This window comes from Kribbella koreensis (assembly GCF_039525325.1).
Classification (GTDB): Bacteria; Actinomycetota; Actinomycetes; order Propionibacteriales; family Kribbellaceae; genus Kribbella; species Kribbella koreensis.
The window spans coordinates 57,672-114,332 of record NZ_BAAAHK010000002.1 but is presented as its reverse complement, the minus strand read 5'-3'; the positions used below and the strand labels follow the sequence as shown (position 1 = coordinate 114,332).

Sequence of the window (56,661 nt, the reverse complement as noted above, 5' to 3'; positions counted from 1 at the left end):
GAGGAACTTCTTCACGCCTTCGGGGTCCTTGGCCTTCTTGGAGGCGAAGTAGCCGTCGGTCGGGGCCTCTTCGGCGACCGGTACGGACGGGTCGATGATCGGGAACTGGAAGAAGTCGATGTCGTCGAGGGCGTCCTTCGGGGCCGAGTCGGCGAAGAAGGTGCCGATCAGGAACATCCCGGTCTTGCCACCGAGCAGCGCCGAGGTCGCCTCCTGGAAGGGGAACGACTTGCCCTTCGGGTCGAAGTACGGAAGCACTTCCTGCCACTTGGTGAAGACGGCCTTGACCTTCGGGTCGTCGAACCGGCCGCGGCCGGCCAGCAGGTCGCGGTGGAACGGCGCGCCGTTGATCCGGATGTCGAGGTAGTCGAACCACGCCGACGCGACCCACGGGGTGTCGCCGAGGCCGATGCCGATCGGCGGGATGCCCTTGGACTGGATCGTCTTGCAGACCGCGATGAACTCGTCCCAGGTCTTCGGCGGCGTCACGCCCCACTTGGCGAAGTTCGACTTGCGGTAGAACATGCCCCACCAGTAGTAGCTGGTCGGCACGAAGATCTTCTGCCCGTTGCTGCTGGTGGACAGCGTCTTCATCGAGTCCGGGTAGTTGCCCATCGTGTCCCAGACGCTGGTGATGTCGAGCAGCAGGTCCTTCTTGGCGTAGGAGTCCGCGACCGATCCGGCGTACCAGGTGTAGACGTCCGGCGGGTTCGCCGAGGTCAGGTACGTCGGGAGCTGGGTGCGGTAGATCTCCGACGCGACGGTGTTGAGCTTGACCGTGGCGCCGCCGGTCTTGTTGTACGCCTCGACCAGCTTCTCCATCGCGGCCTTCGCCTGCTCCGCGGAGAGGTTGGACTGCAGCGAGAGATTGCCGGTCGCCCCGGTACTGGAACCCGAGCCCGGTGACGAGGTCGAGGTGGCGCAACCCGGGATCAGGGTGGCCGCCCCGAGTACTCCGAGCCCCTTGAGGAACGTCCGCCGATCAGCTGCCAGACCCGCCATGACTACTCCAGTCGATTGAGTGGTTCGTTCTGCCGAGGATCTTGCAGCCGGTCCGTCGAGCATGTCAATATTAATTCGTAAATTACGATGAAATCGCTTGACGTGGTTACCTGCTCACGGTCAACTAGTGACTCGTTCATCGTTGGAGACGTGGAGGCTTCTGGTGCGGCTGGCTGAGCGGGTGATCGTGGTGACCGGTGCCGCGACGGGTATCGGCGCTGCTTGCGTGCAGCGGCTGCTCGACGAGGGCGCTTGCGTCGTCCAGGTCGATCTCCAACCGTGCAAGGAGATCCCGGGCCGTGCGCTGGCGGTCGTCGGCGACGTCTCCTCCCCCGACACCTGGCACGAGGTCCGGTCCCGAAGCCACGACGCGCTCGGCCCGATCGACGGACTCGTCAGCAACGCGTACACGGTCGATGTCCGGCCGGCGCACGAACTGCCGCCGGCGTCGTGGCAACGCCAGCTCGACGTCAACCTGACCGCGGCCTTCCTCGCCTTCCAGATCCTGTACGCCGACCTCGCGTCGCGCGGCGGATCGGTGGTGCTCGTCTCGTCGGTGCACGCGGTCGCGGGCATCCCCGGCCATCCGGCGTACGCGGCATCCAAAGGCGCTCTGCTCGCACTGGGCCGGCAACTCGCCGTCGAGTACGGCGGATCGATCCGGGTCAACACGGTGCTGCCGGGCCCGATCGACACCGCCGCGTGGGACCGTGTCACAGCGGAAGGCAAGGCGCAGAGCGCGAAGGCCACGGCCGTCGGGCGGCTGGGTCGTCCGGACGAGGTGGCCCAGGCGGTGGCGTTCCTGCTGTCCGGGCAGGCATCGTTCATCACCGGCGCCGAGCTGCTGGTCGACGGCGGCTGGGCCGCGGCCAAGGACTCGGCATGACGAAGACGGCGGTACCGGAGTACGGCGCGGCGATGCCGGGAACTCCGATGACAGTGTGGTCCGGCGCGAAGCGCGCGAGCAGCGGAGTGGGGAGAGCGGCGTGACGGGGATTCAGCGCGGGATATCGCGGGGACTGCACGGGCAGATCGTGGAGGTGATGGCGCAGCGCATCCTGTCGGGGCAGATCCCCGAGGGGTCGACGATCAACGTGCCCGATCTGCAGGCCGACCTCGGCGTCAGCCTGACCGCGGTCCGCGAGGCGCTCAAGGTGCTGACCGCGAAGGGCCTGGTCGACGCGCGGCAGAAGCGCGGCACGTTCGTCCGCCCGCGGTCGGACTGGAACCTGCTCGACGCGGACATGATCCGCTGGCATTTCGATGACGATGACGTCCGGCCGGAGCTGCTCGAGGAGCTGCACGAAGTACGGGGCATCGTCGAGCCGGCGGCCGCGCGGCTGGCCGCAGTACGGGCCTCTGACGCGCAGATCGATCTGCTCGACACCGCCTTGGCCGCGATGTCGTCGGCGACCAACGACCTCGACGCGGCCGAGGCGGATGTCGCGTTCCACAAGGCTTTGCTCGCCGCCACCGGCAACGAGTTGCTCACCAAGATGGAGGTCGTCATCGAGACCGGGCTGGCTGGTCGCGATCGGCTGGTGCACAAGGTGAAGTCGTCGGACGATCCCGTACCGAGCCATGCTCGCGTGGTGGACGCGGTACGGGCGCACGACCCCGAGGGCGCCGAGCTGGCGATGCGTGAGTTGCTGGCGAAGGCTGCTGAGGACCTGTCCGCAGTACGGAAGACGACCGGCCGGAGTGGCAAGTGAAGATCGAGCGGATCGAGACCTTCCTCGTCGCGCCGCGCTGGCTGTTCTGCCGGATCGAGACCAGCGATGGCGTCGTCGGGTGGGGCGAGCCGGTGGTCGAGGGGCGCGCCGAGGTGGTGCGGACCGCGATCGAGGTGCTGTCGGAGTACCTGATCGGCCAGGATCCGTTGCAGATCGAGCGGCACTGGCAGATCTTGGCCAAGGGTGGGTTCTATCGCGGCGGGCCGGTGCTGAGCAGCGCGCTGGCTGGTCTCGATCATGCGTTGTGGGACATTGCCGGGAAGGTATATGGGGCGCCGGTTGCCTCGCTGCTTGGTGGGCGGGTGCGGGACCGGGCTCGGGTTTATGCCTGGGTCGGCGGGGATGAGCCGGCTGAGATCGCGGATCAGGTCGCGGCGCAGGTCGAGGCCGGGATGACCGCGGTGAAGATGAACGCCAGTGGGCGAATTCAGCCGTCGCCTTCGTTGGCTGAAGTGCGGTCTGTTGTCGCGCGGCTTGAGGCTGCTCGGTCGGTGCTGGGTGATTCGCGGGATGTGGCGATCGATCTGCATGGGCGGGTCGGGGTTGCTGCGGCGCGACGGATCTTGCATGCGGTTGAGCCGTTGCATCCGCTGTTTGTCGAGGAGCCGGTGCTCCCGGAGCATCTGCATCACCTGGCGTCGGTGGTCTCGGCGTCGACCGTGCCGGTGGCTTTGGGTGAGCGGTTGTACGGACGGTCGGAGTTCATGCCTGCGCTGGAGGCGGGGGTGGCGGTGGTCCAGCCCGACGTTTCGCATGCTGGTGGGATTTCTGAGTTGCGGCGGATCGCAGTACTGGCTGAGGCGCATGGCGCTTTGCTGGCGCCGCACTGCCCGCTGGGTCCGATCTCGTTGGCGGCCTCGTTGCAGGTCTCCTTCGCCACGCCCAACTTCCTGATCCAGGAGCAGAGCCGCGGGATCCACTACAACGCAGACAGCGACCTGACCTCCTACGTCACCGACCCAACCCCGTTCACCTGGGTGGACGGCCACGCCGAATGGAATCCCCTGCCCGGCCTGGGAATCACCGTCGACGAGGACGCAGTCCGCGCCGCCGACAAGAAGGGCCACGCCTGGCGCAACCCGATCTGGACCCAAGAGGACGGATCCTTCGCGGAATGGTGACCAACCCCGACCCCGGTTCCGACCTGCCAACCTCGATGGCCGACCTGCCAACCTCGATGGCCGACCTGCCGACCTCGGTGGCCGGCCTGCCGGCGAACGAGGTCGCGGTCGACCTGGACGACGGTGGCCGCTGGACGTCGCTGATCCTCGGCGGCCGCGAGTGGCTCTGGTCCGGCCCCGGCCTGCTCTCCGGCCCCCGCGACGGCCTGACGACGTACGTCGATGTCGGCGGGCTGGACGAATGCTTCCCCACCGTCCGCGGCCTCCCCGACCACGGCGCCCTCTGGAACCAACCCTGGTCCTCCCTCGACGAAGACGAAGACTGGGACGCCGTCCAACACGCCGAAGCAGTCCTCCTCCGCCGCTTCAACGGCGGCGAACCCCCTGCAGAAATGGACGAAACCGGCGCCATCTGGGTCGACTACCGCCTGATCGCCCCACCCGGCTACCACTTCCTCTGGGCCGCCCACGCCCTCCTCGACTGCTCGGTCGGCACCGTTGTCGACCTACCCGCCGACGCAGTCGGCCGCTTCTACCCGCAGGACGGCACCAACTGGAACGAAAGCAAAACCTGGTCCGAACTCGACCTGGCCACCTACGGCCCATCCGACGGAACAGCAGTTGGCGCCGTCCTCATCGACTGCCCAACGGCATCCGTCCTGGACGGTCCACTGGCATTGGACTTCAACCTCAGTTGCCCCGGGCAACCGGTTTCGACTGCGGTGTGGCGGAACCTGGGTGGGTATCCGGCGGAGGCGCCGTACCGGAGTTTGGGTGTGGAGCCGATGCTGGGCAGGGTTTTCGGGCTGGACGAGGCCGGGCCGGGTGACGCGGCCGTCGTACCGGAGGCGGGTGAGCTGACCTGGCGGCTCGTGGTGTCCGCCAGGTCAGTCTGATGTCTCGCCTACCCGAGCGGCAGGTCGAGTACTACGTTCGGAACCGTCGTGACGTTACTGGTCCGGATGCTGCCCAACTCGGCCGCCGTCAGCGCCCGCTTGTACAACCGGACCTCATCCAGCGACCCGTCGAAGTGATGAGCACCATCGATCCGCTGGCCGACGTACATCTTGAACGGCCGCCCCGGACTGACCGACCCAGCCGGCGACGCCACACTGGCGACCTGGACGCCATCGACCCAGATCGACAGCGTCAACCCCTTCCGCTGCAGCGCAACGTGATGCCAGGCGTTGTCGTTGTACGCCTTGGCCGTCGCGACCACCGCCGTATTGCCGCCGGTAGTGATCAAACCCCGGATCCGGGCATCCGCAGGCTCCGCCCGCAGCCAGAACTGCGAGAACTCATTGATGTTGTACCCCCAGAAGATCGCCTGAGGAGTAGTACGAGCCCCGTACTTTATCCAACTCATAGCCGTAAAGTCTCCAGCTCCAACAGCCAGCGACTCGGCGAACGGCAACTGGATCGCGTCATCCGTCCCGTCGAGATCCCGCGCCTGCCCGAACTTCCCGGCGACAACGGTCGTACCGCCGCGCAGAATCCCGTTGTTCCCCAGCCCGGAAACATCCGGCGTCGTCGGCCCAGCCGGCCCGTCCGGCAGCCCGATGTCCGTCTCGGTGAACCGCGCGAACCGGATCTGATCCCGCGCATCCACCGAGCCGCCCTCGTAGAGCAACCCGATCTCACCGGTATCGAGCACGGTCATGTCGGAGTACCCCGACCAGTCACTGGTGATCCTGGTGCCATCGGCAACGGATTCCCAGGTCTTCCCCTCGTCGAAGCTCGACCGGATCGTCATGTACCGGCGACGATCCGGATCAGCCGGCGAAGCGAACAGGATCCGGTTGTACTTCGCCCCCTGATCCGTCGCCCGCAACCGCAGCAACGACCCCTGGACGGTCGGCGTCGTCAGCCCCGGGACACTCGCGTACGGCGCAACGTAGGTCTCACCACCATCGTTGCTCACGGCAAACGCCCGACTGTTGCCGGCGCTGCCGTTGTTGTTCCGGGCGCCCGCATAGATGCCGCCGTCGACCTTCTCCACGACGCTGATCTCCTGCGGAAGGAGACCGGCGGCGCTGCGCAGATCGGTCGCACCCTTGTGCCAGGTGTCGCCGCCGTCATCGCTGTAGACCAACTGGCCCGCGACCTTGTTGTCATCGGGGTCGTTCGGGTCGCCGGCGACGTCGTAGTTCGTACCGGCCACCAGGCGGCCCTTGTGCGCGCCTCGCGTCAACTGGATGCCGTGCACGGGGCCTGTCGCGTACCAGCCCCAGCTCGGATCGTCGATCTGGGAGCCGATGTTCTTGGCCTCGGAGAACGTCTTGCCGTCGTCGTCGGAGTACTGGACGTACGGCGTACGGGGCTTGCTCGAGGTTCCCGGGTCCATCGTCGTGAGCAGGACGATCCGGCCGGTGTCCATGTCGACGATCGGTGTCGGATTGCCGCGGGTGGCGACGGCATTGGGGTCGGAGTCGGTGCCGGACAGGACGATCTGCTGAGGGGACCAGGTACGGCCGTCGTCTTCGGACCGGCGTACGACCAGGTCGATCTCCTGCGAGTCGGCACACCAGGTACGGCGGGCTTCGGCGAACGCGAGCAGCGTGCCGAGCTTGGTGCGCACGATGGCGGGGATTCGGTAGCAGCCGTAGCCGGCGCCGCCCTTGTCGAACAGGACGGTCTGGGTCACGGCGGCTTCGGCGGGCTGAGCCTGCTGCGGCACGGCGACAAGGCCGGCGACCAGCAAGGCGAGGGATGCCATCAAGAGGCGGAATCTTGGCATGGGTACGTGGACCTGCCTTCCGGTGAACGGAAAGTAAACAACGGAGCGGGTTGTTCGATCGGTAATTTATCCACAAAACCGCCGCCTGGGAATGGTGAACATCCCACGTCCTATGTCTGAATCGATCCAATCCCCGTCAAAGAGGTGTTCTCAGTGGATTTGCTAGCCGAACTGACCCAGCGCAAGGTGCTCGCGATCATCCGGGCCGACGGCCCCGACCGGGCCCTGGAGTGCATCCACACCCTGGTCGCCGCCGGAATCACCATCCTCGAGGTCTCCCTCACCACCCCCGGCGGCACCGACGCAATCGCCAAGGCCCGCTCCGAATTCGACTCCTCGGTCCTGATCGGCGCCGGCACCGTCATCACCCCCGCCCAGGCAGACGAGGTAGCCGCGGCCGGCGCCGACTTCATAGTCACCCCCGCCATCACACAAGGCGCCCACCGCAGCGTGGCCCTGGACCTGCCGCTGCTGTGTGGCGCCCTCACCCCCACCGAGATCATCACCGCCCTGGACCTGGGCGCCCTGGCCGTAAAGGTCTTCCCCGCCAAACTCCACGGTCCCGGCTACTTCCGCGAACTCCGAGCCCCGCTCCCCACCGCTCCCCTGATCGCGGTCGGCGGAGTAGACGCCCCCACGACCCCCCAGTACCTGCAGGCGGGCGCCCTGGCTGTCGGCCTCGGCTCACCCCTCTTGGGCGATGCCGGCAAGGGCGGCACTCAGACCGACCTCGCCGACCGAGCTGCCACCTTCCTGGAGGCGGTCACCAATGCCTGAACCCGCCGTCAGCGAGATACCCACAACCCCCAGCCCATCAATGCCCGGCATACCGACCGCCGCCCCCGCTCACCGCCACCCCGATAGGCACCGATTGATGGGCTGGCGGTCCGCACCAACCTCAGCCACTGGCCAACTGATGCGCGAGCCCCGGCCAGCCCCACATCCAGGAGCCCTCCATGCCTGACGTCCTGACCATCGGCGAGGCAATGGTCTCCTTGCGTTCCTCCCGGGCCCTCCGCCTAGGCGGCGACGTACACCTCTCCATCGCCGGCTCCGAAAGCAACGTAGCCATCGGCTTGGCGAGACTAGGCCACGACGTCGCCTGGTTAGGTGCCGTAGGCAACGACGAACCCGGCCACCTCATCCAGCGGACCCTCCGCGCCGAAAACGTAGACACCACCCACCTACGCTTCACCGACGCGTCCTTCACCGCCTTCATCGCCTTCGACCAGCCGGCCCACGACATCACCCGAGTCAGCTACCACCGCCGAGGCTCAGCCGCCTCCACCCTCACCGCCGCAGAATGCGTAGCCGCCCTAGAGGCCGCCCCTCCCCGCATCCTCCACGTCACCGGCATCACCCCCGCCCTCTCCGCCACAGCCCGCGAAGCAACCCTCACCGCAGTACAAACCGCCTCCGCCGCCGGCATCCATGTCTCCCTGGACGTCAACTACAGAGCCCGCCTCTGGTCCCGCCCCGAAGCAGCCATCGCCCTACGCCCCCTGCTCCCCCACCTCACCACCATCTTCGCCTCGGACGACGAACTAGACATCCTCACCGACGCCCCCAACCCCACCGCCGCCCTACTCTCCACCGGCATCAAAGAGGTAGTAATCACCGCCGGCTCCAAAGGCGCCTGGACCCACACAGAATCCGGCACCATCCACCACCCAGCCCTATCAGTCACAGTCGTCGACTCGATCGGCGCCGGCGACGCCTTCGTCTCCGGCTACCTCTCCGCCACCCTCGACAACCTCACCCCCGAAGCCCGCCTATCCCGAGCCACCACCTCCGGCGCCTTCTGCGTAGGCACCCACGGCGACTGGGAATCCCTCCCCACCCGCGCAGACCTCCCCCTACTCGAAACCCCCAACGGCACAGCCCTCCGCTAACCCTCCCGACTTATCCACAACTTCCCCAAACCACCCCACAGCCCCACCAGTACTTCCTACCGTTGATGAATGGGGACAACGGGAGGCGATCAACCACCAGGCCTGCACTCGCTCCCCGACCCCGCCCAGCTACACCGCACCTTGAGCCGCCATCACGCACCGAACTGGGGCGAGCCTCTCCCGACCAAGCTCGACTCGTCGCGGAGTTCGGCCACGAGGCAGTGCGACTTGCTCTGGACGCACTGCGCGCGAGGGTCGCAGCCGAGCCTGCTGCAACGGCGGAGTTCGTGGGCGCACTGTCCGACCACAGCACCGGCTACAAACTGGGCTCGAGGGTAAAGTCACCGCAGTCCCTCCCCCGCAAGTACGCCGACCACTTGGAAGCTCTCGACGACGGCGAGCCGGACGACATCCTCCGCTACACGATGCTCACGGATTCGCCGGATCAACCCGTCGCCGAGACCCAGTCGACTGTCGACCAACTCCGCAAAGCCGGTTGGCAACCCGAGTCCGCCGTGCAGTCGTACACGGAAGGCAGCCGGTACAAGGGAATCCACGTCAGCTTCCGGCGTCCCTCGGGCGAGACCGTCGAGCTGCAGTTCCACTCGACCGTGTCCGCGCGGGTGAACGAGGCGACCACCCTGTTGAACGGCCTTTGCCTCGACCCCGCCGTGACGGCCGAGTGGGCTCCCCGGCGTACGCCGATCCTGCAACCTTCACCGGGCAGGAGGTCGCTCCACCAGCCGATCGGAGCCACTCGATCGGTCACAGTCGTCAGCCGGCCGGAGGCGCCAGGCCGGCGGAAGTCACCAGGGTTGATCGGGTGTCAGCCGCCGGATTGAGAGTCGCAGTTGGACTGGGCTTCGATGTCGGCGGGGGTGGCGCGCTTTCCGTTCAGGTCGTAGGTACCGGCGGGAAGGTCTTTGAGTAGCGGCTCTTCGATCACCCCGCCACCGTACGAGCGCTTCGTCGCGTCGATGTCCATCGTGACCTCTTGGTTGTCGTACTTGTAGGAACCGGTCTGCTGCTTCCAGTCGGCGCCGCCCAGGCGGACGACCTTCGACGTCGGGTGCGCCGGGCCCTTGGCGCTCCAGAGTTGCTTGCCGTCTCCACTTGGGTCATCCAGGGTGGCGCCGAGCACCTTCTCGCCCGGACACAACGGGACGTACACGGTCAGCACCCCGTCATCGACGCGGATGCCGATGCTCGGTCCGACCGGATCGCCGGGAAGGAAGCAGCCCGAGGCGGCTGCGAGGACGGCTGCTGCGATGGCGAGCCGGCCGGCCGCGATTGACGTCTTCATGGGAGTTCGAGGGTAGAGGAACTGACCGGCCGCGCCGACCCGATTGCCGCTTCTGACATTGACAGAAGCGTAGTCGACATGGTTCTTTCATTTCATGAGCATCGAAGTAAGAGATCCGTGGTTTCTGCAGAAACTGGCAGCGGACGTCGTCCTCGAGGGCGTCGTCATGAACGGGAGCGTGCGCGGCCCCGAGCGGGTGACCGAGCAGATCAGGACCGTGGTCGGGCTGTACCGCGACTACACCCTGCTCTGGAGTGCCGATCTGGGCGACCGCCGAGTCCAGGAGTACACCGCCGTCGTGGACGGCCGCCCGGTCACCGGAGTCGGCACCTTCCATCTGAACCCCGAAGGCCAGGTCGACCACATCGTCGTCAACCACCGCCCGCTGTCAGCAGCCCTCACCGTCTCCCGCCTCCTCGGCGAAAGCCCCCTGGGCCAACACCGCGACCCCAACGAGTTCTACCGCCCAACCGGCCAGTCGTACGAGGATCTCGTCGCCTATGCCGCCACGCACGGTTCGGCCAACGTATAAAGAGATGTGGCGACCTATCCGGAGTTGATGCACACCGCGTTGGATGCGACTGACGCTCGGGGACTGGCGGAGTTCTACCGTCAGTTGCTCGGGCTGCGTTACCGGCCGGGGGATGAGCCGGCGGCGGACGGCGTGGGGGATGACGCGGACTGGCTGGTGCTGGTCGATGCCGACGGCAGGCGAAAGTTGGCGTTCCAGAAGGTGGATGTGCTGCCTCGGTCGACCTGGCCCGACGAGGGCATACCGATGCAGCTGCACCTCGACTTCGCAGTGCCGACGCTGGATGAGCTGCAGCGGCACAAGAAGCGGGCAGAGGACCTCGGTGCGACCTTGTTGCTTGATCGCACCGAGGAGGAGGGTGAGCCGCTGTACGTCCTAGCGGATCCGGCGGGTCACCCCTTCTGCCTACTGGTCGGAAAGGCCTAGGTCAGGTCGGCCTGGGCTTGGATCTCGGCCTCCGGGTGGATCGGGAGGACGATCTTGAACCAGGTCTCGCCGGGTTTGGAGTCGACCCGCAGGTCACCATGGTGCTTCTTCACGACGATCCGCCAGGAGATGTCCAGGCCGAGGCCGGTGCCCTCGCCGATCGGCTTGGTGGTGAAGAACGGCTCGAAGATCCGGTTCTTGATCTCGTTCGGGATGCCCGGGCCGGTGTCGCCGATCATCACCACCGCGTAGGCGCCGTCGCGCTTGGTCCGGATCGTCAGCGTGCCGGAGCCGTTCATCGCGGAGACGGCGTTGTCGATGATGTTGGTCCAGACCTGGTTCAGCTCGGCCGCGTACGCCGGGATCGGCGGCAGATCCGGATCGAGGTCCTTCACCACGGTCAGGCCCTCGAACTTGCCCGACATCATCACCATCGTCGACTTCAGCAGCTCGCGCAGATCGACCACCTGGTACGGCGCCCGGTCGATCTGCGAGTACTGCTTAGCCGCCCCGACCAGCGTCGAGATCCGGGTCACCGAGTCGTCGATCTCGTTCATCAGCGACTCGGTGTCGATCGTGTACATCAGCCAGCGAACAGCGCCTTCCAGGTACTCCGGGCCGACCGCCGTCAGCACCTCCTCCATCCAAGGCACATCCAGCCCGACCGCGGCCAGCACCGGCGCGACATCCCAGCTGTTCCGGACGTCGTGGTCGTCGAGCCAGTCCGACAACGAGTCCTCGGCGTCGGACAACTCCATCGGCGACAACTCGCGGGCCTTGGCGACCCGCTCGACGGCGTCCTCCTGGATCGCGACGATCTTGTGCAGCTTCGTCGAGTCGAGGGTGCCGTCGGCAAGCATCGCGAGCTTGGACCGCATCCCGGCGACCCGTTGCCGCAACGTCGCCGCAGCTCTAACCGCCGCTGCAGCAGGGTTGTTGAGCTCGTGCGTGAGGCCGGCCGACAAGGAGCCCAGGGCAAGCAACCGCTCGCGCTGCCCCATCGTCTCGTTGGTCCGTTGCATGCCCATCACGAAGCCCTCGATCAGGTGCACCGCCATCGGGAACCAGGTGTTCATCATCTCGGCCATCGCGGCCGCGTCGACGACGAAGAACTCCGAGGGCTCCAGCACGTACATCGACGCGGTGTAGCCCTTGCGGTCGTCTGCGCCGAAGAAGGCGTTGAACGCACCTGCGTACACGCCGCGCTGGGTCGAGCGGTTGATCTCGACCTCTTCGCCCTGGAGCAGCTTGCACATCCGCAGCCCGCCGGTCATCAGCACGTAGCAGCAGGTCGCCTCGTCGCCCTCGGCGAAGACGCGACCCTCCTCGACCGCCTCGACATGGCCGGCCCGGACCAGCCAGTCGAGCTGCTCGTCGGTCAGCGACTCGAACAGGAACAGCGTGCGCAGCTCGTCCCGGGTGATCCGGCGCACGCCGTCGTCGGTCCCCGAGCCGGTCTCCGCGGCGGCCGCGGAAACAGAGCCGGACACAGTCTCGGAAGCAGACTCGGTCATCAGAGCATCTCCAGGTATCGGTGCACCAAGGTCACGGCCATCGCGCCGTCACCGACTGCCGAGGCGACCCGCTTGACCGACTCGGCCCGGACGTCGCCCGCCGCGAAGACGCCCGGCATGCTCGTCTCCAGGTGGTACGGGTCCCGGTCCAGCGCCCAGCCCGGTGGTCGCCCACGCAGGTCCGGCCCGGTCAGTACGAACCCTCGCTCGTCACGCAACAGGTCACCCGGCAGCCAGTCGGTCCGGGGCGCCGCGCCGATGAACACGAACATCCACTCCGTGTCCACCTCCCAGCTCTCCCCGGTCGTGCTGTTGGTGAGCGTCACGCACTCCAAGTGATCAGAACCCTTGCAGGACACCACCTGCGTACAGGTGTGCACCTCGATGTTGTCGATGCCGCCGATCTGATCGATCAGGTACGACGACATGGTCGCCTCGAGTGAGGGACCTCTTACCAGCATATGCACGCGTTTCGCATGCCGGGAGAAATAGACCGCGGCCTGACCGGCGGAGTTCGCCCCGCCGATGATGTAGACCTCCTGGCCGGCGCAGGCCGGACCCTCGGTCGTCGCCGAGCCGTAGTAGATCCCGCGGCCGCTCAGGTCGTCCACGCCGGGCGCCTGCAGCGTCCGGTACGAGACGCCGGTCGCCAGGATCACCGAGTGCGCGGCGATCTCGCTGCCGTCGGAGAACTGCAGCCGCCGGGCCGATCCGTTCGTCTCGAGCTTGACCACCTCGCGGGCGGTCAGCAGCTCCGCACCGAAGCGGATCGCCTGCCGCCGGGCCCGATCGGTCAGCTGTGCCCCGGACACCCCATCAGGGAAGCCCAGGTAGTTCTCGATCCGGCTCGACTGACCCGCTTGCCCACCGGTCGCCACCTGCTCGACCAGTACCGTCCTCAGGCCCTCGCTAGCGCCATAAACCGCAGCACCGAGCCCAGCAGGCCCGCCACCGACCACCACGAGGTCGTAGAACTCCTCGGCCGGGTGGGTCGACAGCCCGACCTTGTCGGCCAGCTCGGCCTCGGACGGCGCGACCAGGACCGTACCGTCCGGGGTGATGATGACCGGCAGCGTCGTACCGTCGATGTCGGCCGCGACGAGCAGCCGTTGGCTCTCCTCGTCATCGACGCCCATCCAGCGGTACGGGACGGCGTTGCGGGCGAGGAAGTCACGGGCCGCGAAGGACGGGGCGGACCAGCGGTGGCCGATCACCCGGGTCTCGTCGCTGGGCGCGTCCGGGGTGGACTTCCACAGGTCGAGCATCGAGTCGACCACCGGGTAGAGCTTCTCCTCCGGCGGGTTCCACGGCTTGAGCAGATAGTGGTCGAGGTCGACCACGTTGATCGCCTGGATGGCGGCGTCGGTGTCTGCGTACGCGGTCAGCAGGACTCGGCGGGCGAGCGGGAACAGGTCCATCGCCGCTTCGAGGAAGTCGATGCCGGACATCCCGGGCATCCGGTAGTCCGCGAGCAGCAGGGCGACGGGCTCGCCCCGCAGCTTGAGCTCCTTGAGTGCGTCAAGGGCCTGGTCCGGGCTCTCCGCCCGGACGATCCGGTTCTCCTCGGCGTACCGGCGGCGCAGGTCGCGGGCGATCGACCGGGAGACCCCCGGATCGTCGTCCACGGTCAGGATCACCGGGCGGGTTGTTGACGTTGGCATGCCTCAGTAATACCAGCGCCCGGCGAATTCCGGGCGCTGTTCATCCACAGGCTTACTACGGCAGGGCCGCGAGGTACGGCGCGTGGCTGTTCTGGAACTCCCAGTTGTAGTACTTGTCCCAGTTGATCGACCACGTCATCAGGCCGCGGAACGACGGGGAGGATCCGCCGCGAAGCGTGTACCCGCCACAGTTCTGGCCCTTCACCAGGCAGTCGAGCGCGGTGTGGACGGCTGCGGGGGCGGTGTAGCCGTTCCCTGCGCTGGTGGCCGCCGGGAGCCCGAAGGCGATCTGGTCCTCACGGAGCCCGGGGAAGGTCTGGCCGGTGGTGCCGACCGGGAAGCCGGCTTTGATCATGTCGGTCATCGCGATGTGGAAATCGGCGCCGCCCATCGTGTGGTACTGGTTGTCGAGCCCCATCACGGGCCCGGAGTTGTAGTCCTGGACGTGCAGCACGGTGAGCGAGTCGCGCAGCGCGTGGATCACTGGCAGGTACGAGCCGCGCCGGTTGTCGCCGCCATTGCCGCCGTCGCCGTAGAACTGGTAGCCGATCTGCACGAAGAAGGTCTCGGGCGCCATCGTCAGCACGAACTTCGTCCCGTACTTCGCCTTGAGCGTCTTGAGCGCGCTGATCAGGTTGACCACCACCGGCGTGGTCGGATTGCGGAAGTCGTTGTCGCCGGGGTTGAGGTAGAGCGAGTGCCCCTCGAAGTCCACGTCGAGCCCGTCGAGGCCCCAGCGGTCGATGATCGCGCTGACCGAGTTGACGAAGGTGTCGCGGGCAGCGGTCGTAGTGAGCTGCACCTGTCCGTTCTGGCCACCTATAGACAGCAGGACCTTCTTACCCTGGGCCTGCTTGGCCTTGATGGCGGCGAGGAAGTCCGCGTCACTCTCTACGTTCGCGCACTCACTAGCTGGGCAGCGGTTGAAGCGGATGTCGCCTGACGTGACGGAGGTCGGCTCACCGAAGGACAGGTTGATGATGTTCCACTGCGACGGGATGTCGGCCATCCGGACGTAGCCGGAGCCGTTGGCGAAGCTGGCGTGGAGGTAGCCGATCAGCGCGTGCTTCGGGAGGCCGGTACTGGTGCAGCCTGAGGTGGTACCGGAGGCTGCTGCGCTCTTGGCCGATTCACCGTTGCTGTTGTACGCCGCAACTGTGTAGCTGTGGCTGGTGCACGCCGCTAGTCCGTCGACGGTCGTTGAGGTGCCGGTGACCGTCTTGACCACGGTGGAGCCTTCGTAGACCCGGTAGCCGGTCACTGTCCCAGTGGATGCGCCCCAACTCAGGGAGATCGCGCTGCTCGTCGTACCGGTCACAGAAGGAGTCCCTGGTACTCCGGGAGCGCCACCGGTCGGCGGGGTGCCGCCAGGGCCGTCGAGGTTCACGTCATCGGCCTGGTACGCCGGTTGGCCGTACCAGCCGTGCAGGTAGATCTGTGCCGAGGTCTGGCTCGCACCACTCGTGAAGGCGACCGTCAGCTGGGTGTAGCCGCTCGCTTGTGGTGTCCAGGTGGAGGCACCGCCCGTGACGCCCAGGTAGACGTACGAGCCGCGCACCCAGGCAGACAGCGTGTACGCCGTATTGGGCTGCACCGCGACTGTCTGGCTGCACTGGGCGAAGTCCGAGCCGGACACTGCTCCATTGAGCGCGAATCCCCCGCTGTGCGTCGGGCTGGTGATCACCGAGCCGCCGGAGCAGGTCCAGCCGCTCAGCGAGCCCGCCTCGAAGCCGGGGTTGGTCAACAGGTTCGCCGCCTGCGCGGTCTGGGTGACGCCGACCAGTCCGGCGATGACGAGCAGGAAACCGAGGACAGCGGCAGAGAGCCGTGAACGCATGGGCGGACCTCCAGCGATGAGAGTGCATTAAGTAGAGAGCTTTCAAAACTCACCGTCAAGGCATCGCGCTGTCGGATCTCCGCCCCTGTGGGAAACCCGCCGCCAGTCTCTTTCCGTGCCCGCCGGCCGGGCTGGCAGTTTTTCGCCAGCGGCTAGTTGAAGCCAAAACGATGAACTCCTGGCGACTTCTTGGCACTGTCATCGTCGCTAGCCCCCACTGCCCTGGAGGAATCGCGTGAACCACCTGTCCTTGCGCCGACGGACCGCGTTGATCGCGGCCGCCGTGCTCACTACTGCCGCCTTCACCGCATCTGCCGGTAATGCGGCCCTTGGAGAGCCAGCACCCGGCACGCCCCGGCCAGACAACCTGGCGAGCGCGCTGCAGCTCCCCCACTTCGCCCCCGGCCGGTACGTCGTGACGCTGGCCGACAAGCCACTGGCGACGTACCAGGGTGGTGTGGCCGGGCTGAAGGCCACCAAGCCGGCCAAAGGGAAGAAGGTCGACACCACGGCCCCGGACTCGAAGCGCTACAGCAACTGGCTCGGTAGCCGCCAAGACACCGTCGCCGCCGCAGTTGGCGCCAAGGCGACCCGGCACTACTCGACGGCCGTCAACGCCTTCGCTGCCTCACTGACCAGCCAGCAGGTCTCGGCCTTGGCCAAGACTCCCGGTGTGGTCGCTGTGACCCCCGACCAGCTGCACCAGGCGCTGGACGACAAGAAGCCGACTGACTTCCTCAAGCTGTCCGGCAACTCCGGTGTCTGGAAGGCACTGGGCGGCAACGCCGAAGCAGGCAAGGGCGTAGTGGTCGGCGTCGTCGATACCGGCATCTGGCCGGAGAGTGCGTCACTGTCGGGCCCGAAGCTCGGGACCAAGCCCTCCGCCACCACCCCTTACCGGGTCGGCGACAGCATCGTCATGCACAAGGCGGACGGCAACGACTTCACTGGCTCCTGCCAGGCAGGTGAGGACTTCACCGCCGACCTGTGCAACACCAAGCTCATCAGTGCCAAGTACTTCGGGGACGCCTGGCTCGGCGCTACCCCGCCCGAGGCCCGTGCCGATTACGCCTCCCCGCGCGACGGTGAAGGCCACGGCACGCACACCGCGACCACTGCGGCCGGCCGTGCGGGCGTAGACGTCTCGGAGAGCGGCATCAACTTCGGCACGATCTCCGGTGTCGCACCGGCCGCCAAGATCGCCGTCTACAAGGCGTTGTGGACCGGCAAGAACGGCGTCGGCTCGGGCGGTTACACGTCGGACATCCTCGCTGCGATCGACCAGGCCGTGGCTGATGGCGTCGACGTCATCAACTACTCCGTGGGCTCCATCTTCGAGTCCGCGCACACTGACCCGGTGCAGCTCGCGTTCCTGTCCGCTGCGTCCGCGGGGATCTTCGTCTCGGCCGCTGGCGGCAACTCGGGGCCGGAGCCGTCGTCGCTCGACAACACCTCGCCGTGGGTGACTACGGTCGGGGCGAGCACGGTTGCGCCGTACGAGGGGACAGTGGTCCTCGGTGATGGATCGAAGTTTGCCGGGTTGACCACTTCGATCGCCACGGCTGTAGGCCCCAAGGCACTCGTCACCGGGGCTGCTGCTCGGGTGACCAGCGCTACGGAGTACGACGGATCGCAATGCCTGCCCAACACGCTCGACTCGGCGCAGGTGGCCGGCAAGATCGTGGTGTGCGACCGGGGCGTCGGCGCGCGTGTCGACAAGTCGGCTGAGGTCAAGCGAGCCGGTGGCGTTGGCATGGTGCTGCTTAACCTCACTGATCAAGACATGGTGGCGGACTCGCACGCAGTACCGACTGTGCACCTCAACACGCCTGGATCCCTGTCGGTGAAGGCTTACGCCGGTACTGCGGGTGCCACGGCTCAACTGGTGCCCGGCAACCTGACCTCGACTGTCACGCCGTACCCGCAGATGGCTGACTTCTCGTCGCGTGGGCCGTCACTGTCGAGCCACGGCGACCTGCTCAAGCCGGACCTCGCTGCGCCGGGTGTGAACGTCCTGGCCGCAGTAGCCCCGCCCAGCAACGCTGGACACAGCTACGCCTTCTACTCCGGTACGTCGATGGCTGCACCGCACATTGCCGGCCTGGCCGCCCTCTACCTGGGCAAGCACCCCGACTGGACGCCCATGATGGTCAAGTCGGCGCTCATGACGACCACTAGTGACGTGAAGACCTCCACTGGTGCTGTCGACAACGACCCGTTCGCTCGTGGCGCCGGTGAGGTCCAGCCGTCGCGCATGCTCGACCCGGGGCTCGTCTACGACTCGGGAGACGCCGACTGGCTCGGGTACCTCGAGGGGAACGGTGTTGACACTGGTACCGGCGTACCGGCGATCGACCCGAGCAACTACAACGCACCGTCCATCGCTGTCGGGGAACTGGTCGGCACGCAGACCATCACCCGCCGGGTGACCGCAGTGACCGGCGGGCTCTACCGGGCCACCGTGTCCGTGCCTGGCATGAAGGCGGTCGTCACCCCGTCGATCCTGAACCTGCAGACCGGCCAGACGAAGTCCTTCACGGTCAAGCTCACCCAGGACACCGCCCCGTCGCACGAGACGACCAGCGGCTGGCTCACCTGGCAGGGCGCCGGTACTTCGGTCCGCAGCCCGATCGTGGTCGTCCCGACCTCAGTCATCGCTCCCACCAACGTGACCGGCTCGGGCGCGTCCGGCTCGGTCTCCTTCGACGCGACGGTCGGCAAGGCCGGCGTACCGATCCGGGCCTATGGGTTCACCTCTGCGCCGCAGGTGCCGGGCGAAGTACCCGCAGGTGCCGCAGACGCCGACCTCCCGAACTACCCGGTGACCGTGACGACCGGGACCAAGGCCGTCCAGTGGAACATCAAGACGGTTGACCCCGCCGGAAGCATCTGGATGGTCCTCTACAAGGTCGTCAACGGCCAGATGCAGCTGCTCTCCTTCGAAGGCACCGGCGCCAACGAAGCATCGGCCACGGTCGCCGCGCCTTCGCCGGGCGTGTGGGGCGTACTAGCGATCACGCTCTCCAACCCGCCTGGTGCCGACACCACGAAGTACACAATGCAAACCAACGTGGTGACCGGCGGCAACTCCCTGAACGTCACCCCAACGGCAGCCCCCGCCGCCGGCAAACCCTTCCAGGTAACAGCCTCCTGGTCCGGCCTACCGACCGGCCAACGCTCCACCGGCTTCGTAGAGTTCCCCAACCGCGCGGGAACAGTAGTAACCGTCAACTGATCCACCGCCGGGTGGACGGCAGCAGGTCAGCTGCCGTCCACCCGGTCACCGTGACCGTCAACTGATCCACCGCCACGGGTAGAGGGCAGCAAGCAAGACCTGATGGCATCCACCCCGCGCGGAGATCGAAGGGTTGGCAGTCAGCACAGGCCGGTGGATCGATGCGCCTTCACCACCAAGTCGCCCGAGCTAATCACCACCGGCCCGGGCCGGCCAATCACCCCGGCCCGGCCACCGACGGTTCGGGTTAGCGCAGGAGGTTCGCAGCCTTTGGCGGTGGGTGGGGCGACGCACCCCGTGCTCCACCACCACGCCACCACCGAGCCTGATACCCGTCGGGCCCGACTCGCCAGTGGTTGGGTGGGCTCAAGACGGTCGCAGCAACACGAGTACGGGTGGGGCCAAGTACCTCCGCCACCACCCCGCAACCGCTGCTGGTGAGGTACTAGATCCAGCGCCGGCGTGCAGCTTGTACGCCGGCCTGGAAGCGGGTCTGGGCGCCTAGGGACTCCATGAGCGCTCGGACCCGGCGCTGCGTAGTACGGGGGCTGATGCGGAGGTGGCGGCTGATCTTGTCGTCAGTTGCTCCGCCGGCGAGGAGGAGAAGGATGTCTCGGTCGGCTGGGCGTAGGCCGGCGATGTCGCCGTTGAAGGGGAGGGCGGGCATGGGGATCGCCAGGGCCCACAGCATCTCGAAGGTGGCGATCAGTCCGTCGAGTAGTCCGGACGAGCGGATCAGCAGGTGGTAGTCACCTGCTGACCGCTTGGTCATCCCAATGAGCGCCGTGTCGTCGTCAGCGATCGCCATCTTCATCGGCACCTGCGCGAGCACGCGGCTGACCTCACCAGCCGACTGCAGCTCCGGCAGCACACCCATGATGTCCTGGCTCTCGAACACCTCCGTGCCATAGATCGCCCGATACCCCACGCCCGCATGCAGCCGATCCAGCTCCAACTGCTGCTGTGACGACGGCGGAGTGACATACGGCGGCCGATCCAGCACCCGTACTTCGCGCTGCGCGTCCTCCTGCAGCCGTTCGTAGGTACGAAGCAGCGTCGGCCCGTCCTCGATCAGCTCAACCTGATCCCCCGCCAGTACCGGCTTCCCCCGCGACCCCCGCAGCTCATCAGCAACGCTACGCAGCCGGTTGAGCTGAGCATCCAACTCGTCCAGCGGATCGGTGAGGATGGACTGCCGAGCGGGAGACGGCCCGCCCTGCCCCTCGACTTCATCTACCAACTGCGGCCTCTTCGAACGTTCCATTTCCAACGATGGACCACAGACTAGACCGCCCTCCACCCGGTTGACAGCGTTGTCTCGTCACGGCCCACAACTCAGACAAGGCCAAACACCCCCACACGTAACACACCTCCCATCTACCCCAGCCGCCGCCAATCGCAACCCACTCAGCCCTGTGAGCATCGACTCGGGCGCCCGGACAGAGTCGGCAGTACCGGCCGCCAGGGAGGGACCGTTCCTAGTACCGGGCGGCGTGGCGGAGGCGCTCGCAGTACCGGGCGGCGTGGCGGAGGCGTTTGTAGTACCGGGCGGATTGGTGGAGGCGTTCGCAGTACCGGCTCGTGAGGTCGAGGAGTTTGTACTACCAGCCGGCGCCGTTGGGAGCCAGCGGACTTTGGTGGTGCCGTTGCGGCCGTGGACTGCGAGGACCGCGGCGATTCCGCCCTCCCATGCCGACGTCGCCGGCCAACGCCCCCGCCAGCGAAGCGTCACCGTGCCGTCGGACCACTCGACTCCCTCAGCGACGGTGACCAACCCCGGCGTACCAGTCGACGCTCCAACCACAGCCCCCGCCATCGGCGAGGAGCCGGACGGGCGAACCAGGTGGAAGAGCCTTGGCTCTGGCTGCGGGGTGCTCATGGTCCGAGGCTCGTAGGTGATGGGGTGTGGTCACCAGGTGTGAGCTGTGGGCTGTCTAAACAGCCCACAGTCACCACCGCCGCCCACAGCCCCGCAGTACCCCGAGCATCCGGAACGCCTTGCAATGTTGAGCTTCTGGCGGCACCGCGACAGGTTCTGTCGGTAGGGCCTTGTACGTTCTCGCTACGCACCGCAACCACCAGGCGTGACCGGTAAGCCGGCCAGACCGGCAGCTCGAACAGGGAGGATTCCTGTGGCTGAGTTCGGAGTGCAGTTAAGGCAGTCCCGCCAAGCAGCCGCCCTGAGCTTGCGGCAACTTGCCACCAGGGTGGGTTACGACCACAGCTACCTATCCCAGGTCGAGCGCGGCCGGCGCCCGGGCTCAGCCCATCTCGCCATCCTGTGCGACCGGGAGCTGGGCACCAGCCCGGCACTCTCGACCGCCTACGAACAGTCCCACCCGACCGCACTCGCCGCCGTCGAGGACGACCACGTGCGGTCCCAGGCATCCGCCGCTCCCGGCCCGGTGCCTGAGCTCTCTTCACCCGAGGCGACAGCTGCGGCGCCGGACGGAGTACCGGGCGGTCGAAGCGCTGGAAGGTTGCCCACCGGGGTGGAGTTGCTGGAAGCGGTTCGACATGAGCTGGCCGGGTCCTTCGGTCCAGGCACGGAGGTCGCGGAGTGGCGGGCGGTGGCGACCAGCCATGCGCACGAGTTCGCCACGACTCCTCCGACCGAGCGTCTGCCCGAGCTCACCGCGGATCTGCAACTGCTGCGGAGCGGCGCGGCAAGCGGTTCGGCTGCGCTGGCAGTTCCAGCGGCCGAGTTGGCGGTCATGATCGCCCTGACCCTTGCCGAGCTCGGGAGGCTGCGCTCGGCCGAGCGCTGGTGGCGCACCGCTCGCGCGACCGCTGACGGCTCCGCTGAGCGCCGGATGGCCGGTGTGGCGCGCAGCTGGGAGGCGACGAGCGGGCTGGCCGAGCAGCGCCCACTGCCCAGCCTCCTCGAGCTCGCCGATGACGCGCTGGCGCTGGCCGACCGACCAGCTGACGTCGCCCGCGCTCTGGCTGCGCGTGCCCGGGTGCTCGCAGCGCTGCATGATGCAGATGGAGCACGGCAGGCGGTATGCGACCTCCACGCAGTGACGGCCGACTTGCCGGGTCGCTCGGTGGTGAGCAGTTCGCCGTTCGAGTGGGGCGCGTTCGGGGCTGATGGCGTCGAGGGGCGGGTGTGCGCGGCTCTTGGCGACACGCTCGGTGCCTATTTGGCTCTTGATCGGGCGTTGGGGGCTGGGGTGTTTGGGGCTAGCGAGCGGGCTGAGTTGGAGTTGGTGGTCGCCCAGTGTTTGGTGATGGATGGGGATACCGCGGCTGGGTTGGCGGTGGGGATGCGGGTGTTGGTGGAGTTGCCGGATGAGTGGCATACCCATCATTTGTATGAGACGGCGGGACGGGTGCTGAGCGCAGTACGGGGTGGTGATCTTGCGCGGCGGGCGGTGCGGGACTTCCGGGAGTTGTTGGGGCGTCGGCCGTATGAGAGCCGCAGTGTGGGCAGTGGGTCGAGGTATGGCGGGTGGCAGGGGTAGCGTGCCGAGAGTGACGGGTGAGAATCAGGTGGCGACATTGACAGACGCGTGGGACTTCGCGGTCGAGCTGCGGGCCGATCCGGCTACGGCTGAGGCTCGGGGTGCGGTGCTGGCCAAGCCTGGGTTTGGGCAGGCGTTCACTGACCACATGGTGGTGGCCAACTGGACCAGTGAGCTTGGGTGGCATGGGGCGAAGGTGACGGGGTATGCGCCGTTGAAGGTCAGTCCGGCTGCTGCGGTGCTGCACTATGCGCAGGAGATCTTTGAGGGGCTGAAGGCTTACCGGCATGAGGATGGGTCGGTTTGGGCGTTTCGGCCGGAGGTCAATGCGGGGCGGTTCAAGCGGAGTGCGGAGCGGTTGGCGTTGCCTGTGGTGCCGGAGGAGGCCTTTCTTGGGGCGCTGCGGGCGTTGGTGACTATGGATGAGACGTGGGTGCCGGCGGCGGGTACTGGGGAGACCAGCTTGTACTTGCGGCCGTACATGATCGCCACCGAGGCTGCGCTGAGTGTGAGGCCTGCGCGGGAGGTGCTGTTTGGGGTTATTGCCTCACCTGCTGGCGCGTACTTCGATACTGGGCCTAAGCCGGTCTCTATTTGGCTGTCTAGTACGTCTATCCGGGCTACCCCGGGTGGGACGGGAGCGGCTAAGTGCGGCGGCAACTATGCGGCCAGCTTGGCTGCGTTGGCTGAGGCAGTGGCCAATGGGTGTGACCAGGTTGCCTACCTTGATGCAGTGGAGCGCCGCTGGATCGAGGAGAGCGGCAGTATGAACCTGTTCTTCGTGTACTCCGATGGCCGCATCGCTACGCCGGAGCTGTCGGGGTCGATCCTGGAGGGCGTCACCCGGGACTCGGTGCTTCAGATGGCGGCAGACCTCGGGCACAAGGTCGAGGAGAAGCGCATCTCGGCTGATGACTGGCGCGACGGCGTACGCAGTGGCGAGATCACTGAGGTCTTCGCCTCCGGTACGGCGGCCGTCATCACCCCCATCGGGCGCCTGGCCTGGGATGGCGGTGAGGTGGTGATCGGCGACCACTCGGTGGACCACGGCGTCGGCCCGGTCACCGCTACCCTCCGCAAGTCTCTCCTGGACCTCCAGCACGGCCGCTCCCCGGACCCCCACAACTGGCTCACCCGCCTCGCCTGATCCACCTCCCTTACGTCCGAAGAACCCGACAACACGTTCCGCAAGTTCTTCGGACGTAAGGAGTCAGCGCTGTGGGAGGGGCTCGTGGCGGCCTGTGCCGGGTTCGTCGGAGTCGTCGGTGGTGACTATGGCGTAGGGGCCGGGTGGGATGCCGGGGAGGCGGGCTACGTCTGCGGCGATGGCCAGCAGAGTCTGCTCGTCAGCGCCGGTGAGGAAGAAGAGGTAGTCGCCGCCCAGTTCCTCGCCGTCGGCGTACAGCTCGAACTCGCCGGATTCCTCGCGCTTGGCGAGGTAGTCCTCGACGACGGAGATCCAGCCGAACTCGACCTCCAGGCCGGGCTCGGGGGCTTCTTCGGAGCCTGGGTCGTCGAGTAGGCGGACGCGGGTCTCGACCAGCGGGATGTGGATCTCGACGACGGGTTGAGCCATGGCGGTGGTCTCCTGGATGGATCGGGAACGAATACTTCTGACGATGATGATGCTTGATGTCCGTTCCGGCCGTTAGGTTGACGGTATGGCGGAGTCGAAAGCGGCGAAAGCGAAGACCCCGGCGGTCGAGGTGGAGGTCGGCGAGCGGACGGTGCGGATCTCCAATCCGGACCGCGTCTACTTCCCGGCCCGCGGGGAGACCAAGCTCGATCTGGTCAAGTACTACCTGTCCGTCGGCGACGGGATCGTCCGCGCGCTGCGGGAGCGCCCGTGCATGATGCATCGCTTCCCGTCGGGTGTGTCCGGCGAGAAGGTCCACCAGAAGCGGCTGCCGCACGGCGCCCCGCCGTGGATGGAGACCGTCCAGGTCAAGTTCCCCCGGTACAACCGGACCGCCGACGAGCTCTGCGTCACCGAGCTCGCCCACGTCGCCTGGGCCGTGCAGATGTCGACGGTCGAGTTCCACCCGTGGAACTCCCGCCGCGCCGACACCGAGAAGCCCGACGAGTGGCGGATCGACCTCGACCCGATGCCCGACTGCCCGTTCGACCGGGTACGCCGGGTTGCGCACGTCGCACATGAGGTACTCGATGATCTCGGCGCGACCGGTTATCCGAAGACCTCCGGCGGCTCCGGCATCCACATCTACGTGCGGATCAAGCCCGAGCACGGCTTCTCGGATGTACGCCGGGCCGCGCTCGCCTTCGCCCGCGAGGTCGAGCGCCGCGCCCCCGACGACGTCACGACGACCTGGTGGCGCAAGGACCGCGACCCGAAGAAGCTCTTCGTCGACTACAACCAGAACGCCCGCGACCACACGATCGCCAGCGCGTACTCCGTCCGCGGCAACCCCGAAGGCACCGTCTCCACCCCGATCCGCTGGGACGAGATCGACGACGTCGACCCCAAAGCCTTCACCATCGCCACAGTCCCCGCCCGCTTCGCCGAACTCGGCGACCTGCACGCCACCATCGACGACGACGCCTACTCCCTGGACACCCTGCTCGAGTGGGCCGCCCGCGACGAGGCCGAAGGCGCCGAAGAGCCACCACCGCCAGACGAGTAGAACCACCCCGTACGGAGGACAGGCCGACGCGGTCGCGGGGTCAGCCGACGCGGTCGCGGGGTCAGCCGACGCGGTCGCGGGGTTGGCCGGCGCGCTGTCAGCCGGCACGGTCGCAAGGTCAGGCGGAGCGGGGGCGGCCGGCGCGGTCGCGGGGTCAGGCGGAGCGGACTTCCAGCCGTGCCTCGGTGGGGAAGGTTGCCAGGAGGGGGCGGAGTTCGTCCGCGGTCAGCGGTTGATCGCCGAAGACGTCCGGGTCGGGGCGGAAGTGGACGACCGTACCGGTGGGTCGGCCTGCTTCGACCTCGGTCAGGGCGGTTTCGGGGAGGCCGTACTCGTAGCGGCGGGTCCAGGCGCCGTCCGAGCGACGGTTCTCGTGGATGAGCCAGCTGCTCAGCGCGGCGACGACCGACATGCCGGTGCGGGGCAGGCCGTCTGGGAGTGACTCGGCCGAAGGGTTGTCGAAGAAGCGGACGTCGCGGGTCGCCATGATCGGCTTGACCATCGGTTTGCCGTGCTCGTCGAAGTACACGTTGGTACCGCGCCCGTTGTCCTCGACCGAGATCGAGCCGTCGGAGTGCAGGGTGACGAGCACGCGGTCCGTCGTACCGGCTTCTGCTTCGTCGACCGGGTAGGCGACGACTTCGAGGACGAGATGAGCGAGGCCGCCGCGGGAGTACCTGGCAGAGCCCGCGCGGATTGCCGCGATGTGGTCTGCATCAGGCACATGCGTCCACTCATGGGTGGTAACAGGTGGAAGCTCGGTCATGCGCGGCGGGCCGGTGCGTCGAGGGCAGTCATGCGCGGCCGGCGAAGCCGTGGTGGAGGAGGTTGGTGAGGAGGTCGATGGCTTCCTCGTCCGGGATCGTGCGACCGGAAGGCGGGTTGACCAGCCAGGTGTAGGCGAAGCCTTCCAAGAGCGAGTTCATGGCGGAGATTTGGAGTAGCGGGTCGGGCTGAGGCTGAGGCAGGTACGAGAGGTGCCTGATCATGTGGGTGTCGTCGTCGGCCATGATGCGTTGGAGGCGTTGGCCTAGCTCGGGATCGACCATCGCCGCCTGTTTGATGGCGATCATCTCCGGCAGGTGCGCCTTGTAGAAGTTCCAGAACGCGGCGACGTGCCAGCGGACCGACGAGATCTTGCTGAAGTCCTCGTCGTGCGCCAGATCGCCCAGTACTGCGAGGTCGGCCGTCGCCAGCAGGTCGACGAGCAGCGCCTCGAGCAGTTCCTCCTTGCCGGCGAAGTGGTTGTAGAACGAACCCGTCGCGCGCCCGGCCGCCGCGGTGATGTCGGTGATCTTGGTGTTCAGGTAGCCGCGCTCGGCGAACACCTCCCGGGCCGCCTGCTTCAGCGCCGCCTCGGTCCCGGCCGCCTGCTCCTTGCGTGTGCTCGTCACCCGCGACACCTCCTCCTTGACAACGAACCCTAGTCAGGTCCAAGCTGAATCTACATTCAGTGAATCATAATTCAGCGAAGGAAGCATGATGACCGTTCTGATCGCCGGTGCCGGACCGACCGGACTGACCCTCGCCATCGAGCTTGCCCGCCGCGACATCGCTGTCCGGGTGATCGACAAGGCCGACGAGTTCTTCCAGGGCTCCCGCGGCGACGGGCTGCAGCCGCGGACGCTCGAGGTCTTCGAAGATCTCGGCGTACTCGACCAAGTCCTCGCCCAGGGCATCCCGCTGCCGGTCATGAAGATCACCATCGGCGGCCACCCCGTCGGCGAACGCCGGATGGCCGACCCCGTCGACCCCACCCCCGACCGCCCGTACCCGAACGCCTGGATGCTCGGCCAGTCCCGCACCGAGGCGATCCTCCGCAACCGCCTCGCCGACTTCGGCGTCAGCGTCGTGCTCAGCACCGCACTGGTCGGCTTCACCCAGTACGACGACCGCGTGGTGGCCGAGCTGTCGACCGGCGAGACGGTCGAGGCCGACTACCTGGTCGGCGCCGACGGCGGCAAGAGCGCCGTCCGCAAGCAGCTCGGGATCGCCTTCGAAGGCACCACGGACGACTCGATCCGGATGCTGCTCGGCGACGTCTCCGCCGACGGGCTGGACCACGACTACGGATACTGGTTCGCCGGCCCGGACAACCCGATGGAAGGCATCGCCCTGACCCCGCTGTCGGGCGGCGACCAGTTCCAGTTCGGCGCCCCGCTCGCTTCCAACGACGCCGACACGACGCTGGAAGGCCTGCAATTCCTGGTCGACCGGTACGCCGGTGAGGGCGTGACCAAGCTCCGCGACCTCACCTGGTCGACGGTCTGGCGGCCCAACATCCGGCTGGCCGAGCGCTTCCGGGTCGGTCGTGTGTTCATCGCCGGGGACGCCGCCCACGTTCACCCGCCGACGGGCGGTCAGGGGCTGAACACCGGCGTACAGGATGCGTACAACCTCGGCTGGAAGCTTGCCGACGGGCGCGAGGAGGTCCTGAAGACATACGAGACGGAGCGGCGGACCAACGCCATGCGCGTGCTGGGTATCAGCGAAGACCTGATGCAGAAGCACATCGACGGCGACGAGAGCGCGATGGACCGGGGCGAGGAGGTTCAGCAGCTGGACATCAGCTACCGCTCCCCCGACGCCACCGCCGCGCTCACCACCGGCGACCGCGCCCCCGACTCACCGCTCACGGATGCCGACGGCAACCAAACCCGCCTCTTCACCCTCTTCCAAGGCCCACACGAGACTCTGCTCCGCTTCAACCCCAGCACCACAAGCACCCACCCGCACGCCGTCACCATCAACCACACGCCACAGCCCGGCGCCTACACCTCGCCCGAGGCGTTCACCTACTACCACGCCGGAGACGGCGACGAGTTCCTGATCCGCCCGGACGGCTACGTCGGCTGACAAGGGGCCGATTGCAACAAGCTGCAGCGACAGGCCTAAGGCGATGGTTCCGTGGTAAGCATGGTCGTTTGCTTCAGGGGCGGGACAGGCGGAGGCAGTGATGGGTCGGCGAACGTTGGGCGGTCTACGCGAGTGGGTGGCGGTGGCCGGGGTGTTGGCCATCGTGGCCGGCGGCGCCGCGGATGGAGCCGCCGCTAGCAGCTCCGCCGAGGTACAGGTGGACGCTGCTGCGCAGGTTGCTGCCGTGGAGGCGGTTTTGGAGCGCCGGGCGACCGCGGTCCTGCAGCACGACGAAGGTCAGTTCCTCGCCGACATCGATCCGTACAACAAGAACCTGCGGGCCTCGCAGAAGGTCTTGTTCGAGAACCTCGTGCAGTTCGGGTTCTCCAAGCTCGCCTATCGGCAGGGCGAAGCCCAATACGATCAGGCGCTGCTCGACAAGTACGGCCCGACGGCGTACCTGGTGGGCGGGGTGATGGAGTACCAGATCGACGGGATCGACGAACTGCCGGCGCAGACCCCGGTGGGCTACACGTTCGTGAAGCGTGCCGGACGGTACGTGCTGGTCGATGACAGCTATCTCGACACCGACCAGCCGGACAGCCCGAACCAAGAGGCGTGGGACACCGGCCCGGTGCTGGTTCAGCGAGGTCCACGGACGCTCGTCGTCGTCGAGCCGGGCAGGACGGAGGTCGCCAAGACGATCCTCGCCGATGCGCAGGTCGCGCTGAAAGCCGTGAACCGGTGGTGGTTGCCCGATTGGAAGGGTGGTGCTCTGGTGATCGCGCTCGACGACACCAAGGTGCGATCGACCGACTTCAAGGGGCCGGTGTGGAACGACACCGCGGCGGTGGCGACACCTGTACGCCGGGCTGACGCCGGGTTCGGCGGCTCCTACGTCGTGCTGAACCCGCGCGATCGCGGCCAGATCGATGCCGGCTCGCTGGCGCACGAGTTCACCCACGTCGCCACCGCTTCGGACGGTCCTTCTGCCCCGCTCTGGCTGGTCGAAGGCATGGCCGAGTACGTCCGGGGATGCAGATGGCCGGCGAGCCCGCTGTCGATCTGGCGAAGTACCGCAAGCTGGTGCGTTCGAGGTACCTGGACAAGGCGAAGGCGCTGCCGACCGACAAGCAGTTCCTCGGCCCGACCAAAGAGGGCTCCTACGCGATCGGCTGGTACGCCGTCGACTATCTGGTCCGCAAGTACGGCCTGAACCAGATCGTCGGGCTCCACCAGGAGATGGCCTGGCAGCTGAATTCGCAGGGCCGGCGCGACACGATCATGACCGCCCAACTCGGTCGTACCGAGGCGCAGATCTTCGCCGAGCTCAAGGCTTCGCGGGGTTCGTGATACAGATAAGCGCTTGCTTTTAGCGTGGCCGGGGGGCCTGGGGAGGGGAAATCATGGGTCGGCGTGCGTGGCTGGCTGCCGCTGGGGTGGTGGTTGTCGTGGGCGGCGGGGTCGCGGGTGGGGTGGCTTTGCACTCGCGCGGGAGCGGGACGCCGGAGCCGGTGGCGGTGGTGAGTGCGCCGCGGCCTACCGCAGTACAGGTCGATGTGACTGCGCAGAGTGCTGCTGTGGATGCGATTCTGAAGCGCCGTGCGACGGCGGTGCTCGAGAACAACGAGGCTCAGTTCCTGGCTGACGTGGATCCGAAGAACAAGCTGCTGCTGGCGAAGCAGAAGGTGCTGTTCGAGAATCTGGTCCAGTTCGGATTCGTGAAGCTCGACTATCTGCAGGACCGGCCGCAGTTCGAGCAGGGGCTGCTCGACAAGTACGGGCCGACGACCTACCTGGTCAGCGTGGTGATGTCGTACCAGATCGGTGGCATCGACGACGGGCTGGTGAAGGCCCCGCTGGGCTACATGTTCGTCCAGCGCGGCGGGCGGTACCTGCTCATCAACGACACCTACCTGGACAGCTCCCTGCCGTTCGGCGCGCACAAGGAGGCCTGGGACGTCGGTCCCGTGCTGGTACGCCGATCAGCCCGCGCCCTCGTGGTGGTCGAACAAGGCAAGGCACAACTGGCCAAGTCGATCCTCACCGAAGCCGAATCTGCCGTTCGCGCCGTCAACAAGCTCTGGTCGGCCAGCTGGCGCGGCGGCGGACTGGTCATCGCGCTGGACGACCGCAGGGTCCGGATCGCCGACTACACCAAGCCGAAGGACGCCGAGGACTTCCTGGCGACCGCGACGTTCGTCTACCGGACGCTGCCGGGCGAGGTGCAGAGCGAAGGCACGTTCGGCGGCGCCTATGTAGTGGTCAATCCGCGGTACCGCGACGAGCTGGACGCGCGGGTGCTGGCGCACGAGTTCACCCATGTCGCGACCGCGCAGTACGGGGTCGACGCGCCGGTCTGGATGGTCGAGGGCACGGCCGAGTACATCGAGCAGTTGCCGATGCAGGGTGAGCGCGACCTCGACCTGGCCCGCTACCGCACGATGGTCCGCTCGAAGTACTTCAGCAAGCTCAAGGCGCTGCCGACCGATGAGCAGTTCTACGACACGGTGAAGAGCTCCTACCCGGTCGGCTGGTACGTCGTCGACTACATCGTCGACAAGTACGGCGCGACCAAGCTCGCCAAGGTCTACAAGGAACTGGCCCGGCAGGGGTTCAGCCAGAACCAGCGCGACCTGATCTTCACCGCGCAACTCGGCCGCACCGAGGCCCAGCTCTTCAAGGATCTCCAGCAGCGCTAGCAGTCGAACTCGAACACCAGCAGGGCTTTACCGGTCGGCGAGGTCCACCGGTACGCGACCAGGCACTCGTCCGAGCCGGCCGGCGGATATCCGTCGTCGCGGATGTAGTTGGCCAGCACGAACGGCCGCCACACCCGGCTCCGGCCGTCGAAACGGTGGGCGCCGACGCCCCGATCCTCGAACCGGCCGATCAGGACCGGCTGTACGTCGGGATCGCGCAGCAATCCCTCGACGACGGAGCGGTCGAGCCACTCCCCGTCGTCCTCGGTGAACGGCTGTCCACGCAGCACGATCTCGTCTCCGTGCACCGTGTTCGGACGGATCGAGAACTCCGGTGCGGGGATGAGCAAGTTGGCGAGTTCTTGCAACATCCGACCGAGAGTAGCCGAGAAATCACCGGTTGTGGATGGCTCAGCCGGTCCTGGCGATCTGGTCTTCGACGGTGAACTCGAGACCGTTGGCCGAAGCGAGATAGACGTCTTGGTCCACGAGGTTTCCGTCCAGCCGCATGAGCCCGCGCGGGCTGTCGTAGAAGTGGCCGGTCGGCAGCGCGGAGACCGCGTCGATACTGATCGAACCGGCCATTTCGCCCAGCCGGGCAAGGAAGCGGACGGCCTCGTAGCAGGACTCGCCGACCGCGTTGAGAGCCGGCGCCCAGGTGCCGAACCGGGCGTAGTAGTCGCGGGCGAACTCGCCGCTCTCGGTGGTGGCGAGGCCGTCGAAGTACGCGGCGGCGGCATACAAGCCCTTGTTTGCGGTGGGTCCGGCAGCGAGCAGGGTGTTCTCCTCGATGGCCGGGCTGAGGCGGAGTAAGCGGTCGCTCAAGCCGGCCTTGGCGAACTGGCGGTTGAAGTGGACCGCGTCCTGACCCATCAGGAGCATGATCACGCCCTCGACGTCGGCCTGTTCCAGCCCTTGGATCACGCGGCCGAAGTCCGAGGTACCGAGCGGAACGAAGTCCGACTGGACGATCGAGGAAGCCGAACCCTGTAAGGCTTTCGTGGTCGTCGCCGCCGTCACTCGCGGGTAGATGTAGTCGTTGCCGACCACCGCCCAGCGCCGTACGCCGTGCTGCGCGCCGATCCAATGTGTTGCCGGAAGCAACTGGTTCACCGGCCGCTCGCCGAGCATGAAAACGCCCGGCGTATCGTCGCCGCCTTCATGCATCGCGGCGAACGCGTAGACGACCTTGCCGCCGATCCGCCGGGTGAGGGCGACCCGTACGGCGGAGATGTGCCAGCCCGCGACCGCGTCGACGCGACCGCTGTCCACCAGCCGGCCGACCTCCTCGGCCACGATCTCAGGCGCCCGGCCGGCGTCGACCTGGACCAGCTCGACCTGGCGGCCGGCGATCCCGCGACTGGCGTTGAGTTGCTCGACGGCGAGCTGGCCGCAGGCCAGGCAGGACGGGCCGTAGATGCCGGTCGGTCCTTGCAAGGGCACGACGAAGGCGATCGACAGCAGCTCGCGCACGCCGGACCTCCTTCAGCCTTTCGGACAGTGTGGCTCAGTCCTGCTCGGTACTCCGGGCTCTGAGCTATATTCACCAGAACGTGAGACACGGGGAGGGACGATGACCGCCAGTCTGCTCCTGCTGCTCAAGCAGGCCGAACGCCGGATCGAGCACGAACTGCGGCCGATCCTGGCCGACTTCGACCTGTCGCTGGAGCAGTGGCGGGTGATGTCGGCGCTGGCCGACGAGCCTGGTCAGCCGATGTCCACACTCGCCGCCCAGGCGGTACTTCCGAACGCCAGCCTCACGCGTCACGTCGACAAGCTGGTGGAGCGCGGCCTCGTCGTACGCCGGATCCACGCCGACGACCGGCGACGCGTCGTCACCGCGCTTTCTCCGGTCGGCACAACGGTCGCCGAGCGGCTGCGGGCCGAGGAACGCCGGGTCGAATCCGCCATCGCGACCGAGCTCGGCGACGACCGGCTGCAGAATCTGGCGGGCGGGCTCCGCCGGCTCCAGCGCTCGCTCTAGATCCTTCCAGATGGAAATACACGGTCTTAGCGGTTTGGAAACACCGGTGTAACGCGGCGTTCCTAGGTTCCTTCCATTCGGGTGCATCAGTCCGGCAACGTCGCCGGGCGCCCTGCACCGTCTCCGCCCGAAGGTGCCGCAGGAGTTCGCCATGACCGTTGAACCCTCCATCGACCACCGCACCGCTCCCCCGTCGGAGCCCACCGCCGCCACCCGCGAGACACTCGAGGACTACACGCTGCGGTTCGCGCCGCGGTCCTACCGCAAGTGGTCGACCGGCGTCGTCGCCGTCTCGGCGCTCGGCGGGATCGCCTACCTCGCCGACTTCGCGATCGGCGCGAACATCGGCATCTCGTACGGCACCACGAACGCCTTGTGGGGCATCGGGATCTTCGCCGTCGTCATCTTCGCGACCGGCCTGCCGCTCGCGTACTACGCCGCGCGCTACAACATCGACCTCGACCTGATCACCCGCGGCAGCGGCTTCGGGTACTACGGGTCGGTGGTGACGAACGTGATCTTCGCGTCCTTCACCTTCATCTTCTTCGCGCTCGAGGGCTCGATCATGGCGCAGGGGCTCAAACTGGGGCTGCATGTGCCGTTGGCCCTCGGGTACGCCGTCTCGACGCTGGTGATCTTCCCGCTGGTGATCTACGGGATGAAAGTGCTGTCCACGCTGCAGGTGTGGACGACCCCGCTGTGGTTGCTGCTGATGGTGCTGCCGTTCGTCTACCTGGTCGTGTCGCACCCGGAGTCGGTGTCGTCGTTCTTCGAGTACCAGGGTGAGGACGGCAAGGGCGCGACCGATGTCGGCTCGATGCTGCTCGCGGCCGGCGTCTGCCTCTCGCTGATCGCGCAGATCGCCGAGCAGATCGACTACCTGCGATTCATGCCGCCGAAGACGCCGGAGAACTCGCGGCGGTGGTGGACGCACATGTTGCTGGCCGGTCCGGGGTGGGTGATCTTCGGTGCGATCAAGCAGGTGATCGGGCTGTTCCTGGCCGTCTACATCATCGCGTCCGTGACTGACGGGGCTTCGGTCGCCAACGAGCCAGTGCATCAGTTCCTGGAGATCTACCGTGGGTTTTTGCCGGGGTGGCTGGCGATGACGCTGGCCGTAGTACTGGTGGTGATCAGTCAGGTGAAGATCAACGTGACGAACGCGTACTCCGGGTCGCTCGCATGGACCAACTCGTACACGCGGCTGACCAAGCACTACCCCGGGCGGCTCGTCTTCCTCGGCTTCAACCTGGTGATCGCGCTGGTGCTGATGGAAGCCAACATGTTCGACTTCCTGAACACCATCCTCGGCTTCTATGCGAACTGCGGGATGGCGTGGATCGTGGTCGTTGCCTCCGACATCGTCTTCAACAAGTACCTGCTGAAGCTGTCGCCGAAGGTGCCCGAGTTCCGTCGCGGCATGCTCTATGCCGTGAATCCGGTCGGCTTCGTGTCGATGGCGGTCGCCGCGGGCGTCTCGATCCTGGTCTTCTTCGGCGGACTCGGCGACGGGATCAAGCCGTACTCGCCACTCGTCGCCATCGTGCTTGCGCTCGTTCTGCCGCCGGTGCTGGCTATCGTGACTCGCGGGAAGTACTACCTCCGGCGCATGAGCGATGGGATTGAGCTGCCGATGTTCGACGAGCACGGGAACCCGTCAGGCGCAGTACTGACCTGCCATGTCTGCCGGCAGGACTACGAGCGCCCCGACATGACGGCCTGCGAAACGCACGACTCCTATGTCTGTTCGCTCTGCCTGAGCACAGACAAGGTCGCCGACCACGTACTGGCGGCCCAGGCGTGAACTTCACCCCGTCCGAGATCGAGAAGCTGCTGCTCTCCGTGGCCGGGATGGTCGCCCGCGACCGCCTGGCCCGGGGAGTCCGGCTCAACCACCCCGAATCGGTCGCCCTGCTGAGCACCTGGGTGATCGAACGCGCCCGCGAAGGCGCCCTCGTCGCCGACCTGATGGAACAAGGCCGCACAGTCCTCACCCGAGACCAGGTCATGGACGGCGTCGCCGAACTCCTCACCGACGTCCAGGTCGAAGCGACCTTCCCAGACGGCCGGAAACTGGTCACTATCCACAGCCCCATAATCTGATCGGGGATCTGATGAGCAACCAGATTAGACTTAGCAATGAAGGACAGGGGGCGGGCAACTGGGGGCCCGGCGCAGTACGAGTCGCCCCCGGCACGATCGAACTGAACGCCGGACGCCAGAAGTTGACGCTGGTGATCGTCAACACCGGCGACCGGCCCGTGCAGATCGGCTCCCACCTGCACCTCCCCGACGCCAACACCGCCCTCGCCTTCGACCGCGAGGCAGCGCAAGGCTTCCGACTCGACATCCCCTCCGGTACGTCGCAACGCTTCGAGCCCGGCGCCTCCCGCGAGGTCGGCGCCGTCGCGCTGGCCGGCCGGCGCCTGGTACCAGGCATCCAACTCAAGCCGACGCCGGCTGACCTCAAGCCGACCCCGGGCGGCGCAACCCCACCGGCGGTGGACCATGGCTGAGATTTCGCGGGCTGCGTACGCGGCGTTGTATGGGCCGACTGTCGGGGATCAGGTTCGGTTGGGCGATACGGATCTGTGGATCGAGGTGGAAGAGGATCGGACTGTCGGGGGCGAGGAGGCGATCTTCGGGGGTGGGAAGTCGATCCGGGAGTCGATGGCTCAGGGGACGACGACTCGGGGAGAGGGGGCGCCGGACACCGTCATCACCAACGTACTGGTGCTGGACTGGTGGGGTGTGGTTCGGGCTGATGTGGGGATTCGGGATGGGTTGATCGTCGCGCTGGGGAAGGCGGGCAACCCGGATATCGCCGATGGCGTTCACCCGGATCTGCGGATCGGCCCGTCGACGGACGTCATCGCCGGCGAGGGACGGATTCTTACGGCCGGGGCGATCGACTCCCACGTACACCTGCTGTCGCCCTCGCAGTTGCACGAGGCATCCGCCACCGGGATCACCACGATCGTGGGGGGTGGGACGGGGCCGAGTGAGGGGTCGAAGGCGACGACGGTGACGCCGGGGGCTTGGCATCTGGCGCAGATGCATCGGGCTCTCGACGCCCTTCCGCTCAACGTTTTGCTGCTGGGCAAGGGGAATACGGTCAGCGCTGAGGGGCTGGCCGAGCAAGCGCTCGCGGGGGCGGCCGGTTACAAGGTGCACGAGGATTGGGGTTCGACGCCCGCGGCGATCGACGCGGCGTTGACGGCCGCGGATGCATGGGGGTTGCAGGTCGCGCTGCATGCGGACAGTTTGAACGAGGCCGGTTTCGTGGAGTCGACGTTGCGGGCGATCGACGGCCGGTCGATCCACGCGTTCCATGTCGAGGGCGCCGGCGGTGGGCATGCGCCGGACATCCTGTCGATCGCGAGCCATCCGCACGTCATCCCCGGCTCGACCAATCCGACCTTGCCGCACACGGTCAACACCGTCGCCGAGCACCTCGACATGCTGATGGTCTGCCATCACCTCAGCCCCGACGTACCGGAGGATCTCGCGTTCGCCGAGTCGCGGATCCGCGCGACCACGATCGCCGCCGAAGACATCCTCCACGACCTCGGCGCGCTGTCGGTCACCTCGTCGGATGCCCAAGCGATGGGCCGAATCGGCGAGGTCATCACCCGCACCTGGCAAGTCGCCCACGTGATGAAGGCACGCCGCGGCTCCCTCGGTACGAGCCTCCCCGCCGACAACGAACGCGCCCGCCGGTACGTCGCGAAGTACACGATCAACCCGGCCGTTGCCCACGGCATCGATCACCTGGTCGGCTCGGTCGAGGTCGGCAAGCTCGCGGACCTCGCGCTCTGGGATCCCGCGTACTTCGGGGTACGCCCCCGCCTGGTGATCAAAGGCGGCGCAATCGCCTGGGCCGCACTCGGCGACCCGAACGCCTCCATCCCGACACCCCAGCCAGTCCTCATGCGCCCCGCATTCGGCGACGCGATCGGCGCCGACCTCTCCATCACCTTCGTCTCCCCCGCCGCGCTGGACGACGGCCTGGCCGACCGCCTGCAACTCAGACGACGTCTAGAAGGCGTCCGCCCCACCCGCGACGTCGGCAAAGCCCAGATGAAAAACAACAACGCCCTACCTACCATCGACATCGACCCGGAAACCTTCGCCATCAAAGTCGACGGCGACCTCATCGAGCCGTCCCCCGCCACCGAACTCCCCCTAGCCCAGCTCTACAACCTCTTCTGATGAACACCTCCGAAGAGGCGACCGGCGACCAGTCGCCGCGACCTCGAACACCTAGTGGCGACCTTGAACATGAAATAGCTTGTTCAAGGTCGCCCGAAGGTGTTCACGCCCACCAGACCATGTCGCCGTCAGCCGGGCAGAACGCCGCCGGAGGCGGCGCAGGGGCAGTTGCCGCAGCCGGAGCCGGGCCGGTGGGGATCGCAGCGGGGTCGCCAGAGCTGGTTGCGATGATGCTGGCCGATGCGCGGTTGCCGACCGGTGGGCATACGCAGTCGGGTGGGTTGGAGCCTGCTGTGCGGGCGGGGCTCGGAGGAGACGGCGCGCGGCTGGGTGAGGTTGCGAGCTATGCGGCGGATCGGTTGCGGACGATTGTTCGCGTGGAGGCTGCTACTGCGGTGGTGGCGCGGCGGCTTGCTCTCGATGGGGAGTTGGTGGAGGAGGCTGAGGCCGCCTGGGCGGCGAGGACTCCTAGTCAGGCGTTGCGGGCTGCGTCTCGTCGGCAGGGGCGGGCATATCTCCGGTTGGCTTCGCGGGTGTGGCCCAGGACTACTGAGTATTTGAAGGCTGATGCGGAGATCGCGCGGCCGGTGGTGGTTGGGGTTGTGGCGGCGGTGACCGGGTTGTCGGCGGAGCAGACTGCGCGGTTGGTCGGGTACGACGATGCGCAGACGGTCGTGGCCGCTTCGCTCAAGTTGTTGCCGGTGGATCCGGCGGATGCGGCGAGTTGGCTGCTCAAGCTTCATCCCGCCATCGAGGAACTGGTCAGCGCGGTCAGCGGGACGACGACGGTCGCTGCGATTCCGGCGTACGGGGCTCCGTTGGTGGATGTGTTCGCACAAGCTCATGCTGTCGAGAGAATGAGGTTATTCCATGCCTGAGAACACTCGCTCGTTTCGTCTGGGCGTCGCCGGGCCGGTCGGTACCGGCAAGAGTTCGCTGATCGCGATGGTCTGCCGCGAACTCGCCGATGAGCTCCAGCTCGGCGTCATCACCAACGACATCTACACCGACGAGGACGCGCGGCTGCTGCGCGCGGCCGGCGTACTCGATCCCGAACGCATCCGCGCAGTCGAGACCGGCGCCTGCCCGCACACGGCGATCCGCGACGACGTCACCCCGAACCTGATCGCCGTCGAGGACCTCGAACGCGACTTCGCCCCACTCGACGTCGTCCTGGTCGAGTCCGGCGGCGACAACCTCACCGCGACCTTCTCCCCCGCACTGGTCGACGCGCAGATCTTCGTACTGGACGTAGCCGGCGGTGGCGACGTCGCCCGCAAAGGCGGCCCCGGTATCGCCCGCGCCGACCTTCTCATCGTCAACAAAACCGACCTGGCCCCGTACGTCGGAGTCGACGTCCCCCAAATGGTCGCCGACGCCGAGGCCGCCCGCCAAGGCAAGCCGGTGCTGGCGTTGTCCCGCACCGATCCCGACTCGGTCCGCCGCCTGAAGGACTGGGTCCTCACCATGACCCAACTAGTCCACACCGGCACCCACACCCCAGTAGACCCCGGCCCGATGGCCCCCCACTCCCACACCGACGAAAACGGCCAACTCATCTCCCACACCCATGCCCACTCCCACTAACCCGACTCGGATAGAGGTAGTTGCCGATCCAGTGCGGGATCGGTGCTTGCTCACTACCGGGCTGCTCTCGCCGCGTCGGTTGCAGGCTGACGGGGTTGTCCGAGTCGCGTTGGTCGCCGCCTCAGCTCTGCTGCTCGCCGGCGATCAGGTGGAGCTTCAGGTCGTGGTCCGTGGGCCGGTTCGGGTCGAGATCGTTGAGACGGCGGGCACCGTCGCGTACGCGATGCGTGGTGGATCGGCTCGGTGGGACGTATCCGTCCAGCTGACTGACGGAGCCGAGCTCAGCTGGCATGGTGAGCCGTTCGTTGTTTCGGAAGGGGCCGATGTCGCCAGGTCGATGACGGTCGAGATGGAGGCCGGTTGCGAGCTGGCGGTGCGCGAGTCGCTGGTGTTCGGGCGCCACGGCGAAATCGGCGGCACTCTGCACTCATCTCAGCGAGCACACCTCGATGGTCAGCTGATCCTCGCCGAAGACCTGGACCTCACCCCAGCGGCGCGACCCGGTTGGGCGATTCTCGGCGGCGCGCGCTGCCTCGACTCGATCACCACCCTCGGCCGGCGCCTCCCGGACTCCCCCGACACCCTGCAACTCGAAGGACCGGGCTCGATGGTCCGCCGGCTGGTTCAGGATCAGCATCTGAGCGATCTTGCGCAAAGCTGGGCAGCGTTGAGCAAGCCTGACAAGATCTCCGAGTGCAGCTGAATCGAGAGACCGCGTTCGCCAGGGCCGTGGCGCTCGCCACCAAAGGACAACGAGCGATCCTCGGCATCACCGGAGCCCCCGCGGCCGGCAAATCGACGTACGCCGAACAGCTCACCGCGGACTTGGTTGCCAACGGCCACAAGGTCGCACTCGTCCCGATGGACGGCTACCACCTCGCCCAGACAGCACTCGAAGACCGCGGACTCGCCGCCGTCAAAGGCGCCCCCCAGACCTTCGACGGCGACGGCTTCGTCGCCCTCCTCAAAAGGCTCAAGGACTCACCGACCGAAACGATCTGGGCCCCCAGATTCGACCGCTCCATCGAAGACTCCATCGCCGCCACCATCCCCGTCCCACCAGAGACGACCCTGGTGGTGACCGAAGGCAACTACCTGCTCTTCGACCAGCAACCTTGGGCGACCGCGCGCACACTGCTCGACGAGTGCTGGTACATCGACCTGGACGACGACCTCAGACACGCCAGGCTGGAAGCCCGGCACCAGAGATTCGGCCGCTCACCCCAGGAAGCCCACGACCGCACCTACGGCTCCGACGAAACCAACGCCCAACTCATCGCCGCCACCAAACCCAACGCCGACGCGATCCTCACCCTCGCCTGACCAGCAGCCGCACCAGGAGACCCACGGCTACTCGGCCCGATCGATGAACCCGGCAACGCCGTTCAGATAGAGCTGAAGCCCGAAGTCGAAGTCGGCCTCCTCGGTCACCTCGAAAGCATCGACCTGGTCGAACACGCCCGCGGCCAGCACCTTCGCCAAGGCGGGTAGCTCACGGGGATCGACGACGCGCGACAACGTGGCGCCGTACCGGGTGAAAGCGTCCGGGTTCTCGGAGAAGCCGGTGGCGAGGTCCATGCTCAGCCGCATCTCACCCTGCACGTACGTCATCAGCCCCATCACGATCCCGACCTTGCTCTCCTCGCTCAACCCGGTGTCCTTCAGCGCACCGAGCGCCGAGTCGAACCAGGCAAGATTGTTGGGCCCCGCAGGCGGCCCCGAGATCGGCAGCTTCGCGTACCACCGATGCCGGCGTACCGCCGTCAGCACCCCCTTCGCCCAGAAGGTCAACCCCGCCCGCCAATCGGCGCCGGCCGGCAACGGCTCCGGCCGCTCCAACGCGGCATCCGACATCAGCACAAGAAGCTCATCCTTGCTCTTCACATGCCGATAGAGCGCCATCGTCGAGTTCCCGAGCCGCTCGGCAACGCGCGCCATCGAGACGGCGGCGAGCCCCTCGGCATCAGCGAGCTCGATCGCCGCCCGAGTGATGTCGCCGACCGACAACGACGGCTTCGGCCCGCGCTTGGTGACGTCCCGCAGCCCCCACATCAGCGCCACGTCCGCCGGCAGTTCGGGCTGCTCGCTCATCTCCACCGCCTCAGTCTAGGAACCTTCGCACTGGACACCCGCACTGCGTATCGCCTACGCTAATTAGCGTAGCAAGTACGCAGTACAGGGGAGGGTGAATGATCATCGAAGCCACCGGCCTACGGAAGTCGTACGGCACCACCGAAGTACTCAGAGGCATCGACCTCGACGTACAGGAAGGCTCCGTACTGGCCCTGCTCGGCCCGAACGGAGCCGGCAAAACCACCATCGTGCGAATCCTGACAACCCTCACCCGCCCCGACGCAGGCAAAGCGGCCATCGCCGGGTACGACGTAGTGTGCGACCCGGCCAAGGTCCGCGGCGTCATCAGCCTCACCGGCCAGTACGCCGCGGTCGACGACAACCAGACCGGCCGCGAGAACCTCGTCATGATCGGCCGCCTGACCCACCTGGGCGGGACCACTGCCACCAAGCGAGCGGCCGAACTCCTCGAGCGCTTCGAACTCACCGACGCGATGAACCGCCGAGCCAAAACCTACTCCGGCGGCATGATGCGCCGACTCGACCTGGCCATGAGCCTGATCGCAAGACCGCGAGTGATCTTCCTCGACGAGCCGACCACCGGGCTCGACCCGGCCAGCCGGCTGACCATGTGGGACGCGATCGGCGAGCTGGTCCGCGACGGTACGACGATCCTGCTCACCACCCAGTACCTCGACGAGGCCGACCGCCTGGCCGACCGGATCGTGCTGCTCGACGACGGCCGGATCACCGCGTCCGGCACCGCCGACTCGCTCAAGAAACAGGTCGGCGGCGAACGCATCGAGCTGTACTTCGACGACGAGCCGACCGCGGCCAAGGCCAGCGACCTACTCGGCGGCCTCACCGACGGACGAGTGGTCAGCCTGCCGTCCGACGGTTCGGCCGGTCACCTGCTGCACGTACTGGATCTGCTCCGCGACCACGACCTGCCACCGGCCCGAGTGTCGTCACACCGCCCGACGCTCGACGACGTCTTCCTCACCCTGACCGCGTAGGAGCGACCCGATGAGCACTCACCAAGGATTCGGCGCCGCCGTCAGCGACGTGACGACGATGGTCGATCGCAGCGTGCGGTTGAGCCGGCGCAACGTGGACACCCTGTTCGTCGCGATCCTGTTGCCGCTGATGATGATGGCGCTTTTCGTGTACGTCTTCGGCGGCGCGATCGACACCGGTACGCAGTACATCAACTATGTCGTGCCCGGCATCCTGCTACTGACCACCGGGTACGGTGCGGCCAGTACCGCGATGGCCGTCGCCGACGACATGACGACGGGCATGATCGACCGCTTGCGCTCGCTGCCGATCCGCAGCTTCGCCCTGCTGACCGGCCACGTCACCGCGAGCGTCGTACGCAACGCAGTGTCGACCGGTCTCGTCATCCTCGCCTCCCTCGCGATGGGTTTCCGCCCGAACGCCGGCGTGGTCGACTGGCTCGCGGCGATCGGTCTGCTGCTGCTCTACGTGATCGCGTTGTCCTGGCTCGCCGCCGCGCTCGGCGTGATCGCGAAGTCGGTCGAGTCGGCCAGTGCACTGGGCTTCTTCATGTTGTTCGTGCCGTACCTGAGCAGCGCGTTCGTCCGGACCGAGACGATGCCGGCCTTCCTCCGGCCGATCAGCAAACACCAGCCGATCACGCCGGTGATCGAAGCAGTCCGCAGCTTCCTGACCGGTACTCCGCTAAGCTCGAACGGCCGGCTCGCACTGGCCTGGTGCGGCGGCCTGCTCCTCTTCTCGACCACTCTCGCGACGGTGCTCTACCGCCGCAGAACCACTCGATGAGTCCGCAACGAACAAGCCTTTGACCCGACCGTTGGGCGCACGGTTCGAACCGCTCGGCTTTTGGTGATTCGGGAATCGCCGCAAAGGTGCGACCCTGACCCCCGATCGGGGATAAATTCGAAGTCCCCCCACGTGTGGAGGTCCCACTCCCCCCGGGACCCGCACGGACGAATGCCCCGATCATCGATCGGGGCATTCGTTTTTTACCAGGCCTTTACTCAATCCTCTCGGCTCCTGGGAAAAGTTCTGGCCGGATGTCGAAATCGGCGATCCGGATCCGACGTACCAGTAAGAGCAGGAACCACGGATCGAGGAGAGGGTCAGGATGTCCGAGAACAGCGCACAGCAGATGATCGTCACCATGCTGGCCGAGGGAAACCCGGTCTGGTACGTCGCGGCGATGGTCAACATGCGCAGCCACGACGTGTACATGATCGGCCGCGCCGCAGGCTACCCCGACAAGGCCAAGCTCCGCCGCGCGGTCTGGGCCCGCAAGAACGCCGCCCAGCAACTCGCCGCCTGAGCTACAGCCATCTGAGACACAGCTATCGAGGAGCCGGTCCGGTGCTGTCGCGGATCACGAGCGAGGTGCGCAGGAGTTGCGCCGAGTTGACCGGCTGAGTGCCTTCGTCGATGGCACGCAAGAGCAGTGCGGTGGCCTGCCGGGCCATCTCGCGACTGGGGATCGCGACCGCGGTGAGCGCCGGATGCGTCAACGCCACCGGGGCCGTGTCATCGAACCCGATCACCGAGACATCGCCCGGTACCGACCGTCCGGACTCCTTCACCGCCTCGAGCACCCCGAGCGCGAGCAGATCGTGCGATGCGAAGATCGCCGTCAGCTCCGGGTCCGCCGCCAGCGCCGCCTGAGCCGCCGCGAACCCACCGGCCGGCGTCGGCTTCGTCGGCACGAACACGTGGTCGTCGCTCACCTTGTCGTGCCCGAATGCACGCCTGAGGCCAGCCAGCCGTAGTTCATGGGTCGGCAGCTCGACCACCGCGGCGATGCGCCGATGCCCGAGGCTCCGCAGATGCTCACCGGCCAGGAACCCCGCGTGCTCGTAGTCGATCGTCACCACCGGCAGCGAGTCGGGGATCTGGGTCTCCCAGGCACACAACGCGATCGGGAACCGCGCGTCCGGAAGCAGCGCGATCGGATCGGTCAGATCGCGATCGCCCGCGATGAGCAGTGCATCGACCAGCCGGCTCGACAGCCCGGCCAGTTGGCGCTTGGCGCGATCGCCGTCGGCTCGCGTAGTACAGAGGACGAGGTGGTAGCCGTGCTGGTCCAGCACGTTCTCCACTTCCTCGACGATCTCGGAGTAGAACGGGCTGGCGACGGTCGGCACGATCAACCCGACGGTCATCGTCGAACCGGTCGCCAGCGAACGCGCCACCAGATTCGGTTCGTACCCGAGGTCAGCGATCGCCGCCCGGACCCGCGCCTCGGTGTCCGGCCGGACGGCGGCGCGGCCGTTCACGACATTCGAGACGGTCTGCTTGGTGACGCCCGCCCGATTGGCCACGTCCTGCATCGTCACCACGGGCGACCCCAAAGTTGTTGGACCGGTCAACTACATCCCAGCAGTATTGGGCGGTCCTGACGCCACGTCAATCCCACCCGCTGCGCATCGAGGTCTTGTTTACCGGTCAAATGGATCCTATGGTGCAGCGATGTCGACACTTCAGAGAGTCTCCGTCGCGATCATGACCGCCGCCGCGCTCGCCGGCAGCGGCCTGCAGGCAGCCGCCACGCCACCTGTCCCGCCGGCGACCACTTACACGGTGTCGGTCGGGTCGAGCACAACGGCGTACCGGTTCCCCGATGACTCGCCGGCCAGTCCGTACATCGACAAGGACGGCACGTTCTACTTCCAGCAGTCGCACGCCCTGTACGAAGCGACCGCCTCCCGTCAGTGGAACTTCTACACGGGCAGCAACTTCGACACCGCCACCAAGTCGACCGCGATCAGCGGCGCGGTCAATCCGGCCGACAGCCGCGACAAGAACAGCGACACCACCTGGCGCTGCAACAACAGCCCGACCGGTCTCGAGTCGACGTACGTCAACGGCGGCGCGGGCTCGTACTCGCAACGCAACTACTGCGACCTGATCGGCACCTGGGTCGATCCGGACACCGGCAACTGGATCGGCCTGGTCCACAACGAGTTCACGCCGCAGCCGTTCGGCGACGGCCTGCACTACGACTCGATCGACTACGCCGTCTCGACCAACCAGGGCAAGGTCTGGACGATCAAGGGTCACGCGATCACCTCGCCGTACAGCATCAAGCGCGGCGACAACACCGCCTTCCCGCACGAGACCTACGACTACGGCGACGGCGACCAGCGGCTCTTCGTCGACACCGCGTCCGGCTACTTCTACGTGTACTACGGATCGCGCATCATCCCCAAGGCCGGCGAAGGCGGCAGCAACGGCGGACTCGCCCACGTCGCCCGGGCGCCGCTGTCGGGCAAGATGGCGACCGGGTCGTGGTCGAAGTGGTACGACGGAGCTTGGTCGCAGCCCGGCGTCGGCGGACTCGAAAGCAACATGGTCCCGGTGACGGCCGCCAATCAGAACGGCTACACGCCCACGGCTGACGACTACAGCCCTGCCAACACGGGCAACGTGGACGAGCAGGTCGCGGCCGGGCAACTGCCCGCCAAGTCGGATCTGTTCATCATGAACATCACCTACAACGCGTACCTGGGCCTGTATCTCGGTGAGCCCGAGGTCGTCTCGGGTGTTCAGACTCAACGCTTCTACGTCACCGACAACCTCGCGACCCAGAAGTGGTACCTGATCGGCGACTCGGGCAGCTACAAGTCAGGCTCCTGGTACCGCTGGTTCCTCGACCCGGTGAACAAGACGAGCTCGACCATCATCGGCCGCTCCTTCCGTTCGTACTGCTCGATCGCCTGCGCGGGGTCTGATGGTGAGTACGCCGATCTGGCGATCGACTCGACCACGCCGGCCGCGCCGCCACTCGACCCGGCCAAGACCTATCGAGTTGCCAACGGCAACGGTCGGGTGCTGGCTCAGGTGTCTGGCGGTACTACGACGACGTCACTCGCCAGCGCGACCGGATCAGCCCTCGAGGCCTGGTCGTTCGCTCCCAACGGCGACGGCTCGTACCGGATCGCGAACGCGTCGACCGGCCGGCTGCTCGGCGTCGACCCGACCGGCGTCGCCGGCCGTGCTTGGGGCGCATCGTTGTCCGTCACTTCTCCTGGTGCGACCGGGCCGACGGTCGGGCAGCAGTGGTTCGTCGTACCCAACACCTCGTCGACCGGTGCGTTGAGCGGTGGGTATCGGCTCGTCAACCGGTACAGCGGGCTGGTGCTCGGGATGTCGTCGCAGCAAGGGCGGCTGACCGAGTCGACGCCGGTTCGGCACTGGACCAACAGCACGGGCGATGCCGTCGGCGGGTCGCGTACGGCGGCCGAGCAGGCGCTGACCATGACAGCGGTTGGTGTTGCGGCGGGGCTCAGCGGCGTACACGTTCTGAAGGCCAACGGTAAGGCGCTGGACGATCCGGACTGGTCCAAGACCGCTGGCACCCAGCTCATCACCTGGTCGCCGTCCGGGCAGCAGAACCAGAGCTGGAACCTTGCTCTCCAGGCGGACGGCACCTACACGATCACCAACGTCTACTCGCAGTTGTGCGCCGACGCCGAAGGTGGGTTCACCGCGGCCGGCACGAAGGTGATCCAGTGGACGTGCACCGGCCGACCCAACCAGCGCTGGATCGTCACGGAGGTCGCATCCGGCGCGTACCTGATCGTCAACGCGCACAGCGGGTTGCCGATGACCACTGCCTCCAGCACAGACGGCAGCAAGGTCACGCAGGAGCCCACCACCGGCGGAGCCGGCCAGCAGTGGTCCGTCAGCTGACCATCCCGTCACAGCCCGCCCCGGCCCTCTCGGGGCGGGCTGTCTCTTTTTGACACCTCCCGCCAGGCAAGCCGCCGCTACCATCAGCGATGTCCTGTTCTCGCCTGTCTGGAGCCCTCAAATGATCTTCATCACCGCGAAATTCAAGGTCCTCCCCGAACACGCCGACAACTGGCCCACCATCACCGCCCCCTTCACCGAAGCCACCCGCGCCGAACCCGGCAACCTCTGGTTCGACTGGTCCCGCAGCCTCGACGACCCCACCGAATACGTCCTGGTCGAAGCCTTCGCCGACGACGAAGCCGCCGGCGCCCACGTGAACTCCGCCCACTTCAAATCCGCCCAGTCCGACCTCCCACCCCACCTCGCCGAAACCCCGCGCATCGTCAACTTCAAACTCGACCAATCCAACTGGTCCGACCTAGCCGAACTAGCCGTCAACCGCTGATCTGTGGTTCCGGCCTGAGACGGCCAGGGACCAGCTACTCGCACGCGACGCCGTCACCGTCCCGGTCGAGCTTCCTCGAGTAGCCGGGTTCGCCTGCGTGGATCGGGGCCTTGCCGGCGGCTCGGACTTCGGAGCAGTTGGCGTAGTAGGCGGATTCTGTTGTTTTGGTTGGGGTTGGCTTGGGCTTTGGTTTGGGCCTGGTGGTGAGGCGGACTGTTGGCTTCTTGGTCGGTTTGTGGGTTGTGACTCTCGGCTTCGGCTTGAGAGTTGGTACGGCGGTTGCGGTGGCAGTCGGCTTCTTGGGCGGGATCGATGCCAGTGGGGCCGGCTTCGCGGCGGGTGTGGTGGTGATGGTTGTGGTGACCGTGGTTTGGGATGCGGCGCGGTTTTCGGTGGTGGTGGCGCCGCAGGCGGTGGTTAGGGCGGTGGCTGCGATGAGGCCTGTCAAGGCTTTCAGGGCAGGGTGGAATCTGGTCATTGCTCCCCCAACCCGTCCTCGGTTCCCCCCGGGACGGGATCGTTGTCGCTCGGGCCCCCTCGGTCCGAGCGACCCCATGCCTACCAGTCGTTCATCACACTCCGCGACGGGTGAACGGCCATTACTGGTGAGTCGTCCCTGTTTCGTTACCTAGCGCGATCACGGCTCCGGTACTACGACAGTGTTCTGCGCGGCCGCGATCCGCCATACCCCGTCGTCCTTGGCCAGGAAGTACACAGGACTGCCGGTATCAACGGGCAGCTCGCTGGTGGAGCCCGGTCGGAGGGCGTACTTCTGGTTGACGTTGACGACCGCGATATCGGGCCGGACGAAGAGCAGGTGGTCGGGCGTGTAGGTCGCGTAGGACTCCACGGTCGCGCCGGGCAGTACGCGTCGGGTGAATTCGGCAATGGTGTCGCGGCCATACAGACGCTTGCCGTGCCCGGTCACCCACAACGCATCCTCACGAAACAAAGCAAGAAACGCATCTGCATCTTCTTTGCTCTGCGCCTCCTCAACAGTCGCCACCAGGGCAAGAATCGCGTCGACGTCGGCCTGGCTGGGGATCTGTCCGGTGATGTCCATGCCCGACATCGTCGTAGTTGAAGCTAACTTGAGGTCAAGGACCGGAAGGACTTGACGATCTGGCCGAGATCCTCGTCGGCGACCTCGGGATAGTCGGTCAGGCGGGTGTGGACGGCGTGCGCGATCGGGAGGTCGGCGGCTGCGGTGGCCAGGGCGACGTCCTTGGCGGCTAGGCGGACGGGGAAGTAGGCGTCTGTGGTGAAGGCGCGGCCGGCCAGGCCCGCGAGGGGTGAGGTGGAGAGGGCGGCTTTGACCTGGGCTTCGGGGAGGCCTAGGGAGTCGGCTAGAGCCATGGCTTCGGCTACTACCGCTACTCCGTTGATGACGGCGTTGATGAGGACGAGTTTCAGGGCGGCGCCGGTGCCGACATCACCGGTGCGGTTGACGGTGCCGAAGAGTTCGAGCAGAGGTAGTACGGGGTCTGCGTCGCCGCCGACCATCAGGAGGAGTTCGCCGCTCGCCGCTCGGTCGACGCTGCCCATGACCGGGGCGTCGATCAGCTGGACGTCGGGCGGGAGGAGGCCGGCCAGTTCGCCGACGACCTCCGGGCCGATCGTGGACGCGTCGATCAGCACGGTGCCTGGCTTCAGCGAGCTCGCGAAGGCTCCCACGACCTCGCGAACCGCCGGCGGATCCGCCAGCATCGTGACCACCACATCGGCATCCCGCACCGCCTCGGCCGGCGAGTCCACCACCTTCACCTCAGCAGCGCCCGCGCCGGAACCGACGGCTGCTCCGGCGAAGGCGAGGGCTCGGGTGGTGGTGCGGTTCCAGACGGTCAGCGGATAGCCGGCGGCCAGGACGCGGCGGGCCATCGGGGCGCCCATCGAGCCGAGGCCGAGGAAAGCGATCTTCGTGTTCTTGTCCATGCCCCAAACCTAACCACCGGCAACCAATGTGAGTAGCGAATGTCTAGCATGGAACCCATGCCGATCCAGCATGACTTCTCCACCCCGCTGCTCCGGGTCTTCGTCGCCGTCGCCGCCCGTGGATCGTTCACCGCGGCCGCCCCGGTCCTCGGCTACACCCAGTCCGCGGTCTCCCGGCAGATCTCAACCCTCGAAGACGAAGCCGGTACTACGCTGTTCGACCGCCTCCCCCGAGGCGTCCGACTCACCGAGCCCGGCCGCCGCCTGCTCCCCCACGCCCAAGCCGTCCTCGACCGCCTCGACGCGGCCCGCCAGGAACTCACCGACCTGAGCGAACTGTCCACCGGCCGACTCCGGGTAGCAGCCTTCGCCACCGCCGACGCCGCGCTCGTCCCGCAAGCCATCGCCACCTTCCAGCGCCGCTACCCCGACGTCCGGATCACCCTCCGCGAAGGCTTCACCTCCGGCCTCCTCGAACTCCTCGGCGCCGGCGAAGCCGACGTCGCCGTCGTCAGCTACCCGACGGTCCAGCACCTCGACGGCTTCGACCTCCGCAAACTGCGAGACGATTTCATGTACGTCGCGCTGCCACCGGCTCACCGCCTCGCCCGCCGCCGCCAGGTCCGCCTCATCGACCTGCAGGACGAGCAGTGGATAGCAGGCAGCTCCCGCCCCGAGGACACCCTGATCGCCGCCTGCCTCCGCACCGGCTTCCAGCCTCACATCGGCTTCGTCGCCCGCGACTGGATGGCCAAACAAGGTTTCGTTGCCGCAGGCACCGGAATCACCCTGGTCCCGTCGCTGGCCGCCGAAGCAGTCCGCCCCGACATCAAGCTGGTCCGCATCCACCCCGACGACATGCCACCCCGCCAGATCTACACCGCCACCATCAACGGATTGACGCCGTCCCCGGCAACACGCGCCTTCCTCGACCTCCTGCACAGCTGACCGCTCCGACCGACTCGCAAGGCGTGGACCCAGGGCAGGGGTGGGGGCGCCGGGGCGCGGCCGGGCGAGCTGGGGGCTGACGAGCCGCGTGCACTTGCTGGCTGGCGACCGCCGGGGCGGCGTACGCTCGGGGCGTGGCTGGTACTTGGGGTGGGCGGTGAGGTTGCTCGAGTGGCTCCGGGCCAAGGATGCGGGGTTGTCTGCTACCCGGCGGGCTGGGCGGGCCGCGGTGGTGATGCCTTCGGCGTTCGCGTTCAGTTACCTGGTGCTGGACAATCCGGTGATCGCGATCTTCGCGTCGTTCGGGTCGATGTCGACCGTACTGTTCGTCGACTTCAGTGGGAGCAAGCTCGAGCGGATCCAGGCCCAGCTGAGCCTGATCGTCGCCGGCCTGGTCCTGATCTCGATCGGTACCGTTGCCTCAGGCTCCGCGGGAGGCGCCGCCCTGGCGACCCTGATCGTTGCCTTCGTCATCTTGTTCGTCGGCGTCATCAGCTCAGTGCTCGCCAGCGCCACCACCGCCCTCCTGGCCAGCTTCATCCTCCCCGTCAGCCTCCCCGGCGGCATGACCACGCTCCCCGACCGCCTCATCGGCTGGCTGCTGGCAGGCGCCGCCTCCCTCATCGCCATCACCTTCCTCTGGCCGGCCCCCACGCGAGAACCCCTCCGTGGCCCCACCGCCCACGCCTGCACCCTCCTTGCCAGACGCCTCCAAGCCGGCCTCGCCTGTCTCCGCAACCCAGCCGACACCGAGAGCAAAGCCGCCCTCATCTACGAAGCCGGCGAAGCCTCCGCCGCAGTAGCCGAACTCCGCAAGACCTTCTTCGGTACGCCGTACCGCCCCACCGGCCTCTCAACCTCCGCCCGAACCCTGGTCCGGGTCGTAGACGAAGTCATCTGGCTCAACTCCGTCCTAGAGCCCCACCCCCGCATGCCCGCCCCCGGCCCCGCCGCCCCCTACCTGATCGCCGTCTACGAAGCCGCAGCCGACCTCCTCGACCGAGCCGCCAACGTCCTCGACAACGACGACGGCAACCTCACCGGCTTCGAGGAGACCCTCGGCCGACTCCACGAGGCACGACTCGCCCTGGAACAAGCCGTCACCGAACTACCGCCGTCACCAGGCAAAGACGACAGCATGGTGAAGGCCTTCGTGAGCGCGCTCGAACCAACCTTCCGGGCCCAGGAGATGAGCTTCGCCGTAGCAGCCATCGCGGAGAACATCGAGCTAGCAGTAGCCGCCCGCGGCCGCAGCTGGTGGGGTCACCTCCTCGGCCGCGGCCCCATCGGCCCCGGTTCACCCCTGTCATCTGTCAAGGAACGTGCAGGCGCCCACCTAGAGCTCCACTCCGTCTGGCTTCACAACAGCATCCGTGGAGCGGTAGGCCTCGCTCTAGCCGTCCTGATCGCGGACCTCACCGGCGTACAGCACTCCTTCTGGGTAGTGTTCGGCACCCTCGCCGTACTGCGCTCCAACGCCTTGAGCACCGGCCAGAACGCCCTCCGCGGCCTAGCCGGCACCGTGGCCGGCATCATCATCGGCGGCGCCGTAGTACTGGCCATCGGCTCCAACACCACCGTCGCCTGGTTTCTCCTGCCGATAGCGGTACTGCTCGCAGGACTAGCCCCTGCAGCGTTCTCCTTCGCAGCAGGCCAGGCCGCGTTCACCGGCGTACTGCTGATCCTGTTCGACATCATCTCCCCGGCGGGCTGGGAGATCGGGCTAGTACGCATCGAGGACGTAGCCATCGGCTCAGCGGTGAGCCTGCTCGTCGGACTCCTCCTCTGGCCGCGCGGAGCAACAGCTGCTCTGCAGCAGGCGCTCGCCGAGGGGTACTCCGACAGCGCCCACTACCTGCGCCAGGCGATCGCTTATGCGGTGAGCCGCTGCGACGCGCGAACCCCGCCGGCCGCAGTACCGGATGAAGCGTCCCGCAAGGCTGCGAATGCCGCACGCCGGCTGGACGACGCCTTCCGGACGTACCTGGCCGAGCGGGGCGGCAAGCAGCTCCCACTGGCCAACGTGGCGACGCTGGTCTCCGGGGTAGCGGTACTGCGCATCACTGTCGACGCCATCCTCGAGCTGTGGAGTCGCGGCGACTCCCCCACGGGCGACCGCACAGCAGCCCGGATGGAGCTGATCGACTCCACCGGTGTGCTCGTGGACTGGTACCAGGAGACCGCTCTCGCACTGGCCGGAGCAGGCGAGGTGCCGACACCGATCGAGCGCGACGGCGACGCGGAGGAGCGGCTGGTCAGCGCAGTACGCACAGACCTCACGGCAGACGACGGTAGCTGGACCGCGACCGCAGTACGGATGCTCTGGACGGCTGATCACCTCGACGGATTGCGCCGTCTGCAACGCGCCCTCGAGGTGTGACCCTGTTGTTGCGCAGGGCAATTGACACCCACCGGTCAGCGCGTTAACGTCCGACGGAATATCAGGTAACTTTCCTAACAGTTCGGATCAGGAGCTGTGCGAATGCCTCGAATCCGCCCCGTCAAAACCCTCGCCGCCACCGCCGCCATCGCCCTCGCGGCCGCCGCCTGCACCGGTACTCCGGACGCCCCCAAGGCGAGCGACGACGCCACCAAGGACACCACGATCACCTTCTGGTACGGCTGGAGCGCCCCGAGCGAGGTGGCCGCGATCGAGGCCGACGTGAAGGCATTCGAGGCCGCGCATCCGAACATCCACGTCAAGGCTGTCGGCAACATCAATGACGACAAGATCAAGCAGGCACTGCGGGCCGGCGGGCCGAACGCCCCGGATGTGGTGTCGTCGTTCAGCTCGGCCAACGTCGGCGCGTTCTGCAAGTCCAACGTGCTCACGGATCTGAAGCCGTTCCTCGACAAGTCGGGCATCGACCTGGACAAGACCTTCCCGAAGGCGATCCAGGACTACACCCAGTACCAGGGCAAGCGATGCACGCTGCCGCTGCTCGCGGACACGTACGGCCTGCACTACAACAAGGATGCGTTCAGGGCCGCGGGGATCACCGCGCCGCCGAAGACGTTCTCGGAGTTCGAGGCGGTCGCGAAGAAGCTGACCAAGCCGACCGCCGACGGCTACACCCAGCTCGGCTTCATGCCGAACTTCCACGGCTACACGTCGACGCTGCTGCTCTACGGCTACCAGTTCGGTCTGAAGTACTTCGACGACCAGGGCAAGGCGAACGCGTCGCGCGATCCCCGGTTCACCCAGCTGTTCACGACCCAGAAGAAGCTCGTCGACGAGCTCGGCGGCTACGCGAAGCTGGAGAAGTACCGGACCACCTTCGGCGACCAGTACGGCGCGAAGAACCCGCTGCACACCGGCCAGGTCGCGATGAGCTTCGACGGCGAGTGGCGGGCCGGGATGGCGAAGGAGGCCGGGATCAAGTTCGACCTCGGTGTCGCCCCGATGCCGGTCCCCGACGACCAGGCCGACACCTACGGACGTGGCGGCCTGTCGGGCACGATCGTGGGAATCGCCAGCACCAGCCAGAAGCAGAACGCGGCCTGGGAACTGGTCAAGTTCATCACCACCGACACCGACGCGGTCGTCAACTTCGCCAACGCGATCCACAACGTCCCGTCGACCCTGGATGCGCTGAAGTCGCCGAAGTTCGCCACCGACCCAGCCATGTCGGTCTTCCTCGATGTCGCCCAGAACAAGGACAGCATCAGCCCGCCGGCCACCCCGAACGGCGACGCCTACCTCCTCACCCTGCAAGACGTCGGCTACCGGTACGAATCCGGCACCATCAAAGATCTGCCCGCCGCCCTCAAGAAGGCCGACGAGCAGATCGACAAGGACATCGCCCAGACCAGGTGAAGGGTTGATTTAGTCAGAGACTCGTACCATATTGGTGCGCAGGGGGTGGCTGACATGAGTACTGCGGTGCAGGTCCTCGCCGTCGTGATCGGCGTGATCCTGGTATCGGTCTGGGCGATGGAGCTGTGGTTCTACAAGAACCGCCGGCTCTACTTCATGTTCCTGATCAAGCCGGCCGACTACGACGGTGTCCGGCTGTGGCGGATCTGCATCGCGTACTACAACCTGACGACGGCGGCCGCGCTCTTCATCGGCACGTACCTGCTGCACACGAGTCATCCGGATGCCGGGCAGGCGCTGATCCTGTTCACCGCGTGCCAGCATGTCTTCCTTGCGGTCGTCATGCTGGTCACGCAGCCGAAGCTCTGGCTCAACTCCGTGATGGAGGCTGTGCCGAACCTCGTCCTCCTCGTCGTCGCTGCGACGACCTGACGGGCTCAGCGGCGACGGCGGCCCCACTTGGCGGCAGCGCCGACGCCGGCCAGATGGAGTGCCATGCAGAGCAGGCCGGCCATCAGCAGGGTCTGCGGGGTGAAGGCATCGCTGACGGACGCGTCGGCCCAGTCGAGGATGAGTGCGAGTCCGAAGATCACTGCGGCGATAATGGCGAACATGGTGTTTCTCCTGTCGATACTTCGGGCGGGGAAAGACCCAGGTACCCGTCGCGAACCCTCCACTAACGGACCCTTGGGTATCGCTTCGATCAACACTCGCGGGATACCGGTCAGAGGCTCCCAGCTCAAGCTCCGGTACGCCGAGATCGCGCGCGCCTTCGAGGCGTCGACGACACACGTCGTCAACTTCCAGGAGGTCCTGACCTACTACCACCTGCGCCGGCTCGCGGCCGGCCTGCCGTCGTTTCGAGCCGCCTACCGCCCGACGCTCGCCGGGCCGGCCGGTGGGGTCGTGACGTTCTCGCGACTGCCGGTGGAGTCCACGCGATATCGGCGGTTGCCGGCGCCTCGGAGTACGGAGCGGTCGTTGCGCTGGCGCGGATTCCTCAAGGGCGCGTTGGTGACTGAAGTCGCCGGCGTATCCGTGGTGAACGTGCACCTGCTCGCCAACACCGACGGCACCTGGTCGGCGTCGAACAGGTTTCATCCGATCCATCGCGCTCAACTGACCACGCTCGCGCAGCTGATCGCTGAGCTTCCGCAGCCCTGCGTCGTGACGGGCGACTTCAACATCCCGCGCCACAAGCCTTTGGTACAAGAGTTTCTGGCCACCACGCAGCTCACCGACGTGTTCGGCGGCGAGTGCCCGCCGACGTTCCAGCAGGCCTATCTGCCGGCCGGGATGCAGTCGCAGTGCATCGACTTCATCCTGACCACAGGGTTGACGACCGAGTCGGCCGAGGTGGTGTTCGAGGAGGAGTCGCCGTCACTCGGCTACCTCTCCGACCACCTCGGCCTGCAGGCTCGGCTCAGCCGACCGGCTTCCAAGGACCGCTAGGCGCGGCGCTCGGCGGCTGGTTGTTGTTGAACCACTTGGCCTCGTACAGCTGGCCCTCGTACAGCACGCGGTCGCCGGTCCGGAACACCCGCGACGCCGTCCAGATCGTCGTACCGTCCTCGGTCATGGCCAGCTCTTCCCAGGCACCGTACGGCGCGCCCGGCTTCTGGTTCTTGCTCGCCCAGGACGCCAGGTAGATCTTGCCGTCGAGGCTGACCCTGGTGCCCGGCTTGTACGAAGCACTGGGGCTCCAGGCCGGCGGCAGGTTCACCGTGGCTGTGACAGCGCCGGTAGCCGCGTCGAGCGAGTCGCTGCCGGAGTACGAGACGGTGAGCGGGTGCGTGCCGGGTGAGAGACCCACTGGCAGCGGGAAGCTCGCAGTACCGGCATTGAGAGTCCCGGTGCCACGTACCTTGTCGCCCTCGCGCAGTTCGACCGTGCCGGTGACCGGTAGGTCATCAGCGGTCACCTTGACTGTCACCTTGGCCGCAGTACCCCAGTCCACCGGAGCAGACGTCGCTGTGACGGTCGCCTCACCCTTGACGGTCCGGAGGACCGCAGGCTGCGCTACCGCAGTACCGGCGTCTGCACTGACCGCCGAGACGATCCACCCGTACGACGTCGCCGGTGCGAGACCCGACCAGGTCACCGAGGCCGTGCCGTTGGCCACTACGTCATCCGACCCGATCTCGGCAGTCGGTACGTACGCAGCGAGCGAGTCCGTCGAGAAGGACGTCTTGCGCGTCGTCAGGTCGACCGGCAGCGTGAGGTTGTCCTCGGCGCCGTTGTAGCGCGGCTTGGTCTGGCTGCCGTCCTGGCGTACGTCGTACTCGGTCGCCCCGAAGTTGCCGAGGAACGGCGAGTACGTGTCGATGTGCAGCTCGGCCCGCTTGACGTCGAACTGCAGCAGCCGCAGGAAGCTCGCGCCGAACTGCAGCCGGTCCGTCGCCTTGTGGTCCGGCTTGCCGTCACCATTGACGTCGATGTTGCCCGCGGCATCGACCAGCTTCGGCCACAGCTCACCGGCCGGGACTGTGTAGAACTGGTAGTCCGCGAGCAGCTCGACGACGTCGTGCGCGACCGTGACGCCGACCTTCGTCTTCAGGTTGGTGCCGACGCCGTGCTCGTGACCGGCCAGCACCAGGAAGACGTTGGGGTTGCTCTCGACGACCTGCTTGTACAGCGGCGACCCGTCCGGTGCGGAGAAGTCGGCGCCGCGGCCGTCGGGGTTCGGTGACGGCTTGAGGTAGTCGTGGGACAGCAGGATGCCGTTGCGATCCTTGTAGCGCTTGAAGATCGAGTCGGCCCACTTGGCCTCGTCGGGCGTCACGCCGTACGAGAGGCCGACGGCGACGAAGTCCAGTCCGCCGGCGGAGTAGAGGACGTAGTTGTTCTGGTTGTCCTTGCCCGGCGTGATGCTGCCGTCGGGGTTCACCCTCTCGTCCCACGCGTGGTATTCGGTACCGGCCGGCCAGGTCTTGGCCAGCGCGTTGTACCGGTCGGCGCTGAACATCTTGCTGAACCGCGAGTCCGGTCCGGTCTCGGCACCCAGCTGGTTGTCGTGGTTGCCGGCGATGACCTGGTTGACCACGCCGTTGTCGTCCAGGATCTTCTGGTAGCTCGACGCGGCCGCGAGCTCTTTGTCGACTTCCGCGTTGAGACCGGGCCGCTGCAGCGAGCCGTCCGGGTTCTTGGCCAGCGGGTCGTAGTAGTCGTTCTCGATGATGTCGCCGGTGTGCGCGGCGTACGCGATCTTGCGGCCGGCCTGGTTGTCCGCGATCCACTGCGTCTCGTTGCGGTACGCCGCCGCCCAGATCGCCTGCTCCTCGGCTGTCTCGACATCCGACGCCT

Annotated in this window: 55 protein-coding genes (2 of these 55 running past the window's edge); 36 read left to right on the top strand and 19 right to left on the bottom strand. The window is 66.9% G+C overall.

Annotated features, from left to right (window positions below; all coding sequences use genetic code 11):
- Window positions 1-1,002: the 5' portion of an ABC transporter substrate-binding protein gene (locus ABD116_RS02780; protein WP_343964438.1), read on the bottom strand. The gene continues 288 nt to the left of window position 1, outside the view; the window shows 1,002 of its 1,290 coding nt (coding positions 1-1,002); the start codon lies at window positions 1,000-1,002; its stop codon lies off the left edge, out of view.
- 163 nt (window positions 1,003-1,165) lie between these two features.
- On the opposite strand from ABD116_RS02780, the gene ABD116_RS02775 reads away from it, so the two are divergent.
- From ABD116_RS02775 to ABD116_RS02760, 4 genes are all read left to right on the top strand, one after another.
- Window positions 1,166-1,888, top strand: a complete 723-nt coding sequence (locus ABD116_RS02775) for an SDR family NAD(P)-dependent oxidoreductase (RefSeq protein ID WP_343964436.1) — start codon at window positions 1,166-1,168, stop codon at window positions 1,886-1,888.
- Window positions 1,889-1,988: 100 nt separating this feature from the next.
- Window positions 1,989-2,714 carry a FadR/GntR family transcriptional regulator gene (locus ABD116_RS02770; protein ID WP_343964434.1) on the top strand — a complete coding sequence of 242 codons (726 nt, stop codon included), beginning with the start codon at window positions 1,989-1,991 and terminating at the stop codon, window positions 2,712-2,714.
- Window positions 2,711-3,856, top strand: a complete 1,146-nt coding sequence (dgoD, locus tag ABD116_RS02765; RefSeq protein WP_343964432.1) for a galactonate dehydratase — start codon at window positions 2,711-2,713, stop codon at window positions 3,854-3,856. Before ABD116_RS02770 ends, dgoD begins: the two co-directional genes overlap by 4 nt.
- Window positions 3,850-4,752, top strand: a complete 903-nt coding sequence (locus tag ABD116_RS02760) for a hypothetical protein (RefSeq protein ID WP_343964430.1) — start codon at window positions 3,850-3,852, stop codon at window positions 4,750-4,752. The genes dgoD and ABD116_RS02760 overlap by 7 nt, the downstream gene beginning before the upstream one ends.
- Window positions 4,753-4,760: 8 nt before the next feature.
- On the opposite strand, the gene ABD116_RS02755 is transcribed toward ABD116_RS02760, so the two are convergent.
- Window positions 4,761-6,572: an exo-alpha-sialidase gene (locus ABD116_RS02755; protein WP_343964428.1), complete on the bottom strand. Its 1,812-nt coding sequence runs from the start codon at window positions 6,570-6,572 to the stop codon at window positions 4,761-4,763.
- A gap of 174 nt (window positions 6,573-6,746) precedes the next feature.
- Between ABD116_RS02755 and ABD116_RS02750 the strand changes: the two genes are divergently transcribed.
- From ABD116_RS02750 to ABD116_RS02740, 3 genes are all read left to right on the top strand, one after another.
- Window positions 6,747-7,370, top strand: coding sequence for a bifunctional 4-hydroxy-2-oxoglutarate aldolase/2-dehydro-3-deoxy-phosphogluconate aldolase (locus tag ABD116_RS02750; RefSeq protein ID WP_343964426.1), 624 nt, complete (start codon window positions 6,747-6,749; stop codon window positions 7,368-7,370).
- A 179-nt stretch (window positions 7,371-7,549) separates the two neighbouring features.
- Window positions 7,550-8,485 (top strand): sugar kinase, encoded by a 936-nt coding sequence (locus ABD116_RS02745; RefSeq protein WP_343964424.1) that lies wholly within the window; start codon window positions 7,550-7,552, stop codon window positions 8,483-8,485.
- Between the two features lie 221 nt (window positions 8,486-8,706).
- On the top strand, window positions 8,707-9,327 hold the full coding sequence (locus tag ABD116_RS02740) for a nucleotidyltransferase family protein (protein WP_343964422.1): 621 nt from the start codon (window positions 8,707-8,709) through the stop codon (window positions 9,325-9,327).
- Here ABD116_RS02740 and ABD116_RS02735 read toward each other — a convergent pair.
- A complete protein-coding gene (locus ABD116_RS02735) occupies window positions 9,312-9,788 on the bottom strand; it encodes a hypothetical protein (RefSeq protein ID WP_343964420.1) in 477 nt (158 codons plus the stop codon). The genes ABD116_RS02740 and ABD116_RS02735 overlap by 16 nt on opposite strands.
- 94 nt (window positions 9,789-9,882) lie before the next feature.
- Between ABD116_RS02735 and ABD116_RS02730 the strand changes: the two genes are divergently transcribed.
- Both ABD116_RS02730 and ABD116_RS02725 read left to right on the top strand, forming a co-directional pair.
- A complete protein-coding gene (locus ABD116_RS02730; protein ID WP_343964418.1) occupies window positions 9,883-10,320 on the top strand; it encodes a hypothetical protein in 438 nt (145 codons plus the stop codon).
- Window positions 10,321-10,326: 6 nt separating this feature from the next.
- Window positions 10,327-10,746 (top strand): VOC family protein, encoded by a 420-nt coding sequence (locus ABD116_RS02725; RefSeq protein ID WP_343964416.1) that lies wholly within the window; start codon window positions 10,327-10,329, stop codon window positions 10,744-10,746.
- Here ABD116_RS02725 and ABD116_RS02720 read toward each other — a convergent pair.
- The 3 genes from ABD116_RS02720 to ABD116_RS02710 are packed head-to-tail and all read right to left on the bottom strand — an operon-like array spanning window position 10,743 to window position 15,758.
- The gene (locus ABD116_RS02720) at window positions 10,743-12,260 is read right to left on the bottom strand and encodes an ATP-binding protein (RefSeq protein WP_343964414.1); all 1,518 of its coding nucleotides are present in this window, start codon (window positions 12,258-12,260) and stop codon (window positions 10,743-10,745) included. The genes ABD116_RS02725 and ABD116_RS02720 overlap by 4 nt on opposite strands.
- Window positions 12,260-13,921, bottom strand: a complete 1,662-nt coding sequence (locus ABD116_RS02715; protein WP_343964412.1) for an FAD-dependent oxidoreductase — start codon at window positions 13,919-13,921, stop codon at window positions 12,260-12,262. The genes ABD116_RS02720 and ABD116_RS02715 overlap by 1 nt, the downstream gene beginning before the upstream one ends.
- A gap of 55 nt (window positions 13,922-13,976) precedes the next feature.
- A complete protein-coding gene (locus ABD116_RS02710) occupies window positions 13,977-15,758 on the bottom strand; it encodes a chitinase (protein WP_343964410.1) in 1,782 nt (593 codons plus the stop codon).
- A gap of 235 nt (window positions 15,759-15,993) precedes the next feature.
- On the opposite strand from ABD116_RS02710, the gene ABD116_RS02705 reads away from it, so the two are divergent.
- Window positions 15,994-18,993 (top strand): S8 family peptidase, encoded by a 3,000-nt coding sequence (locus tag ABD116_RS02705; protein WP_343964408.1) that lies wholly within the window; start codon window positions 15,994-15,996, stop codon window positions 18,991-18,993.
- A gap of 445 nt (window positions 18,994-19,438) precedes the next feature.
- On the opposite strand, the gene ABD116_RS02700 is transcribed toward ABD116_RS02705, so the two are convergent.
- The gene (locus tag ABD116_RS02700; RefSeq protein ID WP_343964406.1) at window positions 19,439-20,233 is read right to left on the bottom strand and encodes a helix-turn-helix transcriptional regulator; all 795 of its coding nucleotides are present in this window, start codon (window positions 20,231-20,233) and stop codon (window positions 19,439-19,441) included.
- Window positions 20,234-20,408: 175 nt separating this feature from the next.
- Between ABD116_RS02700 and ABD116_RS02695 the strand changes: the two genes are divergently transcribed.
- The 3 genes from ABD116_RS02695 (at window position 20,409) to ABD116_RS02685 (ending at window position 23,604) form a co-directional block, all read left to right on the top strand.
- Window positions 20,409-20,888 (top strand): hypothetical protein, encoded by a 480-nt coding sequence (locus ABD116_RS02695; protein WP_343964404.1) that lies wholly within the window; start codon window positions 20,409-20,411, stop codon window positions 20,886-20,888.
- Window positions 20,889-21,125: 237 nt separating this feature from the next.
- Window positions 21,126-22,457 (top strand): helix-turn-helix domain-containing protein, encoded by a 1,332-nt coding sequence (locus ABD116_RS02690; protein WP_343964402.1) that lies wholly within the window; start codon window positions 21,126-21,128, stop codon window positions 22,455-22,457.
- Window positions 22,458-22,494: 37 nt separating this feature from the next.
- Complete coding sequence (locus ABD116_RS02685) at window positions 22,495-23,604, top strand: branched-chain amino acid aminotransferase (RefSeq protein WP_425552050.1); 1,110 nt, start codon at window positions 22,495-22,497, stop codon at window positions 23,602-23,604.
- A 63-nt stretch (window positions 23,605-23,667) separates the two neighbouring features.
- Here the strand turns inward: ABD116_RS02685 and ABD116_RS02680 are convergent, their stop codons facing one another.
- Window positions 23,668-24,033 (bottom strand): hypothetical protein, encoded by a 366-nt coding sequence (locus ABD116_RS02680; RefSeq protein ID WP_343964398.1) that lies wholly within the window; start codon window positions 24,031-24,033, stop codon window positions 23,668-23,670.
- Between the two features lie 85 nt (window positions 24,034-24,118).
- On the opposite strand from ABD116_RS02680, the gene ligD reads away from it, so the two are divergent.
- A complete protein-coding gene (gene ligD / locus ABD116_RS02675; protein ID WP_343964396.1) occupies window positions 24,119-25,099 on the top strand; it encodes a non-homologous end-joining DNA ligase in 981 nt (326 codons plus the stop codon).
- A gap of 154 nt (window positions 25,100-25,253) precedes the next feature.
- Here the strand turns inward: ligD and ABD116_RS02670 are convergent, their stop codons facing one another.
- Complete coding sequence (locus ABD116_RS02670) at window positions 25,254-25,823, bottom strand: hypothetical protein (protein WP_343964394.1); 570 nt, start codon at window positions 25,821-25,823, stop codon at window positions 25,254-25,256.
- Between the two features lie 70 nt (window positions 25,824-25,893).
- A complete protein-coding gene (locus ABD116_RS02665; protein ID WP_343964392.1) occupies window positions 25,894-26,493 on the bottom strand; it encodes a TetR/AcrR family transcriptional regulator in 600 nt (199 codons plus the stop codon).
- Window positions 26,494-26,581: 88 nt separating this feature from the next.
- Between ABD116_RS02665 and ABD116_RS02660 the strand changes: the two genes are divergently transcribed.
- The 3 genes from ABD116_RS02660 to ABD116_RS02650 all read left to right on the top strand — a co-directional run bounded on the left by ABD116_RS02660 (window position 26,582) and on the right by ABD116_RS02650 (window position 30,657).
- Window positions 26,582-27,955 (top strand): FAD-dependent monooxygenase, encoded by a 1,374-nt coding sequence (locus ABD116_RS02660; protein WP_343964390.1) that lies wholly within the window; start codon window positions 26,582-26,584, stop codon window positions 27,953-27,955.
- 100 nt (window positions 27,956-28,055) lie between these two features.
- Window positions 28,056-29,171, top strand: a complete 1,116-nt coding sequence (locus ABD116_RS02655) for a hypothetical protein (protein WP_343964388.1) — start codon at window positions 28,056-28,058, stop codon at window positions 29,169-29,171.
- A gap of 190 nt (window positions 29,172-29,361) precedes the next feature.
- On the top strand, window positions 29,362-30,657 hold the full coding sequence (locus ABD116_RS02650; RefSeq protein ID WP_343964386.1) for a gluzincin family metallopeptidase: 1,296 nt from the start codon (window positions 29,362-29,364) through the stop codon (window positions 30,655-30,657).
- On the opposite strand, the gene ABD116_RS02645 is transcribed toward ABD116_RS02650, so the two are convergent.
- Window positions 30,654-31,028: a hypothetical protein gene (locus ABD116_RS02645; RefSeq protein WP_343964384.1), complete on the bottom strand. Its 375-nt coding sequence runs from the start codon at window positions 31,026-31,028 to the stop codon at window positions 30,654-30,656. The genes ABD116_RS02650 and ABD116_RS02645 overlap by 4 nt on opposite strands.
- A 40-nt stretch (window positions 31,029-31,068) precedes the next feature.
- Entirely contained in the window at window positions 31,069-32,130 is a 1,062-nt protein-coding gene (locus ABD116_RS02640; protein WP_343964382.1) for a substrate-binding domain-containing protein, read from the bottom strand.
- Window positions 32,131-32,230: 100 nt separating this feature from the next.
- On the opposite strand from ABD116_RS02640, the gene ABD116_RS02635 reads away from it, so the two are divergent.
- The 9 genes from ABD116_RS02635 to ABD116_RS02595 all read left to right on the top strand — a co-directional run bounded on the left by ABD116_RS02635 (window position 32,231) and on the right by ABD116_RS02595 (window position 39,763).
- Entirely contained in the window at window positions 32,231-32,641 is a 411-nt protein-coding gene (locus ABD116_RS02635) for a MarR family winged helix-turn-helix transcriptional regulator (RefSeq protein ID WP_343964380.1), read from the top strand.
- Between the two features lie 151 nt (window positions 32,642-32,792).
- The gene (locus ABD116_RS02630) at window positions 32,793-34,445 is read left to right on the top strand and encodes a purine-cytosine permease family protein (protein WP_343964378.1); all 1,653 of its coding nucleotides are present in this window, start codon (window positions 32,793-32,795) and stop codon (window positions 34,443-34,445) included.
- On the top strand, window positions 34,442-34,744 hold the full coding sequence (locus tag ABD116_RS02625) for an urease subunit gamma (protein ID WP_343964376.1): 303 nt from the start codon (window positions 34,442-34,444) through the stop codon (window positions 34,742-34,744). Before ABD116_RS02630 ends, ABD116_RS02625 begins: the two co-directional genes overlap by 4 nt.
- A gap of 11 nt (window positions 34,745-34,755) precedes the next feature.
- Complete coding sequence (gene ureB, locus ABD116_RS02620) at window positions 34,756-35,157, top strand: urease subunit beta (RefSeq protein WP_343964374.1); 402 nt, start codon at window positions 34,756-34,758, stop codon at window positions 35,155-35,157.
- A complete protein-coding gene (locus ABD116_RS02615) occupies window positions 35,150-36,853 on the top strand; it encodes an urease subunit alpha (protein WP_343964372.1) in 1,704 nt (567 codons plus the stop codon). Before ureB ends, ABD116_RS02615 begins: the two co-directional genes overlap by 8 nt.
- A 191-nt stretch (window positions 36,854-37,044) precedes the next feature.
- On the top strand, window positions 37,045-37,731 hold the full coding sequence (locus tag ABD116_RS02610; RefSeq protein WP_343964370.1) for an urease accessory protein UreF: 687 nt from the start codon (window positions 37,045-37,047) through the stop codon (window positions 37,729-37,731).
- The gene (ureG, locus tag ABD116_RS02605; RefSeq protein ID WP_343964368.1) at window positions 37,724-38,440 is read left to right on the top strand and encodes an urease accessory protein UreG; all 717 of its coding nucleotides are present in this window, start codon (window positions 37,724-37,726) and stop codon (window positions 38,438-38,440) included. Before ABD116_RS02610 ends, ureG begins: the two co-directional genes overlap by 8 nt.
- A 46-nt stretch (window positions 38,441-38,486) precedes the next feature.
- The gene (locus ABD116_RS02600; RefSeq protein ID WP_343964366.1) at window positions 38,487-39,143 is read left to right on the top strand and encodes an urease accessory protein UreD; all 657 of its coding nucleotides are present in this window, start codon (window positions 38,487-38,489) and stop codon (window positions 39,141-39,143) included.
- A complete protein-coding gene (locus ABD116_RS02595) occupies window positions 39,134-39,763 on the top strand; it encodes a nucleoside/nucleotide kinase family protein (protein WP_343964364.1) in 630 nt (209 codons plus the stop codon). Before ABD116_RS02600 ends, ABD116_RS02595 begins: the two co-directional genes overlap by 10 nt.
- A gap of 27 nt (window positions 39,764-39,790) precedes the next feature.
- On the opposite strand, the gene ABD116_RS02590 is transcribed toward ABD116_RS02595, so the two are convergent.
- Entirely contained in the window at window positions 39,791-40,531 is a 741-nt protein-coding gene (locus ABD116_RS02590) for a TetR/AcrR family transcriptional regulator (protein WP_343964877.1), read from the bottom strand.
- Window positions 40,532-40,629: 98 nt separating this feature from the next.
- On the opposite strand from ABD116_RS02590, the gene ABD116_RS02585 reads away from it, so the two are divergent.
- The 3 genes from ABD116_RS02585 (at window position 40,630) to ABD116_RS02575 (ending at window position 42,839) form a co-directional block, all read left to right on the top strand.
- On the top strand, window positions 40,630-41,529 hold the full coding sequence (locus ABD116_RS02585) for an ATP-binding cassette domain-containing protein (RefSeq protein WP_343964362.1): 900 nt from the start codon (window positions 40,630-40,632) through the stop codon (window positions 41,527-41,529).
- Between the two features lie 10 nt (window positions 41,530-41,539).
- Window positions 41,540-42,316, top strand: coding sequence for an ABC transporter permease (locus tag ABD116_RS02580; protein ID WP_343964360.1), 777 nt, complete (start codon window positions 41,540-41,542; stop codon window positions 42,314-42,316).
- Window positions 42,317-42,641: 325 nt separating this feature from the next.
- Window positions 42,642-42,839, top strand: coding sequence for a hypothetical protein (locus ABD116_RS02575; RefSeq protein WP_343964358.1), 198 nt, complete (start codon window positions 42,642-42,644; stop codon window positions 42,837-42,839).
- A gap of 22 nt (window positions 42,840-42,861) precedes the next feature.
- On the opposite strand, the gene ABD116_RS02570 is transcribed toward ABD116_RS02575, so the two are convergent.
- Window positions 42,862-43,851: a LacI family DNA-binding transcriptional regulator gene (locus tag ABD116_RS02570; RefSeq protein WP_343964876.1), complete on the bottom strand. Its 990-nt coding sequence runs from the start codon at window positions 43,849-43,851 to the stop codon at window positions 42,862-42,864.
- A 139-nt stretch (window positions 43,852-43,990) separates the two neighbouring features.
- Here ABD116_RS02570 and ABD116_RS02565 point away from each other — a divergent pair, with 139 nt between their 5' ends.
- Both ABD116_RS02565 and ABD116_RS02560 read left to right on the top strand, forming a co-directional pair.
- Window positions 43,991-46,213 (top strand): RICIN domain-containing protein, encoded by a 2,223-nt coding sequence (locus ABD116_RS02565; RefSeq protein ID WP_343964356.1) that lies wholly within the window; start codon window positions 43,991-43,993, stop codon window positions 46,211-46,213.
- Between the two features lie 121 nt (window positions 46,214-46,334).
- Complete coding sequence (locus tag ABD116_RS02560) at window positions 46,335-46,661, top strand: putative quinol monooxygenase (RefSeq protein WP_343964354.1); 327 nt, start codon at window positions 46,335-46,337, stop codon at window positions 46,659-46,661.
- 34 nt (window positions 46,662-46,695) lie between these two features.
- Here the strand turns inward: ABD116_RS02560 and ABD116_RS02555 are convergent, their stop codons facing one another.
- The 3 genes from ABD116_RS02555 to ABD116_RS02545 all read right to left on the bottom strand — a co-directional run bounded on the left by ABD116_RS02555 (window position 46,696) and on the right by ABD116_RS02545 (window position 48,593).
- A complete protein-coding gene (locus tag ABD116_RS02555) occupies window positions 46,696-47,139 on the bottom strand; it encodes an excalibur calcium-binding domain-containing protein (protein WP_343964352.1) in 444 nt (147 codons plus the stop codon).
- 159 nt (window positions 47,140-47,298) lie between these two features.
- Window positions 47,299-47,724, bottom strand: a complete 426-nt coding sequence (locus tag ABD116_RS02550) for an SgcJ/EcaC family oxidoreductase (RefSeq protein ID WP_343964350.1) — start codon at window positions 47,722-47,724, stop codon at window positions 47,299-47,301.
- A 23-nt stretch (window positions 47,725-47,747) separates the two neighbouring features.
- A complete protein-coding gene (locus tag ABD116_RS02545) occupies window positions 47,748-48,593 on the bottom strand; it encodes an NAD(P)-dependent oxidoreductase (RefSeq protein WP_343964348.1) in 846 nt (281 codons plus the stop codon).
- Between the two features lie 57 nt (window positions 48,594-48,650).
- On the opposite strand from ABD116_RS02545, the gene ABD116_RS02540 reads away from it, so the two are divergent.
- The 4 genes from ABD116_RS02540 (at window position 48,651) to ABD116_RS02525 (ending at window position 53,790) form a co-directional block, all read left to right on the top strand.
- A complete protein-coding gene (locus ABD116_RS02540) occupies window positions 48,651-49,541 on the top strand; it encodes a LysR family transcriptional regulator (protein WP_343964346.1) in 891 nt (296 codons plus the stop codon).
- Between the two features lie 157 nt (window positions 49,542-49,698).
- Window positions 49,699-51,921 (top strand): FUSC family protein, encoded by a 2,223-nt coding sequence (locus ABD116_RS02535; RefSeq protein WP_343964344.1) that lies wholly within the window; start codon window positions 49,699-49,701, stop codon window positions 51,919-51,921.
- A 102-nt stretch (window positions 51,922-52,023) separates the two neighbouring features.
- Window positions 52,024-53,358: an ABC transporter substrate-binding protein gene (locus ABD116_RS02530; RefSeq protein ID WP_343964342.1), complete on the top strand. Its 1,335-nt coding sequence runs from the start codon at window positions 52,024-52,026 to the stop codon at window positions 53,356-53,358.
- A 54-nt stretch (window positions 53,359-53,412) separates the two neighbouring features.
- Window positions 53,413-53,790 (top strand): DUF1304 family protein, encoded by a 378-nt coding sequence (locus ABD116_RS02525; protein WP_343964340.1) that lies wholly within the window; start codon window positions 53,413-53,415, stop codon window positions 53,788-53,790.
- A 5-nt stretch (window positions 53,791-53,795) separates the two neighbouring features.
- On the opposite strand, the gene ABD116_RS02520 is transcribed toward ABD116_RS02525, so the two are convergent.
- Window positions 53,796-53,972: a hypothetical protein gene (locus tag ABD116_RS02520; protein WP_343964338.1), complete on the bottom strand. Its 177-nt coding sequence runs from the start codon at window positions 53,970-53,972 to the stop codon at window positions 53,796-53,798.
- 73 nt (window positions 53,973-54,045) lie between these two features.
- Between ABD116_RS02520 and ABD116_RS02515 the strand changes: the two genes are divergently transcribed.
- Complete coding sequence (locus ABD116_RS02515) at window positions 54,046-54,810, top strand: endonuclease/exonuclease/phosphatase family protein (RefSeq protein ID WP_343964336.1); 765 nt, start codon at window positions 54,046-54,048, stop codon at window positions 54,808-54,810.
- On the opposite strand, the gene ABD116_RS02510 is transcribed toward ABD116_RS02515, so the two are convergent.
- On the bottom strand, window positions 54,782-56,661 hold the final stretch of the coding sequence (locus ABD116_RS02510) for an Ig-like domain repeat protein (RefSeq protein WP_343964334.1). 2,947 nt of this gene lie beyond the right edge of the window; the window shows 1,880 of its 4,827 coding nt (coding positions 2,948-4,827); the start codon falls outside the window, past its right edge; the stop codon is at window positions 54,782-54,784. The two genes, ABD116_RS02515 and ABD116_RS02510, sit on opposite strands and share 29 nt — an antisense overlap.

What these genes read in the sequence shown, in the direction of transcription:
- ABD116_RS02760 (WP_343964430.1), top strand. Translation starts at nt 3,850, where the DNA reads ATGGTGACCAACCCCGACCCCGGTTCCGACCTGCCAACCTCGATGGCC.
- ABD116_RS02755 (WP_343964428.1), bottom strand. Translation starts at nt 6,572, where the DNA reads ATGGCATCCCTCGCCTTGCTGGTCGCCGGCCTTGTCGCCGTGCCGCAG.
- ABD116_RS02745 (WP_343964424.1), top strand. Translation starts at nt 7,550, where the DNA reads ATGCCTGACGTCCTGACCATCGGCGAGGCAATGGTCTCCTTGCGTTCC.
- ABD116_RS02735 (WP_343964420.1), bottom strand. Translation starts at nt 9,788, where the DNA reads ATGAAGACGTCAATCGCGGCCGGCCGGCTCGCCATCGCAGCAGCCGTC.
- ABD116_RS02730 (WP_343964418.1), top strand. Translation starts at nt 9,883, where the DNA reads ATGAGCATCGAAGTAAGAGATCCGTGGTTTCTGCAGAAACTGGCAGCG.
- ABD116_RS02720 (WP_343964414.1), bottom strand. Translation starts at nt 12,260, where the DNA reads ATGACCGAGTCTGCTTCCGAGACTGTGTCCGGCTCTGTTTCCGCGGCC.
- ABD116_RS02715 (WP_343964412.1), bottom strand. Translation starts at nt 13,921, where the DNA reads ATGCCAACGTCAACAACCCGCCCGGTGATCCTGACCGTGGACGACGAT.
- ABD116_RS02710 (WP_343964410.1), bottom strand. Translation starts at nt 15,758, where the DNA reads ATGCGTTCACGGCTCTCTGCCGCTGTCCTCGGTTTCCTGCTCGTCATC.
- ABD116_RS02680 (WP_343964398.1), bottom strand. Translation starts at nt 24,033, where the DNA reads ATGGCTCAACCCGTCGTCGAGATCCACATCCCGCTGGTCGAGACCCGC.
- ligD (WP_343964396.1), top strand. Translation starts at nt 24,119, where the DNA reads ATGGCGGAGTCGAAAGCGGCGAAAGCGAAGACCCCGGCGGTCGAGGTG.
- ABD116_RS02660 (WP_343964390.1), top strand. Translation starts at nt 26,582, where the DNA reads ATGACCGTTCTGATCGCCGGTGCCGGACCGACCGGACTGACCCTCGCC.
- ABD116_RS02655 (WP_343964388.1), top strand. Translation starts at nt 28,056, where the DNA reads ATGGGTCGGCGAACGTTGGGCGGTCTACGCGAGTGGGTGGCGGTGGCC.
- ABD116_RS02650 (WP_343964386.1), top strand. Translation starts at nt 29,362, where the DNA reads ATGGGTCGGCGTGCGTGGCTGGCTGCCGCTGGGGTGGTGGTTGTCGTG.
- ABD116_RS02645 (WP_343964384.1), bottom strand. Translation starts at nt 31,028, where the DNA reads ATGTTGCAAGAACTCGCCAACTTGCTCATCCCCGCACCGGAGTTCTCG.
- ABD116_RS02635 (WP_343964380.1), top strand. Translation starts at nt 32,231, where the DNA reads ATGACCGCCAGTCTGCTCCTGCTGCTCAAGCAGGCCGAACGCCGGATC.
- ABD116_RS02630 (WP_343964378.1), top strand. Translation starts at nt 32,793, where the DNA reads ATGACCGTTGAACCCTCCATCGACCACCGCACCGCTCCCCCGTCGGAG.
- ureB (WP_343964374.1), top strand. Translation starts at nt 34,756, where the DNA reads ATGAGCAACCAGATTAGACTTAGCAATGAAGGACAGGGGGCGGGCAAC.
- ABD116_RS02615 (WP_343964372.1), top strand. Translation starts at nt 35,150, where the DNA reads ATGGCTGAGATTTCGCGGGCTGCGTACGCGGCGTTGTATGGGCCGACT.
- ureG (WP_343964368.1), top strand. Translation starts at nt 37,724, where the DNA reads ATGCCTGAGAACACTCGCTCGTTTCGTCTGGGCGTCGCCGGGCCGGTC.
- ABD116_RS02590 (WP_343964877.1), bottom strand. Translation starts at nt 40,531, where the DNA reads ATGAGCGAGCAGCCCGAACTGCCGGCGGACGTGGCGCTGATGTGGGGG.
- ABD116_RS02585 (WP_343964362.1), top strand. Translation starts at nt 40,630, where the DNA reads ATGATCATCGAAGCCACCGGCCTACGGAAGTCGTACGGCACCACCGAA.
- ABD116_RS02580 (WP_343964360.1), top strand. Translation starts at nt 41,540, where the DNA reads ATGAGCACTCACCAAGGATTCGGCGCCGCCGTCAGCGACGTGACGACG.
- ABD116_RS02575 (WP_343964358.1), top strand. Translation starts at nt 42,642, where the DNA reads ATGTCCGAGAACAGCGCACAGCAGATGATCGTCACCATGCTGGCCGAG.
- ABD116_RS02570 (WP_343964876.1), bottom strand. Translation starts at nt 43,851, where the DNA reads ATGCAGGACGTGGCCAATCGGGCGGGCGTCACCAAGCAGACCGTCTCG.
- ABD116_RS02565 (WP_343964356.1), top strand. Translation starts at nt 43,991, where the DNA reads ATGTCGACACTTCAGAGAGTCTCCGTCGCGATCATGACCGCCGCCGCG.
- ABD116_RS02560 (WP_343964354.1), top strand. Translation starts at nt 46,335, where the DNA reads ATGATCTTCATCACCGCGAAATTCAAGGTCCTCCCCGAACACGCCGAC.
- ABD116_RS02555 (WP_343964352.1), bottom strand. Translation starts at nt 47,139, where the DNA reads ATGACCAGATTCCACCCTGCCCTGAAAGCCTTGACAGGCCTCATCGCA.
- ABD116_RS02550 (WP_343964350.1), bottom strand. Translation starts at nt 47,724, where the DNA reads ATGGACATCACCGGACAGATCCCCAGCCAGGCCGACGTCGACGCGATT.
- ABD116_RS02545 (WP_343964348.1), bottom strand. Translation starts at nt 48,593, where the DNA reads ATGGACAAGAACACGAAGATCGCTTTCCTCGGCCTCGGCTCGATGGGC.
- ABD116_RS02540 (WP_343964346.1), top strand. Translation starts at nt 48,651, where the DNA reads ATGCCGATCCAGCATGACTTCTCCACCCCGCTGCTCCGGGTCTTCGTC.
- ABD116_RS02530 (WP_343964342.1), top strand. Translation starts at nt 52,024, where the DNA reads ATGCCTCGAATCCGCCCCGTCAAAACCCTCGCCGCCACCGCCGCCATC.
- ABD116_RS02525 (WP_343964340.1), top strand. Translation starts at nt 53,413, where the DNA reads ATGAGTACTGCGGTGCAGGTCCTCGCCGTCGTGATCGGCGTGATCCTG.
- ABD116_RS02520 (WP_343964338.1), bottom strand. Translation starts at nt 53,972, where the DNA reads ATGTTCGCCATTATCGCCGCAGTGATCTTCGGACTCGCACTCATCCTC.